This is a genomic window from Bacteroides sp. 3_1_13, assembly GCF_001185845.1.
GTDB lineage: Bacteria > Bacteroidota > Bacteroidia > Bacteroidales > Bacteroidaceae > Bacteroides > Bacteroides xylanisolvens.
Map to the genome: position 1 here is coordinate 1,988,706 of NZ_KQ236956.1, position 54,639 is coordinate 2,043,344.

Below are 54,639 nucleotides of genomic sequence, written 5' to 3' on the forward strand. Positions count from 1 at the left end.
TTTCTCTTCGGGAACTTGCAACGTATTATAAACTTGCAGGGGAACCATTGCCACAAATCTCAAAGGCTCTTTTATATCCGCTAAAGGATGACCGGAAGCAGGACGTACAATCAAATTCAAGCCTGCAACCAACGAACGCACGACCACCATCATTGCACCAATATAACGAAGATTCATACAAAGTAATGCCGTCTCTCCTTTCTTCAAATCCAGAAACTCACAAGTCAGACGCGCACTTTGCATCATCTGGTCTTTACGTACAATCAACTCTTTAGGTGTACCCGTAGAGCCTGATGTATGAACAATGATGACAGGAGAATCGTTAAACCATTCGTTCAGGAAAAGATATAAATCCCAACTAGCAGGAGAATGAGCCTCCGCTCCTCCTGCTATTAATCGGCTTATATCCTCAAAAGTATATTCTTTTCCTTCCAGTAACAAGCGTTGTTGTTTTCGATCGAATATCATCGGAATATCCTTTAAATACTATCATTTACAAAACCATAAACAATCTTTTCTTATTTCAAGAGGCACTTCCACGTTGTCTGTAAAGAGCGCCCCTGTTCCCAGTCCCTGTGGCAACGGATTGCTGAATGTTGCACACCACTGGGCAATGGCGTTTAGCCCAATGTTTGATTCCAGAGCGGAAGTTATCCACCAGCCGATCTGTTGTTTTTCAGCTTCGGTAATCCATTCGTCTCCTCCGCATATTCCTCCATGAAGAGAAGGTTTAATAACGATATATTGCGGACGAATTGTTGAAAGCAGCTCCTGTTTCCTTTCCAGCGTATTGCATCCTATCAGTTCTTCATCCAAAGCAATCGCTAATGGAGATTCGGCAGCAAGCCGAGCCATTTCCTCCCATTGTCCGGCACAGATTGGCTGTTCGATAGAATGTAAATCAAACTCGGACAGACGTTTCAGTTTTTCCATTGCGTCCACGGGTGAGAAAGCACCATTTGCATCTACACGCAACTCTATTTCTTTAGAAGAGAAATGCGTACGAATATGGCGCAACAATGTCAGTTCTTCTTCGAAATTGATGGCACCTATCTTTAACTTGATACAACGAAATCCGGCTTCCATCTTTTTCTCAATCTGGGATAACATGTTCTGAAAATCTCCCATCCAAATAAGGCCGTTAATCGGAATACCAACTTCTCCACGTGAGAAAGCCGTATCACATAAAGCCCAGTTTCCTGCAAAGAAATGCCGGATGGCCGTTTCCAGACCAAATAAAATTGAAGGATAGTCACACAAGCCATCCATATCCAATCTGCCTTGTTCCCTCTCTACTTTCCGGCAGACTTTCACTAATATATCTTCGTAATCAGGAAGATCGTCACAACTTAAAGCGGGCAAAGGTGCACACTCCCCTATTCCCACTCTGCCAGGGAAGTCAGGAGAGGTAAAATGAAGATACCAAACTTTACGCGTAGTATATGTTCCTCTGGAAGTCCCGGCAGGTTGCTTGAAATGGAGCAATCGGGGAATAATTTCTATTTTACAATTCATCGTGAATAATTTTTCAATTCACCACAGAATAACACAGAGCCTCACGAAGTTTTAATAAGTTATATCTCTTGCAGTTCTCCTACCATTCTCTCCTCCACAGTCTTGCTTTGCAGAAAATCGGGCTTAAACGCAGGAAAAGCAAACTCTGTGGTACTCTGTGGCAAAGCCGATTTTAAGGGAATTTCGGATATTGTTTGAAGTTCGGTTTACGTTTCTCCAGAAACGCATTCTTTCCTTCCTGTGCTTCATCAGTCAGGTAATAGAGCAACGTTGCGTCACCTGCCAATTCCTGAATACCTGCCTGACCATCCAGTTCGGCATTCAATCCTGCTTTAATCATGCGCAAAGCCAACGGACTAAGCAACATCATTTCTTCTGCCCACTGCACATATTCGTCCTCCAACTGCTCCAAAGGAACTACTTTATTCACTAATCCCATGTCCAATGCTTCTTGTGCATTATACTTCCGACAGAGGAACCAGATTTCGCGTGCTTTCTTCTGACCTACCACACGTGCCAGATAAGACGCACCGAATCCGGCATCAAAGCTACCTACACGAGGACCCGTCTGACCGAAAATAGCATTTTCCGACGCAATGGACAAATCACATACCACATGAAGCACATGTCCGCCACCAATAGCAAAACCGTTCACGGCAGCAATCACCGGTTTCGGGATGCTGCGAATCTGCTTTTGCACATCCAATACGCTAAGACGAGGCACACCGTCTTTTCCGATATATCCGCCACGTCCTTTCACATTCTGGTCGCCACCCGAACAAAACGCCTTATCACCGGCTCCGGTAATCACAATCACATCAATATCCGCTTCTTCACGGCAGATGCGCAATGCGTCACTCATTTCAGCAGTAGTTGTCGGAGTAAACGCATTCCGATAGCGTTCACGGTTGATCGTGATACGGGCAATTCCATTATAATAATCAAAAAGAATATCGTCGTATTCTCTGATGGTTGTCCACTCTCTTTGTGTTGACATAATCTATTTTTGTTTTAATTGATGATAATAATTCTTCAACATGCGCGCGTCCTTGTTTTTGTTGGTAAACACCTCCAAGAGCACAGGCTGCTCCATAGCTTCCGGTTGAGTGAAAGTTTTCATCGCTTCAGCCAGTTCTTCGTCATTTTGCGCTTGCAGATAGAGAAACCCACGCTCTTCTGCCCAACCTTTGGCGGACGTTTTATGGACTGCCGCAATAAATTTATGTGAGGTACCCGACATATCCAATCCCGGCAAGGTATGGAAAATCTCTCCTCCTCCATTATTTAACAGAAGAACACGCAGATTGGAGCGAACATTGACGTTCCACAACGCATTCATATCATAAAAGAAGCTCAAATCTCCGATAGCTATAAAGTTCAGTTTGTCGGAAGCTGCCGCATAACCGACAGCCGTAGACAGTGAGCCTTCAATGCCGTTTGTCCCCCGGTTGCAACAAACTTCAATCGTAGAAGGAATAGAGTATAATTGTGCATAGCGCACCACCGAACTGTTAGCCAGATGCAACGCACATGACTCCGGCAAGGCTTTCAATAACGTACCGACGGCAGACATTTCCGAATAAGCAAACTCCGGTTCGGGAATGATCTTGCAATAGTTTTCCCACACACGGGGATATTCAGGAGTCCGATTGTCCAACAAACTGGCTATCTTCTCCAGAAACTCGAACGGGTCCATTTCGATCACCGTAGTTAATGAGCCGTACAAATCGACCACCTCACCATCCGGCGATACGTGCCAATGTTCTTTAGGCGGATGCTGACGGAGAAACTTCTTCAGCCGTTTGGAAACGACATGTCCTCCATAAGTAATCAGCAACTCCGGAACCATCTGCCCGACCTTCTCTTCGGGCATGGCATAAAGCGCCGCATCAAAGTTCTTTACCGGAATACCGGGAACTGTCTGGTTGCCGATATGTTCCGTCAACCAGGCAAAATGTTTATATAATAACTTGATATATCTTTTTTCAAACAGGTAGATAAGATTCATCTGACCGATAATAATCATTCGCTTCTGGTATTTATTCATCCGATCGACCAAATCGTTATAATCACGATCGTAGACGTTCAACCCCTGATAACGGGTAATGACACGCACTTCAGGAAGCGAATCAACCGTAAACTGGAACAACGGTTCAGAAATAGGGACATTGATATGTACCGGTCCTTTTCCATGATGGTTCGTTTCCAGCAAAGCTTCATTCACCAGACGATTGCAATACCATTCATCTTCTTCCGTATGAATCTCCGGAAGGTTTACCGACTTCTTGACCAGCGTCTGAAATACGCCTGGTTGTGGTACAGTCTGTCCGTCCATTTGTCCGATCCAGGCAGCGGGACGGTCTGCAGAAATAATGACCAGAGGAACATTTTGATAAAATGCTTCTGCCACAGCCGGATGAAGGTTTAATAATGCAGTACCGGAAGTGCAGCAGACAGCAGCAGGCTTACCACCATTCAACGCAAGACCGATGGCAAAATAGCCGGCACTCCGTTCATCCGTCACCGGATAGCAGGTAAAATTCGGATGGTTAGACAAAGTATGCACTATGGGGGTGTTACGACTACCCGGACACAACACAACCTTAGTAATCCCATGCGCCTCAAGCAACGCAACCAACTGGAGTATGTTCTTCTTGTCTGTATACATGATGATAATTATTAGTAGTTTATGATTTTAAAGGAGGCACTGCAATCAGCCGTTTGATGGTTTGCAACTTCTTCTCCGTTTCCAGCCATTCGTCATTCAATTCCGAAGAGGCCAATAATCCACCGCCGGCATAAAGAGTAAGTTGTTTATCTTCGATATGCATACAGCGTAAGTTTACATAGATGTCTGTTCGCCCTCCCGGATCGAGCCATCCGATAAAGCCGGAGTAATAGCGGCGGTCGTAACCTTCATTCTGCAAAATAAACTGATAGGCTTCTTCTTTCGGCAGGCCGCATACGGCAGGTGTCGGATGCAAAACTTTCAGAAGGTCTCCCAAACCTTTATTATCTTTCAAAGAAAAACGGAAATCAGTTTTTAAATGTGACAAAGCACCAGCATAAGCAGGATATGGCCCGTTTTCCGTAGAATGAATATCCAGTGAAAGAAGCTGCCGACGGATATAAGAAGCAACATAATCTTGTTCTTTCCGGTTCTTTTCATCCCATACTTGTGGCAGTCTGCCATCTTGCAAAGGCTGTGTTCCGGCTAGTGCAACCGTATGCCATTCGTCTTTCTCACCTGATAAAATAATTTCAGGAGTGCTTCCCAGCCAGATGCCCGTCTGCGGAGTATAACATAAGTAAATATACGAATGAATATAACGTTTACAAGCCGCCCGAAAGATGGACAAAGGAGAAAAATCAGCTACTTTATCAACTGTAAGATGACGGGAAAGCACTAGTTTATCAAACGTCCTGTCACGTAACGCATTTATAAAGATATGAAAGCATGCCGCATATTCTTCCGTAGAAGAAGTCAGAAATGATTCTTGTCCTTGCAGGCGCAAGGCTATCTCCCGATCTTCTTCCGTATCATCATCCACGGGTAAAGGCTGCCCCCACTGATCGGGTTGAATCAACACAACCGGACATGACTCACTCACCTGAAACGGAGCAATTACAAATCCTCTCTGTCCATTCAGTTCTTTCAAATCGTATATCAAACGGACCGCTCCTTCCGCCTGCGTCAACAGACGGGGAACTTTCTCTCCGGGAATACGGTAAACAGCAAACGGCTGCTTCCGCTGAATAAATGCATCAATAGTTGTCAAGTTACTTATTTCTTCGTCGGTCATCTCTTTTTCATCACACTGTTGACTACCCGTATGGAAGACACCAGTTTGTTTGTTGAAGTAAACACGTCTACATTCCATACGTGGGAGGAACGTCCCTTATGTACAACTGTTCCTACCGCACGCACTGTATCTCCTTCATGTGCAGAAGATATATGGTTTCCGCTGACCTGCATTCCTACTACAATCTCGTCCGGCTGGCAAAGAATCATCGAACCGAGTCCGGCAACTGTTTCCGCCAACGCAAGAGTAGCTCCCCCATGCAAAATGCCGAAAGGCTGACGGGTACGATGGTCTACCGGCATCGTTGCTTCCACACGGTCTTCGTCGGCGTATGTATATTGAATTCCCAAGTTTCCCATTAATGCGTGGCGTGCCTGCGCATTCAGTTGGTCAAGGGGAATTTCAGCAGCACGCACTTCAGCTATAATAGCCTTCTCCACTGCAACGGCCACTCCGTCTTCCTCATTCGAAGCGGTCACATAGTCGGCACAGGCTTTCACCGAGTCTTGTGAATGTCCCATAGCTACGCCCAGCCCGGCCAATTGAATCATTGTTACGTCACACACACCATCGCCTACAGCAATCACTTCCTCACGCTTCATATCCAGCACCTCCAGCAAAGCGCCCAAAGAGTTGGCTTTGTCGATGGCGCAGGGAACTACTTCCAGAAAATATGGCTCCGAACGGAATACGTCCAACGCTCCGTTCAGTCGTCTCTTCCAGTGATCTTCCAAACCAACCAGTGCTTCTTCGTCATCGCTCACCAGCATACACTTACAAGGAGCAAAATCAACGGCAGCAGAAAATTCTTCTTCTTTAATTATTTGCAGGTTATTCAACCGGGCTTCATTTTGGATATGTTCATTTTCAGGAGAATCCGTTATAATCGTATCATCATGATAAGTGAATAAGGCAAAACCGTTTTTACGGGCTTTCTTTTCCAGATACGGCAACATTTCGGGATTAATCCGACGTTCAAACAGAATTTCCCCGTTTTGTGCATTGATAATCTGACAGCCATTATAGGAAAGGATAAAACCTCCATAGTTTCCAAGTTCAAGCATCTTGGCCAACGGCATCAGGCCATAAGTCGGTCTGCCGGATGCCAGCACAATACGTACTCCCATTTGCTGAACCTTCAACAGGGCAGCCAATGTACGCTTACTAATTTCTTTCGCATCATTGAGGAGTGTTCCGTCTACATCAAGAACCAATAATTTATACTTCATGATTACACGATTTTGATTTAGATTACAAAGGTAGGAAATTGAGTGAACGACAGAAAGCGTAAACAGATAAAAATTACTTTAATTTCACTCTTTCAAACGCATTTCCAGATAATCGCGGAGGATACGGGCATGATTATACACCGGTTCTTTGGAAGCGTAAAGCAATGTTATCACCGGATGCGGCTTGATAAGAGTCAGAAAATCAGCCATTGAGGAAGAAGCGTCAAGTTCTTTCTGATACTGTATGACAAAGTCTTCCCAGTGTCCGGGAATATCTTCGTGAAACCATCTACGCAATGTGGAAGACGGTGTGATGTCTTTTGCCCAATAATCGTACTTAAGCCATTCTTTCTTCATTCCACGTGGCCATAATTTATCTACCAGTACCCGGTAGCCATCTGTTTCTGAAAAATCTTCGTAAACCCGCTTTATCCTTACCTGTATCATTTCTATTTATAGTTAATTATAAATAGATAAACCGGAAAATGCGAAAATTGTTTAGCAGAATCCACTCAATTCTGTAACGAATCCTGTGCTTTTTTAAATTCGTAAGGAGTCATTCCCGTCTTTTTCTTAAAAAGATTGTATAAAATCGGGGTGCTATTAAATCCGGCCTCATCTGCAATGGCACGTATCGTATAGTTAGGATGCTTTTTCATCAGTTCAATGGCATAATTAATGCGCAATTCATTGATATATCCATTGAAATTGGTCCCGGTACATTCTCTTATCATCCTCGCAAAACGTGCGTTATTCAGATGTACGATTTGTGCCAGATCTTCTCTCGACAATTCTGAAGAAAGATATAACTGTTTCTGAATAACGATATCATTCAGTTCCTGAAATATCTTTTTATTCTCTTCTTCTTCCCCACTTTCTTTATCTGTATCGTTAGCAAGTTCTTCCAGTTCTTCGGGTGAAATACGTTCCGGTTCAATCTCCGACACAACAGCCAGTTGTTCGTATACTTCCGATAACTGGTTCCCATCTTTTCTATTAGCAAATTTCTCGTTTATAAGCCTGGCAAGCATCCTGTTCTTATATTCGACTATATGATTGAAATGCCACAAACGCCAAACAATAAACAGAGTCAGTACAACAATACACGCAAGAAAACAGAGGGTAATATTTCTTATTTTTAATTGAAAAGCCTGTTCGGCAATATATTCTTCTTTTTCAGAAGCGCCGTACATTGCATTCAATTCCAATGCAGCATTGTTTCTATCCCGGGTATTGATACTATCTGTTATAGTTAAAATCGTTTCACGTATCTCGGCAGCTTCTTTGTATTTATGCATACCCAAATATGCCTTCACTTCCTGTCGAAGGACAGTCAGATACTGTTCATTCAAAGTATCCTGCTGGGTTCTCATCAATTCCTTGAACCCCCTGCAATTATCAATAACCTTTTCATATTGTCCGGAAAGCGCCAAATAAGGAACCGAGTACATTTTTCCGTCGGGAGTATGAGACTCTTTCTTTGATAAGTATTTCTGATAATATTGCTCCGCCTTCTCATATTTCTTCTCCATGCAATAGATGTAGGCTAATTTGGCATATAAATAACTATATTGACCGTCTATATAATCTTCAGAGATTTGAGGTACTGCCTTAAGCCGTTCAATTTGCTTTTCACGCTCAAACCCCACTTTCAATGCCTCATCAATTCGAGAATCATTCATTAAAAAGCTCATTTCTGCTCCATAGTAATAAGAGAGCAGCATCATTTCCCGCTTCTCCTTTGAGCCCCGCAAAAGCTCAATAGTCCGGTTAAAATAATCGTATGCTTTATCTTTAAAAGATAATCTCCAATTATTCTCTCCCATACAGAAAAATAACCTGGCTTTGGCTTCCCTGTTCCCTAACTCTTGCGCCTGCCTGATTCCATCTAATGCATAACGCATACTTTCATTATATTTGCTCATCATTGCCGAAAATTCAGCCAAATGTACTGTCATTTTCAGCATGTGTTTCGGATCTTTTTGATATAGGGAATCAAGCAAATAAGCTTTCCTTGCATACATAAATGCTAGTTTATTCATATACATATTACTATATGATAAACTACGCAATTCATTTACAACCCGCAAAGGAATCGTTTTCCTGTTCTCCGCTTCGTCCAGTAATTGCAGAGCACGCCTAGGTTCGGGAATATAAATATTCCTGATATATTTCTCCGTATACAGAGAATCATCAGTTAAAGTTTTATCAGCCCTCGAAAATTGATTGTGTACAAATAAAAGCACCAAAATACATACAAAAAAACGCATAAGATCTTACCGTGTTTTAATCATTCAGCATCCAAAGATATGTATTTTCCACAAAAAGTGCAAGGTGCATCTTAATTTTGCAAAATTAAAATAAGAAACATTAGCTATCTTCTTATCCCAATCCTAGTTTCTGATAAATCTTCATCTCACAGAATCACAAGCCTAAAGCCTTCCCCAACCGGGCTTCAATACACGCGCTCAAATCGGTTGTAACAAACTTCCCATTATAAAAAAGAGTAAAGATAGTGGCTGGTGTAGGCGCATTTTGTGCTTGTTCCATGGTTTCTAATTCTATTATTTTTAATGGAAGATCCTTACTCTTGGCTGCATTGACCAAAGAACCGCGAACATGGAATTCTGTAAACGGACAGCGATGAGTATAATACACTACTATTCCATCCCGGTCGGGACACTCACCTGTCAATACACTGTCGTTGAATGAAGGATCGGGAGCAGCCGGATTTATTTTCAAAGCCAACAAACTGAATCCGTAAGGAAGTTTTTCTATAGTTTGGAAACCTTGTCGCAGCAGCCATTTTGTATCACTCATAAAATGAAATTTAGAAGTGCCCACTACGGTAACTAAACCATCTTTTCCCTGCAATTTCGCATCATCAATAGCAGACTGCAGCAAAGCCCTGCCATGCCCGCATCCTTTATATTTACCCGATACCCAGAAACAATTTATCATCAGATAATTAGGAGCACTGACAGGAACCCACGCCTTTTCAGCAGGACCATATTCGATGAACACTTTTGCCCGTTCGTCAATACGTCTGAAAACATAACCATTATCAAACTCTTTTTTCAGCCATGCTTTTTTTAATTCATAACTATCTTTGCATTTCTTGTCCGAAAAAGCACAGCATATATGTTCGTCCGCAATATTCTCCTTCGTCAAAGTGATGTAATTTGTTTCCATAATATTTTATTTAATAGGTTTAAAAATAACAGATCAATAAGCACTCATTATTATGAGTTATTAGAAAATCGCCAGGCTAATATTCTGCTGCTTTTAGTTCCCTGCTGCATTCTGATAATCTTATATTCCGATACATTCACAGACTTCAATTTAGCACATAGCTTTTCGAGATTCTTTTCTTTTGAAACCAAGCTGGTGAACCATCCACAGTTCTTCTGATATTTCTGACTCTCGGAGATCATATTCAGTATAAAACGGATTTCTCCACCCTCACACCAAAGTTCATTCGCACTCCCGCCAAAATTTAATTGTACTTTTTTCACCTTCGTCCCTTTCAGGCTACTCAATTTGCGCAAAGTTCCGTCTTCCGCTTCTTCCTTCGAGCTATGAAACGGAGGGTTACAGATCGTAACATCAAAGTATTCGTCAGGCATGATAATTCCATCAAAAATCTTTCGACTATCTTTCTGAAGTCGCAAGTCAATCTTATGTGCCAATACCGGGTTGCAAGTCACTATCTTCCGTGCATTTTCTATCGAGACCGGATCAATATCACTGCCCACAAATGTCCATCCATACTCTGTGTGCCCTATAATCGGATAAATACAATTTGCACCTACCCCAACATCCAGACATCTGCGTTTCGTTTTCTGTTCGTTCGCATCCTCATCCTCTACCCGCAAATCTTTCGCTACCCTATCCGGCTGAATAAGATCGGCAATATAATGAATATAATCCGCTCTTCCGGGAATGGGTGGACACAAGTATTGTTTCGGTATATCCCAATAACGAATGCCATAATAACTGATTAATAATGCTTTATTTAAAGCTTTTACAGCTTGCGGATTAAAAAAGTTTATAGTTTGTACACCCAGAGGATTAAGTGATACGAATCTCTTAAGTGGAGGATAATTTTCTATCAACAACGGAAAATCATATTGACCATTGTGCTTATTTCTTATATGTAACTCACCTTTTTGCGCCATGTCGGCAAAGATACAGAGAAATTTCCTGTCTGCAAATTTTCCCTGTTAATACACTAAATTGGGATCAAATCACAAAAAAATATCATAAAATAAAAAAGCATCCCATAAGGTCATTTTCTGATACCTTAATTAGGATGCTTATTCTATAATGCATTGATATTCAATGCTTAAAAGCGGAGAGACAGGCTCTCGAACTTATACTTTCACAGAATATCATAAAACTGCAAACGACTGATAATCAAGTGCAAATTACAATATAGAGTAAAAGTAAATGTTTCTAAATGTCTTTTGCTATCTCAATAATTGGGTGTATATTTGGGTGTAGAATTTCAAACGCACCCAATTATGAATATCAAGCGCAACATCATTTTTGCATTGGAGAGCCGGAAAAAGAACGGTGTGCCAATCGTAGAGAACGTACCCATCCGTATGCGTGTCATCTTTGCCAGCCAACGCATCGAGTTTACAACGGGCTACCGGATTGACGTAGCCAAATGGGATGCAGATAAGCAGCGGGTAAAGAACGGATGTACCAACAAGCTAAAGCAAAGTGCAGCCGAAATCAATACGGACTTGCTGAAATACTATGCCGAAATCCAGAATATTTTCAAGGAATTTGAGGTGCAGGAGGTCATGCCAACGACCCAACAGTTGAAGGAAGCTTTCAACATGAGAATGAAAGACACCAGCGAAGAACAGCCGGAAGAAGCCCCTGTCAGCTTTTGGGAGGTGTTCGATGAGTTTGTAAAAGAGTGCGGTAACCAGAATAACTGGACGGCATCCACCTATGAAAAATTTGCAGCAGTGAGGAACCACCTCAAAGAGTTCAAGGAGGATGCAACGTTCAACTATTTCAACGAGTTTGGATTGAACGAATACGTCAACTTCCTGCGTGACACCAAGGATATGAGAAACAGCACCATCGGCAAGCAAATGGGATTCCTCAAATGGTTCCTGCGCTGGAGCTTCAAGAAAGGACATCATCAGAACATTGCATACGATACGTTCAAACCGAAACTGAAAACCACCTCGAAAAAAGTAATCTTCCTGACTTGGGATGAACTGAACAAGCTGAAAGACTACCAGATACCCAAGGATAAGCAATACCTGGAACGTGTGCGTGATGTTTTCCTGTTCTGCTGCTTTACGAGTTTGCGGTATTCGGATGTTCGCAATCTGAAAAGAAGCGATGTGAAGTCCGACCACATCGAAATAACCACAGTCAAGACTGCCGACAGCCTGACGATTGAACTGAACAAATACAGCAAAGCCATACTGGACAAATACAAGGACATCCATTTCGAGAATTACATGGCTCTGCCCGTCATCAGCAACCAGAAGATGAACGATTACCTGAAAGAGCTGGGCGAACTGGCAGAAATCAACGAGCCTGTACGGGAAACCTACTACAAGGGAAATGAACGTATTGATGAAGTCACACCCAAATACGCTTTGCTCAGTACCCATGCAGGAAGAAGGACATTCATCTGCAATGCGCTGGCTCTCGGAATCCCGGCACAGGTGGTCATGAAATGGACGGGACACAGCGACTACAAAGCTATGAAACCCTACATTGACATAGCGGATGATATTAAGGCAAATGCCATGAACAAGTTTAATCAACTATAAAAGTATCAAACAGTTTCATAGATAGTTACCAATGACTATATTTGTAGAAATTATCATCACAATATGAGCAACAAGGAATCCAACATAGAGAAAACGAATTTTGATGCATTCATACAAGCGGTCGGTTCGGAAATAGAACAGGCACAAGTAAGGCTGATTGTTGCAGCCAATGCACAAATGCTGTTCCATTACTGGAAGATAGGCAATTACATCCTTTATCACCAGCAGCTGCACGGATGGGGAAGCAAAATCATCAAGCAGTTGGCAAAGGCTATCCGACTGCATTACCCTGAAAAGAAAGGCTATTCGGAACGTAACCTTACCTATATGTGCCAGTTTGCAAAAGCATATCCTTTAAGAGCGTTGCAAAGTTTCATAGAAACAGATGCAAGCCTGTCTGTCCCAACCATACAGAGTGTGACCAATGAAGTATTAAAACTGAATGACAAGCAATTTACGCAGGAACTTACTGCGCAAATACAATCGATTGATTGTCAATCATTAGCAATTACGCAGGAAGTTCCTGCGCAATTTGAAGATGTGGGAAAAACCGTGTCTGCCATTTACAGGATGGGAATCAGGGAAATAGAAGAAGTTTTCTTGACCTCTCCTATAGCCAAAATAAACTGGACAAGCCAAATGACTATACTTGACAGTTCGCTACCTTTAGGTCTAAGCTACTGGTACATGAAGCAGTCTGTGGAAATGGGATGGAGCAGCAATGTATTGAAAATGCAAATTGACAGTGATTTGTATAGCCGACAAATCAGCAACAACAAGGTAAACAATTTCACGACCACACTTCCGGCTCCACAAAGCGACCTTGCCAATTACCTACTCAAAGACCCGTACATCTTTGATTTGGCAGGAGCCAAAGAAAAAGCAGACGAAAGGGATATTGAAGAACAGCTGGTGAAACACGTTACCCGCTACCTGTTGGAAATGGGCAACGGTTTTGCCTTCGTTGCCCGGCAGAAGCACTTCCAAGTCGGAAACAGCGATTTCTTTGCCGACCTGATTCTATATTCCATTCCGTTGCACGCATATATCGTGGTAGAATTAAAGGCTACCCCATTCAAACCGGAGTATGCAGGACAACTGAACTTCTACATCAATGTGGTGGATGATAAACTGAGGGGAGAGAATGACAACAAGACTATCGGGTTGTTGCTATGCAAGGGAAAAGACGAAGTTGTGGCACAATACGCATTGACAGGCTATGACCAGCCCATCGGCATCAGCGATTACCAATTGAGCAAAGCGATTCCCGAGAAACTGAAATCAGCGTTGCCCAGCGTGGAAGAAGTGGAAGAAGAACTGGCCTCTTTCCTTGACAAAGACAATAACACTCAAAAATAGTTGCGTCCATGAAAGATGTAATTACAACGCTGATTCCCCGATACGGAGAATTGAACAGAATATATAAAGACTGGTTTGATAATAAAGGTTTCTCTTTTGAAAAGCAGAAATTCATTACCAAGTTCTATCTGGACTACAATGATGTAACGGTTCTTGAAACAGCCATTCTTGAACTGGTGTTTCATCTTCCACAGGAGCAATACACACTGATTCTGAATAGCCTGAAAAAGGAAGTATGCGAAAACATAAGTTATTACAAGAAAGGATGTATGCCGGATGAACAGACCGTTTACAATATCTGCTTCCGAGTTTCAGAAATCTATAAAGAAGCCATAGAAGAACAGCAATACAAGACGACCAAGCTCCATGCTCCGCTAAACGAAGCATACCACCGATACGATTCCATAGGTTATCGGGAACACACTGCAGAGGATGAAAAGCGTGCGGAAATGGAATATGAACGGTGCAAAGATGAATACGAGGAGAAAAAAAACAAGCTGACCGAACTCTACGATCTGCAAAAACAGACCAGAGAGAAAGCCCTGCAATATGCAAAAAGCCGTTTCAATGAAATCTATCGGCTGGGCTGCCACCTCAAAGAGACATTGGCGAAATATGTATTTGATGAAACAAACGAGCCGGAAGAGCCAGCCGAACAAGAACCAAATGCCCCCAACATACAGGAAGAAGTGCTGGGAACGAAACAGACTGAGTATTTCAATATGGAACTGCTTTCGCTCATTCATGTAACCTGCGTGGGAGAACAGTTCGAGAATATTTCCGAACATGATTTCTATACCTGCATGAACCTGCTACCAAGCGACACCAAACCCCAAATCAGACCGAGAGAAAAAATACGTACCTGCTATCTGATATTCCTGATGAGCGAAAAACTGCCCAAACAGGACAGGGAGAATTGGAAGAGGAATATCCTGAAAATATTGGATATTGAGGAAAGCTACTACAAGTCAAAGTACAAAGAGCCTGTTTCCGATTTCCCCAGTGACAGCAACCGGAAATTTGCCAAAGAAATGGATGGTATATTCCGATAATCTGTGATATGCCCTGACATTTTACGAAACAACCACTTTTACCACTCAAATTAAATTTTTGAGTGGTATTTTTATTATCTGATATTCAGATAAATAACAAGATATTCCATTTATATCAACCACATCCTTACCACTTACAACCCTACCTAATTTTGCATCGTTCGAGAACAGAGATAACAGCCAGTGCGCAGGGCTGATTGTTAAACGACTAAATAGATTGAATGATGAAAAATCTTCAAGAATTATTATCAAAACCCGTCTGGCAGATGACAGGTGAAGAGTTCATATTCCTAAGTAAGCACGCTTCCCGTCAAACGGAAACGCAGCCACAGCCCATTACAGACACAGAAAGAAAATATGTGTACGGAATACTGGGCATAGCCAAACTGTTCGGGTGCAGCCTACCCACCGCCAACCGTATCAAGAAAAGCGGAAAGATTGACAAGGCAATCACTCAGATAGGACGTAAGATTATCGTGGATGTTGAGCTTGCCCTTGAACTGGCTGGAAAGAAAACAGGAGGACGGAAATAACGGGAGGCATGGCTATGGACTATATGAAAGAGACTAAGGAAATATCGGCTGAAGAAGCCATAATCCTTTGGCAAGCCTCACGTTTGAGCCTGTCGAAAAGTTATGAGAAAGCACCTGAAATCCTTAAAGTACATGATTCTGTCATTGGGACATTGGGTAATTTCAGCGCATCCATCGGCAAAGCCAAAAGTAAAAAAACGTTCAATGTATCGGCTATCGTAGCCGCTGCATTGAAGAACGGCACAGTGCTGCGGTATGTGGCTGAACTGCCTGAAGATAAGCGGAAAGTGCTTTATGTTGATACAGAGCAAAGCCCTTACCATTGTCTGAAAGTCATGACGCGCATTTTGCGAATGGCTGGTTTGCCAGATGATAGGGACAATGAGAATCTTGAATTTCTTGCCTTAAGAAAATACACGCCTGAGCAGCGTATCAGGATTGTGGAACAGGCTATTTACAATACACCCGAAATCGGTCTTGTAATTATAGACGGCATACGGGATATGGTGTATGACATCAACAGCCCCAGTGAATCAACACGCATCATATCCAAGCTGATGCAGTGGACGGACGACAGGCAGATACATATCCATACGATACTGCATCAGAACAAAGGGGATGAGAACGCAAGAGGGCACATTGGTACGGAGTTGAACAACAAGGCGGAAACCGTATTGCAGGTAGAAAAGGACAAGGGCAACGGTGACATCAGCCATGTTTCAGCCATTCACATCCGGGCAATGGACTTTGAGCCTTTCGCATTCCGTATCAACGACAAAGCCCTTCCCGAACTCATTGAGGGATACAAACCTGAAACAAAGAAGCCGGGAAGACCCGAAGAAGAGAAGTTCGACCCTTACAGGCATATCACCGAGCAGCAGCACCGTATCGCATTGGAAGCCGTTTTCGGGCTGAAAGAGGAATACGGCTACAAGGAACTGGAAGATGCCTTAATCAAGACCTATATGTCAGTGGGTGTAAAGCTGAACCATAAAAAGGCGGTATCGCTCATCACCATGCTCCGCAACAAACGGATGATAGTGCAGGAGACAGGCAGAAAATACACATTCATGCCTGACTTCCACTATTAGCCCATTTCCCTGCAATCACTTCACTTTATTCTCGGGGTGTATATATTAGGAATATAGTGAAGTGCTTGGGGAATGGGACTAAATCACTTCACTTTATTACCGTATCCTATATATACGAGAATTTAGTGAAGTGATTATAGACCGTACTTCCTAAAAAGGTACGGGCAAAAAGAAAAATAAACCAATTCACCAACTACTAAAACAATCATTTTATGGATATACAGACAGCCAAGCAAATCAGAATAGCGGATTATCTGCATAGTTTAGGATATTCTCCCGTCAAGCAACAAGGTGTCAATCTGTGGTATAAATCACCGTTAAGGGAAGAAGCCGAAGCCTCGTTCAAGGTAAATACCGAACGTGAACAATGGTATGACTTCGGTTTGGGTAAAGGTGGTGGTATCATAGAACTGGCTGCACACCTGTACGCTACCGACCATGTACCTTACATCTTGAAACGGATAGCAGAGCAGACACCGCACGTGCGCCCGGTATCTTTCTCTTTTGGAAAGCAAAACTCTTCCGAGCCGAGCTTCCAACAGTTGGAGATTGTTCCGCTGTCATCTACTGCCCTGCTTGCCTACTTACAAGGTAGAGGAATTAACATAAAACTGGCGAAAAGAGAATGTAGTGAAGCACGTTTCACTCACAACGGCAAGCGGTACTTTGCCATCGCCTTTCCCAATGGTTCGTGTGGATATGAAATCCGCAACCGCTATTTCAAGGGCTGCATCGCCCCAAAGGAAATCTCCCACATCAGGCAGTCGGGAAAAGCGAGGAATACCTGTTATGTGTTCGAGGGATTTATGGACTACCTCTCCTTTTTGACATTGAGACAAGAGAGCTGCCCAAATTATCCGGAATTGGACGGGCAGGACTACATTGTATTGAACTCCGTATCGAATGTAAACAAGGCTCTCTATCCGTTGGGCAATTACGAACGCATCCACTGCTTTTTCGACAACGACCATGCAGGACTGGAAGCACTCCGGCAAATCCGCATGGAATACGGCAGAGAGCGGTACCTCCGGGACGCTTCGCAGATTTACAGAGGATGCAAGGACTTGAACGAATACTTACAGAAACAGATTGAAAGAAAAAGGCAGCTCCAGTCCGCCAAAGGGGTGCGCAGCCAATCACCGGAAAAGAAGAACGGCTTCCAGTTATAGCCCACTATAACTACACGCTTCGCTTTCGTAGTTGTGGGCTCTCCCGAGGGGATTAGGGCTTTGCCCTAATGACCCACTCAGGGCGTTTCACCCCTGAGAACCCCGAGCAAAGAGTGACCCTCTCTTTGCAATCTCCGCTTATGGGTTACCCCTAAGAACCCCTCTGCGAAAGCGAGCAAAGTAAATCAATTGTAAACAAAGGAAAGAAGCTATGGCAACAAAATCAAGCATACATATCAAGCCTTGCAACATCGCATCGAGCGAGGCACACAACCGAAGGACTGCCGAGTATATGCGTAATATCGGGGAGTCCAGAATCTATGTCGTTCCCGAACTTTCCACCGATAACGAACAGTGGATAAATCCCGACTTCGGCACTCCCGAACTGCGAACTCATTATGACAATATCAAGCAAATGGTCAAGGAAAAGACCGGACGTGCCATGCAGGAAAAGGAAAGGGAACGCAAGGGAAAGAATGGAAAGATTATCAAGGTGGCGGGATGCTCACCCATCCGTGAAGGAGTATTGCTTATCAGACCGGACACCACACTGGCTGATGTACGCAAATTCGGTGAAGAGTGCCAAAGACGCTGGGGCATCACTCCGCTACAGATTTTCCTGCATAAAGACGAAGGGCATTGGCTGAACGGTCAGCCGGAAGCAGAAGACAAGGAGAGCTTCCAAGTCGGTAACAGATGGTTCAAACCAAATTATCATGCTCATGTCGTATTCGACTGGATGAACCATGAAACTGGAAAGAGCCGAAAGCTCAATGACGAGGATATGGCAACCATGCAGACCCTTGCTTCCGATATTCTCCTGATGGAACGTGGACAGGCAAAAGCTGTCACAGGTAAAGAGCATCTGGAACGAAATGATTTCATCATTGAGAAGCAGAAAGCCGAACTGCAACGTATAGAGGAAACCAAGCGACACAAGGAACAACAAGTAAGCCTTGCCGAACAGGAACTCAAACAGGTAAAAGCAGAGATACGCACGGACAAACTAAAGAAAACAGCCACCAATGCTGCTACCGCCATAGCAAGCGGTGTAGGTTCTCTTTTCGGAAGCGGTAAGCTGAAAGAACTGGAACATCACATCGAGCAGCTACATCAGGAAATTACCAAACGGGACAAAGCTACTGATGAATTAAAAATTCAGATACAACAAATACAGGAACAGCATAGCAGACAAATTCGTAATCTTCAAAGAATACATAATCAAGAACTTGAAGCCAAAGACAAGGAAATATCACGATTGAGCACCTTGCTTGAAAAAGCCCACAAATGGTTTCCCATGTTCAAAGAGATGTTGAGAATGGAAAAATTATGCGCTGTTATCGGGTTTACCAAAGACATGATAGAAAACCTCTTGACAAAGAAAGAATCCATACAATGTAGTGGCAAAATTTATTCCGAAGAACACAGGTGGAAATTTGACATCAAGAATGATATTTTTAGGGTTGAGAAACATCCGATGGATAGTGGTAAGCTTATGCTGACCATAAACCGACAACCCATAGTACAATGGTTTAAGGAACAATGGGAAAAGTTACAGCAGAATCTACGTAACTCGGTGCAGAGAGAGCAAAAATCCAGAGGATTTAGAATATAGAATAGCCTATTATTAATAAAATCAAGTATCTATGCATCCAAACAGATTGTTTTTATTACAGAATCAAAATCCTAAGAATTTATAAAAAATGAAGCCTAAAGAAGTTTTGGAAAAATGGATAGATTGCTTTAACAAAGCAGATGCTTATCATATAGCAGAGCTGTATGCTACTAATGCAGTAAATCATCAAGTCGCAAACGAACCAATAATTGGTAAAGAATCAATCTACAAAATGTTTGTGAATGAATTTGCCACTGCTAAAATGGTTTGTATGGTGGAAAATATTTTTGAAGATGGCGAATGGGCTATCATGGAATGGAAAGACTCTCTTGGACTTCGTGGATGCGGATTTTTTCATGTAAAAGATAACAAAATCGTCTTTCAAAGAGGGTATTGGGATAAACTTTCATTCTTGAAGCAACACAATCTTCCAATTGAATAAGTACTATCAGAATACGGACTGGGAAATTGAAATACCCAGTCCGAGTTATATAATGAATTTTACTTGTTAAACTATTTAAAGTCAGTTGGATAACAAACCATACCTTTCACATTCTCAGTAGCTCCAGGTATTAATTCAGCCACCATGCAATATTCATGAGAGACTTCGAAAGGAAATTCAATTCCTAAATCGATAGCCTTGCGATAGCCAAATCGAGGATAATACTCTTTATGCCCCAATACGACTGCTGTGCCGTAACCCAAAAGTGCTGCCCTCTGATGGGCTTACTGAATCAACATCCCCCCCAATTCCCTTACGCTGGAATTCCGGCAAGACTGCCAATGGAGCTACACTCAGGGATGTGACAGACTGGGTGTCACTGTCTATCTTTACTTCTGTAAGTAAGATATACCAGACAATTTGTTTTTCTGTCATTTTCTTGTTCTTATCTAATTGTTAGGCTCATTGTTGTTATACATTGTTTAATTATAGATAAATCGTGAATATCCTTCTCTCTTAAATCGTAGCCCGAATGGAATACTTGTTGCCCTTTTGCAGAAATGCAAGGGATGCTTCTGCCTTCAAAGACTGCTGTTCCAAAATAGTCCGGTTGAAATTCATACCAGCCTCCATCCAAGTCGGCTTGTTTGGAAGTGCCGTCCGCATTCAAGACAAAAGGATGGATATCAATATAGCCTAATTCTTTGCTATACAGTTCCATACGGGTGGGCAACCAATTTGTTTCAATTTGATATCCTCTCTCCTGCAAAAGATCAAGGAGTTGGTCTGTATAATTGGCATCAAAATCAATGTCAATATCTCTATGCAAGCGGGTTTGCTGTCCGTACAAGACATCCACTCCCCAGCCTCCATCCAACCAAAACTGCATGTCCAGGCTTTCCAACAAGTCCAAAACTTGAAATAACTCTGTAATCGTAGTGTGTTCTTTCTTTGTCATATAATAATTCTTTAATAAATAATACTATGCGTAATTATCCAACTGCTTGATTGAAGAAATAAAATTTGCACCCACTCCAATCAGAAAGATAACCCATCCGCTGATCATAAAGACGGATGTGATACCCCATGCTTCCACCCAATATCCTGAAGCTACGATACCCAGCATTGATGGAAAGGTACTCAAACTAAAGATGAGAGAAAAAGTCCGTCCAAGCATGTCCGAAGCCAAGTTCTGCTGAATAATAGCGATGAAAAGCGCATGGTAAATGGAATAGGCTATGCCTCCTGTAAATGTTAGGCAAACAAAACCTATAAATGCGCTTGATGGTAAATAACTGGCGCTAATCAGATACAATCCCAATATCACATAAGCCGTATGCATCACTAATGTTTGCTTGCTTTTCAAAGCCTTACAGGCAAGTACTAAACCGCCCAACAATGCCCCTGAGCCCCAACCCATTTCCACAACTCCCATTTGCAAAATGTTTCCGTTGAAATGCAGAAGCGTCATAAAAGGAAATAACGTAAAAACAGGCATAAGGACAAAAGTCACCAGCGTAAAGCATACGAATAAAGGCAAAATGCCCATTGTACGCCGCAAGGTATGCCAACATTCCGTCAGTTCTTTTTTGAAATCTGGAAGAACTTTCGTTTTTTGAAGAGAAGGAATCTGGACACAAAGTAAGGTCAGACAAGCAGCAACAGCTCCGATCACATCTATGAGCAGAATATACTGTATGGGAAGCCAAACAACGAGGCTTGCCCCTACAACGGGAGCTATCACCTCACTGAAGGATTGAATGGAATGGTACAAACCTGATACCCTGACAAGATGGTGCTTGGGAACCAGTAGAGGGATGCTTGCCTGTAAAGCAGGTGCATGAAACGTACTGCCTATTGAACGACAAGCAGTCAATAGATAAAAAAAAGAAAGGTCTTTATAACCCTTGGTTATCACAATAAAAAGACATAGGGTACAGAACGCGATGAACAAGTCCGAATAAAACATCGTTTTCTTTCGATTCCATCTGTCAACATAGACCCCGGCAAACAAGCCTAATACAAATTGTGGTAAAAATCCAGCTAAAATAGCCAGAGATAAAGCTGTCGGGGATTTAAATTCGTTGCTAATCCAAAAAATAATGGAGAAGCCAACAATCGTACTTGTTAAAATAGATATGAGTTGGCCTATTCCTATCACGGCCAAAGTTGATTTCCAATGATTCATTGTGCTAATATTTCATGCGTTTATAGATAAGTACTTTCGTACATTAAGCAAAACGAAATTCTATCCACACAAAAAACTTGTATTATAATCCACTCCTGACGTTGGAATACAATAACAAATACTTTCAGGACGATGTAAAGTCCTGAAAAATCAAAGTGAATGGATAGATAAATATTAGTCTTTTCTCATCGGATTCTTTTAATATCGCTACTCTTTTATTATGTAGTGGTTGTATTATCTTAAATAAAACAAAAACACCCGACTTTACATTCTTGGGTGTAAAACTGGGTGTTTGTTTTACAATTTGCTGATTTTCAGCGTTTGTTGCGGAGAGACAGGGATTCGAACCCCGGGTACCTCGCAGTACAACGGTTTTCAAGACCGCCGCAATCGACCACTCTGCCACCTCTCCAAAACTCCTTTATCAGAAGTGCTTTCCGTTGAAAGCGGTGCAAAGGTACGAATCATTTTTAAATCTGCAAACATTCTGATAATTTTTTCGCGAATTAATCGTATTTTTGCAGTCCATTAGTAAGAACAAAGATATGATATACCCTCAAAATTTTGAGCAAAAGATAGGATTCGACCAGATCAGACAGTTACTAAAAGATAAGTGTCTTAGCACTTTAGGCGAAGAAAGAGTTACAGACATGACCTTTTCCGAGCAACATGAAGAAGTAGAGGAGAAATTAAACCAGGTAACAGAGTTTGTCCGTATCATCCAGGAAAAAGACGGATTTCCCGATCAATTTTTCTTTGATGTCCGCCCTTCACTAAAGCGAGTGCGGATAGAAGGAATGTATCTGGACGAGCAAGAACTATTCGACCTGCGCCGTTCGTTAGAAACCATCCGCGACATTGTACGTTTTCTCCATCGGAATGAAGATGAAGAAGAGAACGACACCCCCTACCCCAGTCTGAAACGACTGGCAGGAGATATAGCCGTTTTCCCTCAACTGATAGGAAAAATAGACGGCATCCTTAACAAATATGGAAAAATCAAGGATAATGCTTCCACCGAATTAGCCCGTATACGTCGCGAACTTGCCAGTACGATGGGAAATATTTCCCGCTCGTTAAACAGCATTCTGCGCAGCGCACAATCCGAAGGATACGTAGATAAAGACGTAGCTCCCACCATGCGTGACGGACGTTTGGTGATCCCCGTCGCACCCGGACTCAAACGAAAAATCAAAGGTATTGTACACGATGAATCCGCTAGCGGGAAAACAGTGTTTATAGAACCGGCGGAAGTCGTAGAAGCCAACAACCGTATTCGCGAACTCGAAGGCGACGAACGACGCGAAATTATTCGCATCCTTACCGAGTTTTCAAACATTCTCCGTCCGTCTATCCCGGAAATCCTTCAATCATACGAATTTCTGGCAGAAATAGATTTTATCCGCGCGAAAAGCTATTTCGCCATACAGACCAATAGTCTGAAAACCGCTGTAGAGAATGAGCAACTACTGGACTGGACAATGGCTGTGCATCCTTTATTACAACTTTCACTTGCCAAACACGGAAAGAAAGTCGTACCACTGGATATAGAACTGAATCAAAAACAACGCATTCTTATTATATCCGGTCCGAATGCCGGAGGTAAGTCCGTCTGCCTCAAAACAGTCGGTTTACTGCAATATATGTTGCAATGCGGTATGCTCATTCCCTTGCACGAACGCAGTCACGCCGGTATATTCAGCAGCATCTTTATCGATATTGGTGATGAACAATCTATTGAAGACGATTTGAGTACCTACTCTTCTCACCTGACCAATATGAAAATCATGATGAAGAGTTGCAACGAGCGGAGCCTCATCCTGATTGACGAATTCGGTGGAGGTACGGAACCGCAAATTGGAGGTGCTATTGCCGAAGCCGTTCTGAAACGTTTCAACCAGAAAGGAACATTCGGAGTCATCACCACCCACTACCAGAATCTGAAACATTTTGCCGAAGATCATGAAGGAGTAGTGAACGGAGCCATGCTTTACGACCGCCATCTCATGCAAGCACTTTTCCAGCTACAAATCGGAAATCCCGGAAGTTCGTTTGCCGTAGAAATCGCACGAAAAATCGGATTGCCGGAAGATGTCATTGCAGATGCTTCGGAAATCGTAGGAAGTGAATATATCAATGCCGACAAATACCTTCAGGACATCGTGCGCGACAAGCGTTACTGGGAAGGAAAACGTCAAACTATCCGTCAACGGGAAAAACACATGGAAGAAACCATTGCCCGCTACCAAACGGAAATGGAAGAGTTGCAGAAATCACGGAAAGAGATCATCCGGCAAGCAAAAGAAGAAGCGGAACGGATGCTTCAGGAATCCAATGCACGCATTGAAAACACAATACGCACAATCAAGGAAGCACAAGCTGAAAAGGAAAAGACACGCCAGGCACGTCAGGAACTGACAGACTTCCGTACTTCTTTAGATGCGCTGGCTTCTAAAGAGCATGAAGAGAAGATTGCACAGAAAATGAAGAAATTAAAGGAGAAACAAGAACGGAAGAAAAATAAGAAAAACGAACCGAAAGCCGCAGTCTCTTCCCCGTCAAGTGCTCCTAAAGTAGTGCCGATTGCAGTAGGTGAAAATGTAAAAATCAAAGGACAGACAAGTGTCGGCCAAGTGATGGAAATCAATGGTAAAAATGCGACCGTTGCTTTTGGAAGCATAAAAACGACCGTAAAAATAGACCGTCTGGAACGTAGTAATAATGCACCCAAGATGGAAGGAATCGCCAAAAGCACCTTTGTCAGTAGCCAGACGCATGACCAAATGTACGAAAAGAAGCTTAGCTTCAAACAAGACATTGACGTACGTGGAATGCGTGGAGACGAAGCTCTGCAAGCAGTCACCTATTTTATCGATGACGCCATATTAGTCGGCATGGACCGTGTACGCATCCTTCACGGCACAGGAACGGGAATACTTCGTACATTAATCCGCCAGTATCTGGCCACCGTACCGGGAGTGAGCCACTATGCCGACGAACATGTGCAGTTTGGCGGTGCCGGAATCACAGTAGTCGATTTTGACTAACCTGTAAACAAAACATCCAAAGAACTTGTTCTCATTTAGAAAACCACTACCTTTGTTACAGTGGTTTTCTAAAACGAGAATAAAGCATGAAGAATAATCTGTTAAGCGAAAAGCTTATTTACACAGGAGACAGTCTTACTCCTACCCACTTACATCTTTGTACTTACAATGCTACCGAGATGCAGGAAAGCGCCAACGACACCTTTCAAGCCATCAAGGGAACACTGAACAGCGATCGGATCAATTGGCTACAAATACACGGAATGAAAGATACGGAGACTATCCGTGAAATTTGCAGTCATTTTGAAATAGACTTCCTAGTCCTGCAAGATATACTGAATGCGGATCATCCTACCAAGATAGAAGAGCATGACAAATACATCGTCCTGATCTTAAAAATATTCTACCCCAACGAACATAAAGAAGAAGACGAACTGGACGAGTTGCTCCAACAGCAAGTTTGTCTTATTCTAGGTAATAACTACGTACTTACTTTCCTCGAAAAAGAAACCGACTTCTTCGATGATGTCAGTTCCGCTCTGCGCAATGATGTCCTGAAGATACGCAGCCGCCAGACTGATTATCTACTTAGCGTGCTGCTCAACAGCATCATGGGAAACTATATTTCAACAATCTCTTCCATTGATGACGCACTCGAAGATTTGGAAGAAGAACTGCTCACCATCACCAGCGGTGATGACATCGGAATTCAGATTCAGGCATTACGACGCCAATATATGCTGATGAAAAAATCCATCCTTCCACTAAAAGAACAATATATCAAGTTACTACGGGCAGAAAACCTGCTCATTCACAAAGTGAACCGTGCCTTTTTCAATGATGTAAACGACCACTTGCAATTTGTATTACAGACCATTGAGATCTGCCGGGAAACTCTTTCCTCATTAGTCGATCTGTACATCTCCAACAATGATTTACGTATGAACGACATCATGAAGAGGTTAACCATCGTATCCACCATCTTTATCCCTTTGACATTTCTGGTCGGAGTATGGGGAATGAATTACAAATGGATGCCCGAGCTCGAATGGCAATACGGGTATTTATTTGCCTGGATTGTAATGGCAATTATCGGTATTATTGTATATTTGTACTTCAGAAAAAAGAAATGGTATTAACAAAAACACATCATCAGTCATGAAATCGATAAAAGAGCTATATAGAATAGGCACAGGACCTTCCAGTAGCCACACTATGGGACCGCGTAAAGCTGCCGAAATGTTTCTGGAACGTCATCCGGATGCTGCATCTTTTAAAGTAACCCTTTACGGCAGTTTAGCTGCTACAGGCAAAGGACACATGACGGATGTAGCCATTATAGACACTTTGCAACCCACTGCCCCGGTAGAAATTGTGTGGCAGCCCAAAGTCTTTCTACCGTTCCATCCGAACGGAATGACATTTGCAGCTCTGGATAACAACGATAAAGTGCAGGAGAATTGGACTGTTTATAGCATCGGTGGTGGTGCACTGGCAGAAAACAATGACAATCCAACCATCGAAAGCCCCGATGTATATGGTATGGAAAACATGACTGAAATACTCCAATGGTGTGAAGATACCGGAAAAAGTTATTGGGAATACGTAAAGGAATGTGAGGAAGAAGATATATGGGACTACCTGACTGAAGTATGGGCTACCATGAAAGATGCCATTCACCGTGGACTCGAAGCAGAGGGCGTACTACCCGGACCACTAAATCTCCGGCGGAAAGCCTCCACTTATTACATACGTGCTACCGGATACAAACAATCCCTGCAATCCAGAGGGCTCGTCTTCTCTTATGCTTTGGCAGTAAGTGAAGAAAATGCTTCCGGCGGTAAAATAGTAACCGCTCCGACTTGTGGTTCTTGCGGAGTTATGCCTGCCGTACTTTATCATCTTCAAAAAAGCCGTGACTTTAGCGATATGCGCATTTTACGTGCGTTAGCCACTGCCGGCCTATTTGGCAACATCGTCAAATTCAACGCATCCATTTCCGGAGCAGAAGTAGGTTGTCAGGGAGAAGTAGGTGTTGCCTGCGCAATGGCTTCGGCTGCCGCCAATCAATTGTTCGGGGGCAGCCCTGCACAAATTGAGTATGCAGCAGAAATGGGCTTGGAACACCATTTGGGAATGACTTGCGACCCGGTATGCGGATTGGTACAAATTCCCTGCATCGAACGAAATGCATACGCCGCCGCACGTGCGCTGGATGCTAATCTTTATTCAGCTTTTACCGATGGCATGCACCGTGTCTCTTTCGACAAAGTAGTGCAAGTGATGAAACAGACCGGACATGACCTACCGTCACTCTATAAAGAAACAAGTGAAGGAGGATTGGCCAAGGATTACAAACAAATGTAATTATAAAAAGCAACGGACCACTCCTTTTATAGAAATGGTCCGTTGTCATTTTTATGATTAAAAGTTATTCAGTTGGCGGCCAATTCGTATCGTCTCCGTTACTGATATCTTTTTCATGTATCAATCCACCATCCTGCGTGAAATAAAGCGAGTAGCGCTGGCTACCTTGTTTCACCTGAATCACAGATTCCATCGGATTCTGTGGAAATGTCAACACATATACATCTGTCACTACCCACGCGTTATATTTAGAATCTATAAAAGCCGTATAAACAGCCGGCACCAACTGATCAATACTGTTCAGTTCATTTTCTGTCATCACCCAGTTGGCATTAGCATCAAACCAGACTTCCAATTCATCATTGCTCACCCAACAGTCAGCTACATAATAAGCACCTTTCATCTCCCATTCTATATTCTGGGCAGCCGGATATACCTGTTTCAAGGCCTCCGTAATATTACTGGGCGGAACAAAAGTATCATCATCGTCATTATCACATGCGCCGAAAGAAAGGGCAGTCATAAGCAACACTACTGCCCATGCGCTAAACTTAAATCTCCACATAGTTATCTTCTTGTTTAGGTCTATTTACTGCAACTTGTTAATCATCAGCCTTGATAAATTTTCCTTTCTTATCAAATTTGAAAGAAAGCCCGGTAGACAATTCAATCTCATACCCTTTGCGGTCACGTTCCACTTTCGTCACTCCTTCATTCACAAAATTATGTGCTTTCAGGTAGTTGACAGCGAATCCCGGAACAATACTAACAGGAACAGTCTGCCCTTTCTTAGCACTTACCTCTTCCCAGTTTCCCTTACTGTCAAAATCAATTTCCGTACCATCCATCAATAACACTTCATACTTGGTAGACTCCATCATATCCTTATCAATTTTGATATGGGCAACCTGTGGTTTTGTAAAATTACTATTGATAAAATTACGTGCCGGAAGCGGCAACTGATTCATGTCTTTAGTTATCACATCTTTTGCGAATGAAAACTGCACGGCTACCAGAGCCAGTACAAGTAGAGATAGAAATTTCTTCATAATCGTTATTCTTTTAGCGTTAATACTATACTTTATTCTATGCTACAAATAACGATACAGATTCCGGAAAGATTTAGGAATATTATGAGTTTGCTCTTTTTTTGTATTCTTTAACCATCCTAAAAAACAGAATCATCCTTCCATCTTCCATTCCCCAATTGTGCATCGTTCACTATCAAAACTGACAGCTATCTTTATAATCGGGAGTCCACACAAAGCAAAACGCTCAGGATAATTTTTCAAATTAATCTGTTCCATCGCCCGATCCGCTCCTTTATCCAACTTCTAATGTCCCTCATATTTCGTATTATCGCACTGAGGTATGGTGGACAAGAACATTTGCAAACGACGCAATGCAGCATCTATATCCCCATTACGGATATCTCGAGAAAGATACGCCACCATAGTATTGGTTTCCGGTGCTTTACTAGCAACATAATATGGAAGAAGACTTTTCATTAAGCCTATTCTTACTTCCTTATTGGGGATATCCAATGTATATAAGTCCAATTCCTCATCATAGTCCTTTATCGTAATATAACCACTTTGATATAACAACGGGATAATGCTTGTCATCCTTTCTGTTGGTGCATCAAAATCCTCTACAGCGGCCTTTTTCTTCCCGATTTCGGAAGGTTCTACTCCAAACTTATCCAGCATCTTTATCAGATCTCAATTTCCGACAGGTCTGTGCTTTCCATTATAATGGCAGTAGGTATACCTGCCATTTTCAAACAGCGAGCAACTTCTTTTATGCCTTCTTCCAGACCTTTCTGCATACCTTCTATCACCTTTTCGGTATGTTCGTATGAACCAAACGGTAATAATGATAGAACCCATCACCAAATCGGGATGCTCGCCGAAGACGCGCTTGAACGTCAAACCTGCTTTGGGGTCTAAGTATCTCATTATATTTATATAACCGTTGTTAGTCATTAATATTTGCCAAAGGTAAAAAGAATTCAGGGAATTAACACCATTATATACGAACTTAATCTAAGAAAGATGAGTTTATGCAGCCATCTATAGTTGTATCTCCATCATTCTTTATTTCTTTCCATTTGTGTGGCAACATTTGTAGCAGTTCCTCATAATTTGCCTTCTGCATATATGGCATTCTTGCTATAACGTCATTCGGATAAGTGCGCGAATTTACTTTATGCGCTTTGCACATCGCCAGCAACGGGTACATATCCTACTTGCCAATGATAAAACAGATTGGGGTCTTTCTGAGAGATGCCGGCTAACCAATAATGAGCAGATATGACACCACGATGACGAAGTCTTTTATATTTTGTCTTTGCCCAATAGGCAATAATAATTTATCCATCCTCTTACGACATCATTGATATATGATGCCACAAATCGTAGGCTTCGATTATGGAGACGTTTGAGATTCCAGGATTTTATTGTTTCATGTATGCTACTTACCGATTTCTTGCTTATAGCAGGCAAATAACTTGTGAATAAGACATTGTTGCGTTTATCTTTTGCCGCTCTTGGTCTGAAAGTAAAGCCTAAATAATCAAAAGAAGTACAATGATAGTGCTCTGATGAACGACTGCTCATTTTGCAGAAGACTATTTTCATCTTTTCCTCATTAAGTCTCAATTTACATTCAGCAAAACGTTCTCCAAGACTTTCCTTTATGTATTCGGCTTGAGCCAATGTACTACTATGACAAACACAATCATCAGCATATCTCTCAAAAGATATGTGAGGATATTTTTATAAGACATCCATTTATCAAAGGTATAGTGCAAGAACAGGTTTGCTAAAATTGGACATATGACTGAACCCTGTGGTACTCCCATGTGTCTCTTTACAATCTGTTCATCACTTCTCTGATAAGAGACGGTCAACCAGCGTTTTATATAGAGAAGTATCCATTTTATCTTGATATGCTTCTCCACCGCTCTCATTAGTAAGCCATGGTCGATTGTATCAAAGAACTTGGATATATCCATATCTAAAACCCATGTATACTTCCAACACCGTCTTTCTGCCTTGGCTATGGCATCATGCCTTGAAAGGTCGAAATATAAAATATTATCAAATGAAGCTAAAGCCTAATAGCTATTTATTAGAAGCCGAGTTAATTAAATAGAGTACTAAATTTAAGATGGAGGAATAAACAAAGTTCTTCTTGTAGATGTTGATACCAATAAAGATGTAGATATAGCTAGAAATCATCTTAATAATAGTGATAAGAATGCTCTTAAAGGTTAAATTAGAGCTATTGATAATGATTTTACTGTTGTTTGATGTTGTTGATTATAAAGTTATCACTATATTTGCATCATCAATCACTAATAGAATAGTATTAATTATATAGAGTACCCCCTCTATTATTAAAAGGAGGAAACAATTTATGGGAAAATTAGTAGATGAACTCTTAGCTTATTTATCTAAAGCTTCTAAAGAACAATTGGTTAAAGATTGGGAAGAATTGAAAGAGTTTAATGAAGTTGGTCCTGAGGTTACAAGTTTTATTGAGCAATCTCTAGAAACAATCCAGATATGCGATTCCGTACCAGAGATAGCAATTTCAAATAAATTTGGAAATCCAGAGTTTACTCTGGATTTTTTTTATCTAGCAGCTTAACTTTAATTACATTAACTATTATATAAAAATGGACAAAGCAGTTTTTTCTTTAATTGGATATAAATTCAATCATGTATCATTAAATTTAGACAACATACCATCCAATGCATCATTTGATTTAGAGTTTACTCCTAAAGGCGAATATGTTCAATCAGAAGGTCTTTATAACTTGGATTTTATATTTAAGGCATGGGAGAAAGGCGAGGAGCAATCTAATCCCAAAATTCTTGTTAATTGTGTTGCATCTTTTAAATTCAAAGAAAATATTTCATTAGCAGAAATACCAAATTTCTTTTATCCCAACAGCATTGCAATATTATTCCCTTATGTTAGGGCTTTTGTGAGTACTTTAACATTGCAGGCTAACATAAAACCTATTTTACTACCTACGCTGAACCTCTCTTCATTGCAAGACATACTTAGAGAGAATACAACAACTAAGTAAGACTTTATTCTAATGGGAGTAAAAAAGATATTTCAAACGTTAGAAGATAGAAATAATCCTGACGAAGTTGAAAGTCAGGGACCTTTTATTTGTACAAATAACCCTTGGCTGGGAAAAGGATATTATTTCTGGGATACTTTCTTGGACTTAGCACATTGGTGGGGCAAACAGGTACATAGTGGAAATTATATAATCTGTCAAACATTTATAGAAGATAATTCTGAATATATTTTAGATTTAGTAGGAAATACTCAACACCTTATTGAATTTAAAGAATATGCTGATGTTTTAAAACAAACATACAACACCAAAGGGCCTATTACAGTTCCCTTTATTATTGAGCATATGAAAAAAATGACAGATTTTCATTACAAAGCTATTCGGGCAAATCCTATAAATTCAACTAGCGGCGATGAATATTTTAACTCTCAGAAGTTGCGCTTTATAAAGAAAAATCCTGCTTATTTGGAGTTAATTCCACCTATTCAGATATGCGTAATAAATAAAGAGATATTGGGCAAGAATAGATTTAGAATTATTTATCCAGAGACCTATTGTGAAGGTTATACAATATAAAAAGCCGGACTAACCATCCGGCTTTTTATTACCCAGCAACAAGTCCATTTGAGCTTTGTCTTACTTTCGCTGAAACTTTACGGTCATAGTATTTCATACTACCACCATCCATTACCCCTTTGGAGCGCGTGAATGTAGTCATTCGATTGTAAGCATCAGATAAAGTACACTATAAAAAATGACTGTATCTCTTTTCAAGTATGCAGCCATCTATAGTTTATACCAACGATCTTCACAGACAGTTGGTATATTTCACATATAGATACATATCAGTTTTTACACCGATACGAGGGTCAAGTTAAAAATATACCGCTGTACGATTTCTAACCTGCAAAATGTAGGGATTTCATGAGTTTATCATGAATCTAGGGACCTACATATTTCTTCATTTCAACATTTATTTTATACCATCCCAATGCATTACTACCACCCACTCTTTCGGTTGGTAAGTTCCGTGAAAACGGTGCGGAATCGTAGCAACCACCAAATCACAATTGGAAGCTAATACGGTTCTTAATTCCTTTAGCAACATATCCATTCGAACAATTAAATGAAGATACTTCATCATACACCGTATCACCCGTACATACTGATAAATGCACATATCCTCTCCCCGTCTTATCTCACTCAGTGTATTGGGAGAAATAGCAAATTCGCTGGAAAAGAAACTGTTACTGAAAATACGATCCGTTCCCATTAAAGCCAATACCAAATTGCTTAAAAACTCGTATGGTTTCTGTTTTTCTTTTGCCATGTCATTCTATGATTAATAATTTATAATATTTCAGTTTTTATTACTTTATCAAATATTGTCCACATAGGGAAACAATTAGCGATCCACTGCTAAAATCAACTGTCACTGACACTATTCACAAAAAAGCATATTACGTGAGCTTCCTGCATTTTTTCGAGCATACAAATTTTCGTTTCTAAAAAAGCAACGAGAGTTTATCTACTGGATACAAGCAAGTTACAAATCTCACACACCTCTTCTTTCCCCCACCAACGCGCCCTCCTTTCAAAAGGACAAAAGGACATAAGGACAAAAATCCCCTATGGTACTATAAAAATTCCAATGCCAACGACGAAGCCTATTAGTTGGGAGAGGAATTCCAGAAAGGAGCTCCTTTATTCCCCCGAATTCGTACAATAATCTTACCGTATTGTCGAATGATTGTATTATTGAAGGCGAAAGCAAACGCGAACAAGATATCGCTCTTCTTTCCAAGCACGGTCCTTTCACTAAATAATCCTGACAATATACGTAATTTCGTTCAAGAGTTGACCAAGCATTTCATGACAGACAAAACGATTCAGGTTGGCGCAAAACACGATTTCAACATTCGTAAGGTAACACGTCTACAAAATCATTTAACATAATAAAGATCAGCAATATACCTCATGATTCTTATACTAAGATGAATAAAAACAGTCATATATGTCCTTTTTGTCCTTTTGTCCTTTTGGAGAGTCGGAAAAACATCGGAAGATTTGAAAAAAACATCTCAATGATTGAAATCAAACATTGGGATATTTCGATACAAATCTCCCAATGTTTTTTCTTTATATTTGTGTGTCTAAATACATCACTATACGTAAAATTAGGAAATATCAACGATCTTCACAGACAGTTGATATAGTGGGAAATTCACATCGGCTTTAACCTCCGATGTCAGGGCGTAGATTAGAAATGCGCCGTCGCGCTATTTCTAATCCACAATGTAGGAGAATCATGCTGTAAACAGCATGAAGCTAGGGACCTACATTTTTCTTCATCTCACATACGAAACACTCACGTGTTTATTACATCTCAACATTTTCAACATTTATTATATATACCCAAATTGTTTAAGAAAAATCATCTCAAACACTGACCATCATTATCTCTATACCAATCCTTAATAGCTTCTTCAAATGTATAATGAAACTTATACCCCGAATCAGCCAGTTTCTTTCCGCATATATTAGTAGAGATCATTAACTTCTTCACACGAGCAGGACAAATACCTAAAGCTTTTCCCCCTAACGGACCGACAATACTTGCAACTGTCATTAGAAGACTTCCCGGCACCTTGACAATGGTACGTTGTAGTCCCGTAGCCTTTTTCATCGTTTCTACTATTTGCTCGATAGTAAAAGCCGATTCAAATGTACAGTTATATAACTCTACTCCTTCACTATGATTCTCCAACCGGTAAAGCATAAAGCGAACCAATTCTTTCACATAAATGCAAGCTTTAATCGTATCTTTACGGCCCGGATAGAAGAACTTACCACCACGGATCCCCCAATACAAACGGGTAAAGTTTCCATTTTCTCCTTTACCGAATACCACACCCGGACGAACAATAGTAAGTTGTCGTTCGTTCAGCTTTTTTGCCTGCCAAATCGTATGTATTTTTTCAGCCACTAACTTAGAAATTCCATAAGGTGTGTTCGGTGTGGGAAGCGTCTCTTCTGTTTTCAAATCTTCAGCTGCGCCATAAGGGGCTATGGAACTAGTAAAAACAATTTTCTTTATCCCGAACTTCTCGGCAAAAGCACATACATTCTCCGCACCACGAATATTCGTCTCAAAATAAGCCTGGTCCGGATGTCCCGGGGTACGATGAACGGCTGCAAAGTTAAAGATGACGTCTTCGGAAGTAACGGGAATATCAATATTTATTTCAGAACGAACATCACAATTGATATATGTAGATTTACCTTCATGGTTATTCTCCACAATATCCAGATTGTATATTTTTGTACCCGGATATAAATTATCAATTAGAGCAATAAGGTGCGTACCGATAAAACCGGAACCGCCAAATATAAAATAACTCATTTCACTAGATGATTAAATTCATTATATTTTAACTCTACAAACTCCTTTATTTCCTTCTTAAAACGTTCTTCCGAAAAAGTCTCCGCATGGTCACGTATTATTTTAGGATCAAACGATCTTTCTAGTTTTTCAAATCTTTCTACTGCACCAATAATCGATTCTACAGTTTGTTCATAAAAGAAAAGACCTGTTACTCCTTCTTTTACTGTTTCCAAAGAACCTCCCCTGCCATAAGCAATAACAGGAGTCCCACATGATTGCGCTTCAATCGGAATCATACCAAAATCCTCATCTGCTGCAAAAACAAAGGCTTTAGCTTTCTGCATCTTTTCTTTTAGTACGGCAAATGACTGATATCCCATAACAGTTACATTATGCCCGGCAATCTTACGTATCTTTTCCAAATTAGGACCTCCACCAATCACAACCAGCTTTTTATTAGGCATACGACTGAAAGCTTCGACAATAAGATCTATTTTCTTATATCCCACCAAACGACTACTAGTTAAATAGAAATCTTCTTTCTCTACGCACAAATCAAAGTTAGAAATATCAATATTAGGGTGAATTGTTACAGCATCCCGCCTATATGTCTCCTGAATTCGACGTCCCACATAATCTGAATTACTTATAAAATAGTCAACCCGGAAGCTGGATATCAAATCCCATTTACGAATACGGTGAAGCATATATTTAGCCAGATATCCTTTCAAGCCTTTTGTCAACCCTGATTCTTCCAAGTATTCATGATACATATCCCATACATAGCGAATAGGAGAATGACAATAACAAATATGCAATTGATCCGCTTTGGTTAGAACTCCTTTGGCTACAGCATGAGAAGATGATATAATCACATCATATCCCCGTAAATCAAACTGTTCTATTGCAAACGGAAATATAGGCAAATACATCCTATGCTTCTTTACCCCTAAAGGTAACTTCTGAATGAATGATGTATGGACTTTATTCCAGTCAATCCCTAATTCGTCACAAACTTGTTTTTTAGCAACTAAGGTGTAAATATCTGCGTCTGGAAATACATCCGCAATAGCTTTGACTACTTTATCTGAACCGCCAACGGTTACTAACCATTCTTGAATGATGGCAATCTTCATCTTATTTCAATTTTAAACAATAACTTACTGATTTAAAACCTGTACATACGTATCTACAATAGAAGATATCATCTTTTCCATCGTAAAAGTTTTAAGATAAAGTTCACGAGAATTTATCGAATATCGATTCAACAAATCAGCATTTATCGATAATTTTTTTATTGCATCTACAGCTTCTTGTTCTGTTTTAAACACAAGCCCATTATAATCGTGAAGTACAACTTCATTATTACCAACCACATCTGTAGCGACTATTGGAAGCCCTACTGATGCAGCTTCAATTAGGGCATATGGTAAACCTTCAAAACGAGAAGTGGATAGATACAAATCAGCGTTCTTAAGATAAGACATGGGGTATTCTGTGAATCCAATAAAATTTATATTAACATGCTCTTCTACACTTTTTTGTTTTAATCGCACAAAGTCTTCTCCATCTCCCACCCACACAAATTCTATTTCATGATTATTTCTTAATGCTTTTGCTATTCTATATGCCATATCCATATTTTTTGCAAAATCAAAGCGAGATAATGAAATTATTACAAGTTTATTATCATATCTATTAAATTTAAGTCCCTCATCAGCAATAGCATTATATATTATAACTGATTTATCTGTAAACAAAAAACGCATCGATTTCCCAAGTTTAAACTCGCCATTTGACACTAAAATAAATTTATTTGTAAGATATCTTAAACTACGTCCTATTATTTTATGTATACAGGATATAAAATATGAAGAATAATTATTCGTAATCCCATGAAAAGTATGAACAACTTTAATCTGCGGCACAATTATTTTCAAAATTCGGGAATATAAACCTGCACCATTTCCATGAGAATGAAGTATACTAATATTGTTTTCAATAATAAAGCGTCTTAATAAGAATAAGTATTTAATACTGAACTTCCTATATGGAATATTTATACATTTCTTTATTTTAGGATGCTCCTGCCACAAATTGCCATATGGCTTACCCTGAGGGAAAGCTACATAAATATTGAAATCAGAAGGTAACTCTTCAATCAATTGATGAACATGACGCGGACCTCCTCCAAAATCTGCTCTAACTGTTATCAATAATATATTCATTACTCTAAATTCATTTGATTGTTTTTATTATTCTGTTTTTCACTAGCCATAATTCCCAAAACAATTAATACTTGACAATACAATAAATCCGAAGTTATTGCAGACCCAGAAATTAAACTACCTATCAAAAGTCCTAAAAAGTAAGTTGTAGAAATTAAACTCCATGGTCTAAAAACATTTGTACAAAGTTTAAATATCTCTTTCCAAAAAAGAATTGAATAAATGCTAGCAAACACTCCTCCATACCATAAAAATTGTACAAAATAATTCTCTGGCAATAATATAAAAGGATATTTTACTTTTAATGCTATCGACCGTACAATATCTTCATAAAAAGAATAATTGTATCCATATCCAGTCAAAATAAAGAAAGGATTATCTATCAAAGAAGAAAAAAATAATTTCCAAGCGCCAATTCTAAGTTCAATATTTCCTTCATTTCCTGTTGTACTTATAGCCTCTTGAGTATATAATATTTTATTTACTAAAGGAATATATTCACCATAAATACTCACCACACTAATTAAAATAATTAGAATTACAATATACCCTACAAAATATTTCTTTTTTCTTATTGTCTTAATTACTAGACCACATATTACACACATGAAACAAACTAAAGCTTCTCTACTAACAGAAGACATCAAATTTATAACAGTAAACATCAGTGTAGTAAGAAGCATTGATAATTTAATTTTTTTGGAGAAGAACAATACTAAAGCAAATGTAAATATAAGACATGAATAATCTCCAAAGACACCGTGGGCTGATAAACCTGACGAAACAAGAGACATTGATTTCAAATCAAAACATTTATTACTCAAACCTGAATTGAAACCATTGCCACTCCAAATAGAAACCGATTCTGACAGCTGAAACAAAAATAAACATAGACTTAAAAAAGAGCATAAAAAATATGAGTAAAGAATCTTACACAAAATTCTAGGGTTACATTTATATTCAACATAAGCCAAATATCCAAGAGGAATATAAATTATTCCTTTAATAACTTTCAGTAATGACGATATTTCAATAACATAAATAAAAGAATAAATAGTTGAGACTAACACTATTCCCCACATAGCCAAAACTATTCTCTGAAATTTAAGTCTAATAAAAGGAAACAATAAAGGAAAAAATACCAATAAAAATATTTCAACTAAATATAAATTAATTTCCCCCAGTTTTAACTTAGGCATGAAAGGAGTAAATATGGCCAAATAAAGAATTAATTTGCCTATGTCCAAATTAAAGTTGTTCTTCATACTGCTTTTCTATTGCAGAAGCAATAATTGCACTTCCATGTTCCCAACCTTTTTCCGTTTCCGCATAATCTTCCCGCAAATATCTCTCCATTTGTTTTATTATATACGGTTTTTTATACAGAAGCAAAATTGAATCAACAAGCTGTTTTACGCTTCGCGGCTCTATTAGAATTCCAGAATACTCATCAACAACTTCAGAAAGTCCTCCTACATTAGTCGCAATTACAGGTTTGCAATATGCAAAAGCAGTCATAATCACTCCACTTTGTGTAGCATCGACATACGGACAAACGACTATATCTGTATTAAATACATAATCAGCAATTTCCTCATTAGTAAGAAATTTGTGTATAAACTTAAAATTGCTATACTTAAGATAAGGATCTATATCGAAATATAACTCGCCTGATCCAGCTATCGTTAACTCTATATCTTGATAGCCTTGTTTTACTATTTCTTCAAATGCGGAACAAAGATATTCTATACCTTTATATTGAGAAATTATCCCCCAAAATAAAATCTTGAACTTTCCATCTTTTTTCTTATTACACGGTCTATAAACTTTCATAAATTCAAATGTACTCAAATTGGAACAAAATACATCTTGAGGAGATAGTTTATAATTTCTAATAAAAGCTTCATATTGCTTCGTATTAAAAATAACTTTATTACGAATCAGTTTAAAAGCAAGATAACGAAACAATATAAGCCACTTTTTTTTATATCCAGAATGAGGAAAAGGATCATGAACTAATAATACTATTTTATGATAGTAAAACAAAAACAACAATACAGTATAGGGAGCCGTTGTATCAGTTAATATAACACTAGGTGATATTTTTCTCACAACTCTTACCACATCATAAGCTTTCTTTATTGCGTTAAAAAAATTTTTATTAGTCAAAGAATAAATCAAGTAGGTTTTTTGAAGATTAAAAAATGAAGAGAACTTTGTCATTTCTTCATAATCTATAGCCCTATTGATTCCTCGTCTAATATTCTTTATACCAAATTTATTAGGAATATCCTGTCGACAATCAGTGACATAATACAAATCATAAGTTGTATTTAAACGCTTCACAATACTTAGATTTGGTTCCAATAATGCCATTTCAGAAACAAAAGCCACTTTTTTCATTTCCCTAATGTACTATTCAATGCCTCATGTAAGGCGTTAATATATCCCTTCCCAAATGTAAGATCAGGTTCCATATAATTACCTTCTCCCCATTCATTCCAGGATTTCAAAAAGATTAATTTATTTCTTTTATATTGAACTGTCTTAAGGGCATCTTCAACATGCAATCTAAAAAATTCAGGGGATTCATTTAAAAACATACTGCCTTTCATTCCACTTCGTGGAGTATGATCCCAATTAGGTACAATGCATGGAATCACATCTTCACTCCCATCTATATTTTTATTTATCAAATACGGAATGCACTTTTTATAATCAACAGCAAATTGAGGATAATGATAAAACAAAGATCTTATTTTCTGACGTATATAATATAATATTTTTCCTCTTTTATTTTGAGCATCAAATATGACACTAGCTAAACGCTGAAAAGTCACAGCATTATATCCTTTTTCAATAAACATCTCTTTTTTATTAATGCCACCTACTATATTAGCTACTATATAAATGCCATCCAACCACCCAGCCTCACGAGCCAATTGTTGAAACATATCAATATACTTCAGTGGTAAAGACACTGGATCATAAACAACTAAAAGAGGCATTCCATCTATCTTTATATATCTTTTATCCCTAAAAGCACGATTTAAATAAGAAAAATGCATTTCAATATCCTCCTCTCCCGGATATGTTTGTTCCATTAATAATTTATCTCCTGTGGAATCTTTATCAAATGTTTTAGAATACCAAGAATGATTAGCCCATGCTAAACAAAAAGGAAAATCAGGTTTACCAGATTCAAGAACTTCATCAAATACATCTTGCATAAGTCTCTTTCCATTTCCAAACCAATAATGCCAATAACAAAACCCAAATATTCCAGCTTCTTTTGCAAGTTTTACCTGCTGTTCTCGTACAACTGATAATCTCAAATCATAATAGCCCAAATCAGCAGGAACTCGCGGTTGCCGATGTCCTTTAAATAAAGGCTTAGCTTTACCAACATTTGTCCATTCTGTAAAACCATTTCCCCACCATTCGTCATTTTCTGAAAATGGATGAAATTGAGGTAAATAAAATGCAATAACTTGCGCTTTTCTATTCATATATTAATTTTATCATCATTTTTTCAACTTCGCTGTTGACAGTTAGCAATATTTTTACCTATATTGCAAATTCTTTTCAATCTAGCAATGTCATCATTTTAATGACTTTAGCTGGTACTCCCCCTACTACTGCTCCACTTGGAACATCATGAGTTACCACAGCATTAGCTCCGATTATTGCCCCATCTCCAATAGTCACCCCTGAAAGTATACGTGCACTCTCACCAATCCAAACATTATTACCGATCACAACAGGACCTTTTGCATAAAGTGGTCGCAACGATGGAGGAGTATTTAATTCTGACTCTATATTTTTACCATGAGAATTATCAGAAATATAGACATATCTACCTGTTAACACATTATTACCTATTGTAATACTATGACAAGCAGTAATATGACAATACTCCCCAATTCTACAATGACTGCCAATCTGAATAGAAGGAGTGTAATCGTATCCAGCATATTTATCCCATGCCGTAAGCACTATTCCACGAGAAAGAATTGTACCATAATCTATTTTAACATATTGTAGCCCTTTAAGCTGTCGCGCGTGATATATACGACCTTTAATGTCCTTGAAATGCCAATGGATAGCATAATTAAATAATCTACCACATACTTTGCCTGGCAATAAAAAAAAATATTGAAAAATATTACATAATGAAAATACGATCTTCGACAACATACTCATATTTCTTATTTTTCCAATGATTTCCTTAACAGTTTTCACTTAAAATATTTTTACATAAAAAACGATAAAATAACAGAAAGTTCAAACCATGGCATCAAATTTATTTAATACATTCTAGCACCTATTTACAATGAAATCCAATCTTCACACATTATATCACAAGTTGAAAAAAACGAATTGATTGGATTGAAAAATCTTTTGGGCCCAACAACAATCTTATCCTGATTTGCATTAAGCCATGCTGCCCACCAACTATAAGTACTATTTCCTATAATATTATGCTTAGCACATGACATCAACTGCATATCTCGAAAATTACGTTTCCCTGATACCTCATTCCAATCTACTAACATGTATTCAAATTCAGGAAGATTATCTTTTACCCAGCAAGGATTATCCGTGAATACATAAAAATGAGGGTTATTTATATGCTTTCTCATATAATCAATTGCTTTCATATAATAATCGACTGTACATAATCCTTTTCCCATCAATTCTGATTGCATATAATCATCACCTTTACGTAAGTGAATAGCTACAGAATTTTCCTGCGACATTTTTGCTGCAACCTCAATATTTTTTAATTCATCAAAAGGCAAAAAAGTAAACTGTTTACGTATATCATCCTCACAATGTCTAAAATACTTTTCGCTTTGCCAAAAACCCTTATAAATACAATTTCTAGTAGCACATTTCTCCATGTCAGGTACATATCCATACATAGGTTCGTCAATGTATACTTCATCACCGATAAAATTATGCCATTTCTTCATAAACTCTTGAAATCTTCGCTCCAAGCCATTTCGCGGTAAAGAAGGAAATACCCACTTAAAATGCCCCTCCGGCATTACTTTTATATCTATCGAGGGAAAAGCATCTTGAAGTCTAACCAATTCAAATGCCCATTGAGAACGTGGTTTAAAGTTACTTTGATCAAAACAGACATCTAACCCCTTAGCCATCAGCCCCCGACCAAAAGCATAATGAAACATTTGATTTGCCAATCCAGCATTTACATTTACGGCTATCATACTACTTCAATTTATTATTACACAAATCTAGAGCTGCCCCCATTGCTACATCCATATTATAATACTCCCATTCAGCAAAACGTCCAAGAAGAAATAGACCTTCTGGCTCAGTAACACATTTCACACTATTGACAAATTCACGTGTATCTTTTGCTTGGATTGGATATGTATAAGGAGCATAGTTATGTGCTATATATTTGGGATGATATGGTATACGAGAGAGATTATCAATAATATCATTCTTACTAATCTCATCTGTAAACTCAATGGTAGCCGACATTACTCCATTCGCACGATTTGACTCTGCAAAATTACCTGTACAAATGATACGGTGTGCCTCATGAATATGACTTGGCATATAAATCCAGCTATATGGATTATCTTCAATCTCACAAAGTACAGTTGTGGTACCATGGGCTTCAAGAGCTTCAATACCTTCAATATAAGCCGATAAGTCAACTCCTTTAACTATTAAAGGTATTGACTTCATATTGCCAGTAAAAATAACTCTATCACAAATCTCTCCGTTCACAGACCATCCTTTTTCTATTTTTTCAATAGATTTTACATCTACATTATAATGTATTTCAAGTCCTTCTGAAAGGCGGTTAGCGACAAACTGCGAACCCTCTTTTTTCGGATAAAAAAACGAACTATGTACAAAAGACCTTTCCTCAATATGCTTAAAATTATTATAAATAATATCTTCAAGTGTAGGCATTGGTAATTTACCAACCAACCACGACAGTGGAACGTTTGTCAGTGGACGACGCCAGATCTTTTCATTGTATGGTCGAAAATATTCACGATAAAGTGTCTCACCAAAACGAGCTCGCAAAAATTCTTCAAAATTAGTAGGTTCTACAGGCTTATTAGTAGCCATTAACACAATATCATTAATAAAATTTTTCATCATCTCATCTGAAAGTTGATAAGCATGATTCTCTATTGGATAAGCAATTATGGTATTATCAGCCATTGAAACAACTGAATTTCGATCTGCCATAGTAAACTCGTCTTTTTTGTCAAAATGACTCCAAAACCAATCCAATACATCCTGACGTTTTGTGTTAAAGACATGTCCTCCAGTGCGATGAAACAAATGTCCATGCACTCTATCACATTTTACCATCCCTCCTGGACACGAATCTGCCTCAAATAGTTGCACATCATGTCCATACTCCTTAAGAACCTGCCCAATACTCAAACCTGATATACCAGCTCCGACAATAATATATTTCATATTCATATTATTTATTATTAATTTCAAAACTCTTCTTGTACACAAAAATTAAAGGAATTACAGTCCCTACAGCTACATATAACGGACACCACCATCCTGTGAATTCACTACATCCTAAATGCCATAAATGACCTTTTACTGAAGGATATTTTGCTAATATATTATAACCCAATTACATACAGCAAAGCAACTAAATTAAAGGCCAACATATACCCAATAAGAATCTGTAGCGATTGGTCTTCACAGCATAAAAAACTTAACACTATAAATCGGTCACTTATTACTAAGTAAAGTGAAAGGTCCATCGTCGTATAATGGCTAGAACACGAACTACAGAAACTATTAAATTTTTCATTATTCTATAGTGTAATTAGCCTTCTCGTTTTCCATCCACTCTTCATATATATACTTATGGTTCATGATATTAATAAAATCAGATGAACTTATATGCCGAAATGGATCTCTATAATTGTGCTTACCATCGTATTCACAGTAAAACTGTCCCAGGTCATTGAGTCCATACTTATTCCACAATGTCAATAAGTCCTCCGAATCTACAATATAGCAATACTCACCTAGAAAATTCCACCAATCTTTGAGACTTAAATCAGAATTATGATATTTCTGAATAAAGCGTTTGGTTATATTTATTTCAGACGCTGGCCACTTAGCAAGAGTTTCACCCGTCAGTACTCGCTTTGTATCGAAATTATCTTTTCTATAACAATGAATATTCCTATCATCATATGGAATATCAAATAAGTTTATAAGATCATCAGTATATCCAAAATAGAGAAAATCTTGCAGCCACATAGGATTAAACATTTGCCCCCAATTACCAGCTTGTGTTATTATACGTCCTTTCAATCCATAAACATTACTAGAAGAAATCGTATTTAATTCAACAAGGCTCTTAAGATATTCAAAAGCAAATTCACGATAGACACGTAAATCTGATCTATTCTTTAATGCAAACTCTGCTCCCAATTCTTTAGCTCTTTTCAATCCAGCCAAGCTTGTGCAAATTTGATAGTTTACATTCCCCAAGCCACACACAGGTATATCTTTATTCAAAACAACTTCGCACCCTAATAATTCCAAAGTCCGTACTATAGATGGGTCTGTATAATCCCAAGTACTAACTATGATAATTGCTCCCGGAAACAATCTTCTATATAATTTAATAGTCTCAAAAGTAAATTCATCACGCATCTCTATCAACCCTTGAAGAACAATAGCAAATTCACCAGAAGTAGTTGTAGTCTTTATATTACTAGGAATAAAATAATCTGCTTTTTTGGGGCGAAGTTTATAACAAAAATAGTTATCTGAATATTTTTCAAAACTACGAGAAAAAATATCTAGCATAACCTTTTCATTTCTACATAAACGAATCATCAATGAAATAGTACATGAAAAAAACTTTCGCAATATACTCTTAATCAACTGCATTTTTATTTCTTTAAACATTTATTTTGAACAATCGCAAGGCCTTCTAATATCAGCGAATCCTTTAGCAATAAAAGTGAAAGTACATATATAAAAGCTCCTACGCACATCATTATAATGCACATCAATAAATTATTCCAATTTAATGACTGAAGCACAAACAAGCCTCCCCCCATTAAAATAACAGCGAATAAATAATGTATTATTGATTTATCGAATAACCTAATAGAAATATACTTTCTTCCCATGATGTACAACCCTGTAGTTGCAACTAGTTCTGCAGCTAAATACCCCATAGCAGCACCATAATGCTTGAATGTAGGAATAGTCAAAAAACACACTAAGAGGTCTGTAATACATGCCATTAAAGTTACTTTCACCATAATATACACTTTCCCTTTAGGATAAAGAGTCTGCATCCCAAATACATTTGAAAGTCCCACTAAAACCAGCAAAACAGATAAAATCTGAGAAACACCTATAGATGGTATAAAACTATTACCACCCAAAATAGGTATAGCATATTGACTAACAAAGAACAGTCCAACAGATATTGGTAAAGAAACTCCAACAGTAAACGAATATACTTTTTGAGAGATTGTAGCAAATTCTTCATCTCTTCCTTCAGCCATCAAATTCGAAAACCGAGGTAGCAAAATTGCAGTTAACGAATCTACTATTCCAAACACTAGTGAAAACAATTTTATACCACCATAATAATAACCAACATATACATCATCAGTCATAAATCCTAAAATTACTGGATTAAGAGTAAGATATATAGTAGATAATAAAACTAATAAAAATGTTATACCTACAGACTTTAAATGCTTGTAAGGATTAATACTACGTCGATCAATATTACATATACACAAATATTTACGTAATCTAATAAAATTGAATACACTATTTCCTACCGATGTAAGAGTAATTGTAATACCATACCATAGAATATCATTTTTTGTCTTTACTAAAGTAAACAATAATATAATCCCAATCATACGGACAATCAAACCACGAACCGTAATATATTTAAAATCTTCAATGCCTTTATAAAACCATTCACATCCAATGGTAGTAAGAAAAATAGAAGAACTTAACAACAAGAAAAGAGGTAAATCTGTTTGTATCTTGGGAACTGTAAAACATAAAATAGCAACGACCAAATAACCAATCAAGGTAGTAATTCCATGTAGAGATAATATCTCAATCGTGGTAACATTAAGTTGCTTTCTATCGTTTCTCACTCTAGCAATTTCTCTTACTGCATATAATGGTATACCTAATCCTACAACTAAACTGATATATGATATTATTGATTGATAAAAGTTCACTTCTCCTATTCCTTCTGCTAACAAAATCCTAGATGAATATGGAAACGTTATTAAAGGAAATAGAATTCCAGAAATAGTATTCAATAGATTGAAAATATAATTAGCTGTTATTGATCTTGACATAAATATTAAAATATTTGCTTTATAAACAAGTTACATAGACCACTATTTCCTTAACCCTTCTTATACATTAATCATAGAAAGCCATACTAACCTTCTTTATCATATAAGTTATCGCCCAAAAAACATTTATTGGCTTTGTGTGTTAAAAATCACTTTTATCAAATATACTTCACAATAGAATACTAAAAACGGATTGTATTCATATATTCGATCTTGAAATCATTTTCTATTATTATATCAATAAAAGAAATTATCAATACAAATTGATTGTATATTTTATAAACGATACATCGACCAGCTATAAAACCATTTAATACTTCCATAATCTATCCAGTAAATAATAATTATAATCTCTTTCACTTCCCCAATCTTGGAAGTCTTTCACCTCAAAAGGCCTAAAAGGAATATTATCCAATAGCATAGCATAGACTATATGCGACATAAAAAGTTGTTCATACAAATATAATCTCTCATAATATTTGCAGAACACAGCAGCATCATCAAAAATATAACCTCCTGCATTAAAGAAACGGCTGATGATTTTTTTTTCTATTATATTTGTTATATAGAACTGATCATCAAGTTCCACATAACTCTTATTTCTTGGATTCACCATTTCCAACTTATCAAGTGGATAAATAGCTATACTATTTGCAATGGTAAAATCTCCACAAAAATAGCCATCAGGATCTTTCACAAAAATTGCTCCTTCTATGTTCTCGCAATTCACAGTCCGATAGACAGTCTCAGCCTGGCTAGTGGTTGGCTCATCAAGAACTACGACCTTAGCATTACTCAGTCCCAACTTTTTAAATTGCAATTTCAGCAATAATGACAAATAGTATTTTTTATCATATTTTTCAAGAATTGTAAAATAGATATTATCAAAACGATTTAAATCTAACCCTTGAATAGATTTTATGCAAAGCGAGATTCCATCAGGAGCAAAGTTAAATATATAAGGCATATAGTTCTCATACTCAATATTGTCAGCTCCTATAGGAATAATCAAACTAATACTCATAAAATTGAATTGAGGACATTTTTTAAGAATGCTACAGTTCTCTCCTCCTTAGCATATTGTATAACACGTAGGAAATTCATCAACTGAAAAGTACTATAATACTTATTATACCAATCATAATTACTATAATATATATCTATCTCTTTATCTATCTTGTCTGAAATTATTCTCATCCGCACAGAATCAAAATCATGCCCATACATAAGCTGCGACCAACCATAATTTGAATCTTGCCTAATCTTTACTAAATCAAGTAATGGAGATTCCAAAAATGAGTCCAGAAAGTCTATCAAATAGTAATTATTTCCATTAAATAGTATATTTGAAAAAGTCAAGTCTCCATGACACTGTCCAACTGGTATGTTTATCTCTTCATCTAGTTCATTGAATACAATTGAAGACTTCTCTAGAATTATCTTAATATCTGTATCCTTACTAATAAAATCATTTTTAGCAACTTTATCACAAACATCATTATATTTATTTATTACAACATTTTTATTAATCGGAGTCATTTTTGAATTTTCAATTTCAGAATCAATAAAAATTTTCAATGCCTTGATAAAATAACTAATCTGGTCAAATCCTGCATCTTCAAAATAATCTACATAATTCTTACTATATATATACTCCATCTTAATATTTAGATATTCATCCATACGTTCAATACCATATATTTTCGGTACACGAATATGCTGATAAGCTATCTTTGAAGCATTACACTGTTTCAAAGCTTGCTTATACAATCGTGGAATATAATTCTTATCACGAGTACTCTTGTTAATAAACAAGCTATCCCCGCCATTAACAATGTCTATCTGACAACCAGAATGCCCTCTTATTTCAATCTCCATAATAGTTTGAATTAACAACTATATAGTTTATACCTGCTGACTGGGCTGCCTGTACACCCACTTCCGAATCTTCAAAAACAAGTGCCTCATTAGGTTGCATAGAAAAATGCCTTAATACTGTCCTATATATCTCAGGGGAGGGTTTTCCTTGTCTCACCTCCTCACCCGCCAAAATAAGATCAAATATATCAGTTACCTCAATGTATTGCAATGCTTTTTCTAAATTTTTACGACATGCAGTAGAAGCTATCGCTGTTTTACCTCCAGCATTGTGAAAAGTTTTCAGTATAGCTAATAAAGAATTATTCACTTTAAAATATCTAAAAAAATCGGGGTAACAATTACCTTTAAACTCACTTATTTTTTGAGTTACAACCGGATCTGTTATGCCAACAGTTGCCATAAACTTTTCAAACCTAAAACCAAAACAATGACGATAGTCTACCTCTTTAAGAGCTAATCCCACCTGATTAAAAGCCTCTTGATAAGCCATAAAATTAGCTCGAAAAGTATCAACTAATGTACCGTCAAAATCTACAATTAACAGTTTTATTTCACTTCCGAGCATTACATATATCGTTTAAGTTCTTCAGGTGTCCCATAAGAATAATAATTTTCCATTAAGCAAAGTTTGACAGTTTCTCCATTCTTCAACAAATAATTATAAAGTAATGACACATAAAATTCCGATTTATTAGGTATTGAATTATCTAATAATTGATGCGCAACTTTTAAAAAACCTTTTCCTGAAGAAAAGAAATACGCTCCACAAAGAGCATGATTAGATATTACCTCTTTCTCTGCTGTACGCCTTACTATATTATTAGCATCAATCTCAGCATAACTATACTTTGGAAGGTCTGATTCAAATGATACCAACAAGCCGCCATTGACCTCATCTACAGGTTTTGCTAATATTTGACGAATATTTTCAAGAAAAGCCTTACTAGAGAATTCCAAATCACAGTCCATAACTATAACAGAATCATTAGGGTCTATTGCAGACTCAGCCATCAAACAAGTTTCAACTGCACCACGAGTGGTATTAAGTACAGAAAAAACTTTAGCATTTGGCAACTTGTTTTTTATATATTCGTTTATATGATATCTATCAATATGTTCCTGACGAACAATAAATGAATACTTCAAATTTATATCGTCCATAATTACGCTCCTAATAGCTCTAACGAACAAAGGTATCCCCTTCAATTCAATCAATGGCTTTGGTGTAGTCCAACCTTCTTTAAGAAAACGTGTTCCCTCACCTGCCATTGGCATGATAATATGTAAACTTCGCATAGTCCTCTATAATATTAAGTGCACATTATTTAACTATCCAACCTTTTCAGCTTAAGATAACTAAAAGTGTACTGATTGATTAGTCATTCCCTAATAATTAATTACAATATTTCCTTCGTTAATACACTTTCTTAAAGCTAAAGATTTCATTAGCTATATTATATCAACATTGAGAAATTGATATCTGTATCTGCTCAATTTTAATCCATTCCTTATCTTAATATGCATTCTTTTCTCCAACAACTACATTTGCTATAGTCTTATAAATGATATATATATCAAGTAGCATTGTCCAATGCTCCATATACCAAATATCAGCTTTAACACGTTCCTCCATCTGTGAGAGTTCTCTCGTTTCACCACGAAAACCATGTGTTTGAGCCCAGCCGGTTACTCCAGGTTTTATAAAGTGCCGCACCATATACTTATCAATCAAACGGGCATAAGTCTCCGTATGAGCCAACATGTGTGGACGTGGTCCCACTATTGACATATCACCCCTAAAAACATTGATAAACTGGGGAAGTTCGTCAATATTAGAACGACGAAGGAAGTTCCCAAACCGAGTTTTACGAGGATCATCAGCCGTAGCCTGTTTACTGTCAGCTTCATCATTCACTTTCATAGAACGGAATTTATAACACACAAAATCCACACCATTCAACCCCGTACGCATTTGCTTAAAGAATACAGGACCGGGAGAAGTCAACTTTATAATACTTCCCACTATGAGATAAACAAAGGGAAAAACTGTAACCAGAAAAAAACCGGAGAAAACAACATCAAACATCCGTTTCAACATACGGTTCTCCATCTTACCCAAAGGTTCATAACGCAGATTCAAGATAGGCATATTGCCAACCATACTGTGCCAGATACGACGCGGAAAACCTTTACATACATTAGGAACACCGTGAAAATAAAGCAAATGGTTTTCACAATAATTCATGATAGAAAAATTGTAACGTCCCTCCTCCATCGATAGAGAACAAAAAACATGCTTGATGCTTGGATGTGCAGACATAAAATCTGAAAAACCGTCAGGATTACCCAAATAGGAACATTGAGAAGAAAGAGCATCATTCGGTTTTATATCAAAATAACCCACGACTTCATATAGGGAAGACGCCAGAGAACTTTCCATCTCCTCATACAACACCTGCATATTATTGCCTCCACCTATAAAAACAGCATAACGTCTATGCTTGCCCTTAGCACAATAAACTATCAGAAAATGACGGATGATAATGCGATAAATACTTAAGATAACAAAGAGAAAAGAGAAATATGCAACAAAGAAAAAAGGAGAATAGATAGAGATTCCACTAAAAGTCATGATACATGCCCAAAAGATGGAAAAAGCTATAGTATTCTTCAACACGCGCAACACAAGTTGGTCAGGGCGAATTCCCCGACTATCCCAAACCCTCCCACGAGAACCGGAACAGGCCAGATAACAGAGACTTAACGAAGTCATCATCCAGGAAACCCTACAAGAAAAAGGTAAAGAGACAAATACTTCTTCCCAAAAGAAAAGGAGAAAGAACAATACCAAATTCAGAATGATCAGATCTCCCAGAACTGCTATAAATTCTATAAATTTATTGATTTGACTGGTGGTTGATACCATATCACATTAAAAATTGATTTTAGGCACATACTTCTTTGAACTTGCTCAGAAGGTCTTTCCCGAACAAATTCCAAGAGATTACAATACAAACTGATAGGAAAACAAAAACTAAAACATATACTTTCCTACTGGTTCCCGAAGGATATAATGGTACAACTGCAGGCTCTACAACAGCAAAAACAGGCTTCTCCTCCTGAACTTTAGCTCTGGCAACCTGAAGCTGACCGGCAACCTGACTATATACCTGGTAAGCCAAACTCATGTCATTCTGCAAACGTTCCTGCTCGGTACGAACACTCTGCAAAATGATATTGTCATGAGAGTCCATATAATCGGCATATTTTCTCTGCGCTTCGTAATATTCCTGCTGACGTTCTTTAAACAATTTCTCCAAATAGAGACAATCCTCTTTAGATTTGGAGGTACGATAGTCTATGATATATTCCTGCAACTTCTTAACTACAGAGTCAGCAACAACTGCAGCAACTTTAGAATCCTGAAAAGTTGCAGTAACGGAAGTCATTGAAGTTTTCTTATCCACAGAAGCGACAATCTTTTTCTTTAGTGATTCAATCTTCTGAGATTCCTTTTTGGATAATTCAATGGTACCTTGACTCGCTTTATCCGAAAAAATAGATTCATCCTCATCTTCGATAAACAAAGACTTTACTCCGCCAATTACCATACCAGGAAACCCGATTACATAACTCCACCAGGGAGAAGATTCTTCATCTAAATAAGAACTTAAAGAGATTTCCTCACTCCCTGATACAGGGACTTTCATATTAGAAAGTTCCAACAAAAAGGGAGTAGAAGAGACGATATCTGCAGATAAGGAAGCATTCAAGGCATCGGTTCCATCTCCCATAGAAACTCCACTTCCTAAAAAGGAAGCAGCCAAACCGGATAAACCACCACCTTTGTTATTACCCATTTCCGGAGAAAGAGTAACTTCAACCGTATACTGCTTAGGGATACTTATCGCAACAATAACACCAATTATCAGTCCGATACCGGCCGCTTTATAGATCTTCTTACGAATACCTATAACCTTACGAAGAAGATCCATCAAATCGATTTCAAGCTCCTCGTCATTGTGATTATTATACACCTGTTTTGTTTCCTTTTCAGATGTTTGTTCCATCAAAGTAGACATAAATAAAGGTATTCGTTATTTCTTGATTAAATTAGCGATAGAAGCAACCATCATTCCCAAAGTACTGAATGTAGTAGCATAACCTAAAATGTTGCCAATATTAGTCCTTTTCTTTGCCTTACTAGGTACAATTATCTCGCAACCCGGTTCAATCTGTTTCTTACCGCTACCTTTTACCTTAGTTACCTGACCATTCATATAAACAATGAACTTCTTGCTCTTCTTCGCATTTTCAGAATAGCCACCAGCTTGATCCAGATAATAATCAACTTTCTGTCCTTCTATATAAGAAACCGTATTAGGAACCATCACAGCACCATTGATCGTAACTGTATTATTGTTCTTCGGAATAGAAATCACATCACCCTCACGCAAGACAATATCCGCTGTACTGCCAGGATTAGCTAATGCTTTCTCCAAGTCAATGCCAACACTAAAAGTATCTTCCACACGAACACCCAAAGAGTCCATCATAGCCTCACCCAACTGTCGGCTCATCAAACGGATCACATCTCCCATACGTTTCTTCTCACCTTCAGTAGCGACACGAGTCAACTTGGCACCGCGTAAGTAAGCATAATTCGTAGCACCTCCAGCTTTATTGATCAAATCTGAAAGGCGTTCTTCACGATTGGTCATGGCGTATGAGCCTCCGAACAGGATTTCACCTTCAACAACCACATTCTGTTGAGCCTGATAACCCGGACTACGACGTACATAGACCTCATCATAAGGTTGAAGTACGAAACCCGGTGTGCCGTCGACGACAAAGCCTTCTTTCAGGGAGAATGTATATATCTGACCAATAGTATCGTTATCTACTGTACTACGGGGATTCTTAATTCTACGGGATACATCCACACGAACAACAGAAGCGGCTTCACGCAAGCCTCCGGCCTGAATGATCAAGTCTTCAAGAGTCATATTATCCGCATAAGGATAGGAATCTGGTTTGGCTACTTCGCCGTGGATTACAACATCTCCCCTATCTTCCAAATCATGGATACTAGGAATATAAAGAATGTCGTTTTTCGCCAGGATGATATTTTGGGAAGTACCATCCATGATGGCTTTAATGTCAACAGGGATAACTTCAGTAGTAAGGTCCTCACGTTGACGATAAAGGACAGCACGGTTCAAGAAAGCATCACCGGTCAAGCCTTGGGCTTCGTTCACCAGTTCGCGGACGGTATTCAGTTTACCGTTTAGCTGGTAGATACCGGGACGGTAAACAGCACCACGGATTTCAAGCTTATTAGTGAAACGGTTAAGGATAGCCTCGGCAGTCACAACATCACCATTCCGCATTTTATAGACACTATAATCAAGGTCTTTGACTGTGTTTACTTCATACTCCTGTCCGTTTTGGCGTACGACACGCAAAGAACGGGTGTAGGCGTCAGCGTCAAATCCACCGGCATAACTGATAAGTGTAGATAAGTTTTCGTCCTTCTTCATTTCGAAACGCATGGGGCGTTTCACTTTTCCGTCGATCTTAACCAATACGTCATAGGCGGGAACAATCACAACATCACCTTCCTGCAGACGAATGTCATCCTGAATGTTGCCTTTCATGATAAATTGGTAGACGTCGATTGTGGCGATGTTCTTACCGTTACGTACCAGCTGGACATTACGAAGGCTACCTATGTCACTCACACCTCCTGCACGATAAAGTGCATGGAATACAGTAGAAAAGGAAGAAAGAGAGTAAGTGCCCGGCTGGACAACTTCACCCATTACATTGATTTGAATAGTACGGATGCTGCCCAGAGTCAGACGGATGTCAGAAGTGGGGTCATTCGTATTATTAAGACCATTATATATCTTGTTTAATGTTTTTTTGAGATAGTCATTGGCTTCAGAAATGGTTAGTCCGTTCAGGTTGACAGGACCTATTTTCTGAATATTGATAGTGCCATCAGGAGAAATCTGTTGGCGGATAGTGTTCTGACTGGCTCCCCAGATGTCGATAATCACTTCGTCACCGGGACCGAGACGGTAATTTAAAGGGGTGGCGATGTTGACACTGGGTTCAAAAGTCAGGTTACGAGTATTGAAGATGTTTCTTCCGAAAACCTGATTACCACGTGCAAGGTCTTGAGTGCTCGGATGGTCTTCCAACATATCGGAAGTATTCTCCTTCATTTCTTCACGAAGACGGGATTCATTGACATCCGTACCGGTAGCGTTGGAAGCATTGACGTTGTTCTGCTGCTCATAAAGCTGCTTCACACGCATAGCCTGTTCTTTGGTCACACCCTTACGTGCAAGTTCAGAGGCTAATTGTTTTTGTTCTTTCCCTTGTCTAATCCCCTCTTTGACATACTCCAATACTTGAGAATCGCTCATATTTTGAGCCAT

52 protein-coding genes and 1 tRNA gene (1 of these 53 cut by a window edge) are annotated in these 54,639 nt (G+C 38.7%); 14 read left to right on the forward strand and 39 right to left on the reverse strand.

All coding sequences use genetic code 11. The features are described 5' to 3' along the window. The 10 genes from HMPREF9009_RS20500 to rlmF all read right to left on the reverse strand — a co-directional run. Nucleotides 1-468, reverse strand: the 5' end (the start) of a protein-coding gene (locus HMPREF9009_RS20500; RefSeq protein ID WP_008643122.1) for an AMP-binding protein. 669 nt of this gene lie to the left of the window's left edge; only the first 468 of its 1,137 coding nucleotides appear in the window; the start codon lies at nt 466-468; the stop codon falls past the left edge of the window. A 21-nt stretch (nt 469-489) separates the two neighbouring features. Continuing rightward, entirely contained in the window at nt 490-1,515 is a 1,026-nt protein-coding gene (locus HMPREF9009_RS20505) for an o-succinylbenzoate synthase (protein WP_008021533.1), read from the reverse strand. Nucleotides 1,516-1,687: 172 nt separating this feature from the next. Beyond that, nucleotides 1,688-2,512: a 1,4-dihydroxy-2-naphthoyl-CoA synthase gene (menB, locus tag HMPREF9009_RS20510; protein WP_004310001.1), complete on the reverse strand. Its 825-nt coding sequence runs from the start codon at nt 2,510-2,512 to the stop codon at nt 1,688-1,690. Nucleotides 2,513-2,515: 3 nt separating this feature from the next. After that, complete coding sequence (gene menD, locus HMPREF9009_RS20515) at nt 2,516-4,183, reverse strand: 2-succinyl-5-enolpyruvyl-6-hydroxy-3-cyclohexene-1-carboxylic-acid synthase (protein WP_049703137.1); 1,668 nt, start codon at nt 4,181-4,183, stop codon at nt 2,516-2,518. Nucleotides 4,184-4,202: 19 nt separating this feature from the next. Next, nucleotides 4,203-5,318 carry an isochorismate synthase gene (locus HMPREF9009_RS20520; RefSeq protein WP_049703138.1) on the reverse strand — a complete coding sequence of 372 codons (1,116 nt, stop codon included), beginning with the start codon at nt 5,316-5,318 and terminating at the stop codon, nt 4,203-4,205. Continuing rightward, nucleotides 5,315-6,547, reverse strand: a complete 1,233-nt coding sequence (locus tag HMPREF9009_RS20525) for a Cof-type HAD-IIB family hydrolase (protein WP_008021524.1) — start codon at nt 6,545-6,547, stop codon at nt 5,315-5,317. Before HMPREF9009_RS20525 ends, HMPREF9009_RS20520 begins: the two co-directional genes overlap by 4 nt. Nucleotides 6,548-6,631: 84 nt before the next feature. Further along, entirely contained in the window at nt 6,632-6,994 is a 363-nt protein-coding gene (locus tag HMPREF9009_RS20530; RefSeq protein WP_008021523.1) for a DUF488 domain-containing protein, read from the reverse strand. Between the two features lie 65 nt (nt 6,995-7,059). Then, nucleotides 7,060-8,817: a helix-turn-helix domain-containing protein gene (locus tag HMPREF9009_RS20535; RefSeq protein ID WP_049703139.1), complete on the reverse strand. Its 1,758-nt coding sequence runs from the start codon at nt 8,815-8,817 to the stop codon at nt 7,060-7,062. A gap of 154 nt (nt 8,818-8,971) precedes the next feature. Next, nucleotides 8,972-9,739, reverse strand: coding sequence for an N-acetyltransferase (locus HMPREF9009_RS20540; protein ID WP_049703140.1), 768 nt, complete (start codon nt 9,737-9,739; stop codon nt 8,972-8,974). A 50-nt stretch (nt 9,740-9,789) separates the two neighbouring features. Continuing rightward, nucleotides 9,790-10,725: a 23S rRNA (adenine(1618)-N(6))-methyltransferase RlmF gene (gene rlmF, locus HMPREF9009_RS20545; RefSeq protein ID WP_049703141.1), complete on the reverse strand. Its 936-nt coding sequence runs from the start codon at nt 10,723-10,725 to the stop codon at nt 9,790-9,792. 345 nt (nt 10,726-11,070) lie between these two features. Here rlmF and HMPREF9009_RS20550 point away from each other — a divergent pair, with 345 nt between their 5' ends. From HMPREF9009_RS20550 to HMPREF9009_RS20585, 8 genes are all read left to right on the forward strand, one after another. Then, entirely contained in the window at nt 11,071-12,354 is a 1,284-nt protein-coding gene (locus HMPREF9009_RS20550; protein WP_004308773.1) for a site-specific integrase, read from the forward strand. 63 nt (nt 12,355-12,417) lie between these two features. Beyond that, the gene (locus tag HMPREF9009_RS20555) at nt 12,418-13,713 is read left to right on the forward strand and encodes a PDDEXK nuclease domain-containing protein (RefSeq protein WP_004308774.1); all 1,296 of its coding nucleotides are present in this window, start codon (nt 12,418-12,420) and stop codon (nt 13,711-13,713) included. Between the two features lie 8 nt (nt 13,714-13,721). Next, entirely contained in the window at nt 13,722-14,765 is a 1,044-nt protein-coding gene (locus HMPREF9009_RS20560; protein WP_004308775.1) for a hypothetical protein, read from the forward strand. Nucleotides 14,766-14,989: 224 nt separating this feature from the next. After that, the gene (locus HMPREF9009_RS20565; RefSeq protein WP_004308776.1) at nt 14,990-15,298 is read left to right on the forward strand and encodes a DUF3853 family protein; all 309 of its coding nucleotides are present in this window, start codon (nt 14,990-14,992) and stop codon (nt 15,296-15,298) included. Nucleotides 15,299-15,312: 14 nt separating this feature from the next. Further along, entirely contained in the window at nt 15,313-16,389 is a 1,077-nt protein-coding gene (locus tag HMPREF9009_RS20570; RefSeq protein ID WP_008766855.1) for an AAA family ATPase, read from the forward strand. 212 nt (nt 16,390-16,601) lie between these two features. Continuing rightward, on the forward strand, nt 16,602-17,558 hold the full coding sequence (locus HMPREF9009_RS20575; protein ID WP_025077123.1) for a toprim domain-containing protein: 957 nt from the start codon (nt 16,602-16,604) through the stop codon (nt 17,556-17,558). A 211-nt stretch (nt 17,559-17,769) separates the two neighbouring features. Beyond that, entirely contained in the window at nt 17,770-19,173 is a 1,404-nt protein-coding gene (locus tag HMPREF9009_RS20580) for a hypothetical protein (protein WP_004308779.1), read from the forward strand. Nucleotides 19,174-19,261: 88 nt separating this feature from the next. Then, complete coding sequence (locus tag HMPREF9009_RS20585; protein WP_004308780.1) at nt 19,262-19,615, forward strand: nuclear transport factor 2 family protein; 354 nt, start codon at nt 19,262-19,264, stop codon at nt 19,613-19,615. Between the two features lie 445 nt (nt 19,616-20,060). Here the strand turns inward: HMPREF9009_RS20585 and lnu(AN2) are convergent, their stop codons facing one another. The 3 genes from lnu(AN2) to HMPREF9009_RS20605 form a co-directional block, all read right to left on the reverse strand. Next, nucleotides 20,061-20,573, reverse strand: coding sequence for a lincosamide nucleotidyltransferase Lnu(AN2) (gene lnu(AN2) / locus HMPREF9009_RS20595; RefSeq protein WP_009038171.1), 513 nt, complete (start codon nt 20,571-20,573; stop codon nt 20,061-20,063). 24 nt (nt 20,574-20,597) lie between these two features. Continuing rightward, nucleotides 20,598-21,803 carry a macrolide efflux MFS transporter Mef(En2) gene (gene mef(En2), locus HMPREF9009_RS20600; protein WP_005786079.1) on the reverse strand — a complete coding sequence of 402 codons (1,206 nt, stop codon included), beginning with the start codon at nt 21,801-21,803 and terminating at the stop codon, nt 20,598-20,600. A gap of 327 nt (nt 21,804-22,130) precedes the next feature. Next, a tRNA-Ser gene (locus HMPREF9009_RS20605) sits at nt 22,131-22,215 on the reverse strand. A gap of 133 nt (nt 22,216-22,348) precedes the next feature. Here HMPREF9009_RS20605 and HMPREF9009_RS20610 point away from each other — a divergent pair. The 3 genes from HMPREF9009_RS20610 to HMPREF9009_RS20620 all read left to right on the forward strand — a co-directional run bounded on the left by HMPREF9009_RS20610 (nt 22,349) and on the right by HMPREF9009_RS20620 (nt 27,217). Continuing rightward, complete coding sequence (locus tag HMPREF9009_RS20610) at nt 22,349-24,850, forward strand: endonuclease MutS2 (RefSeq protein WP_008643107.1); 2,502 nt, start codon at nt 22,349-22,351, stop codon at nt 24,848-24,850. An 86-nt stretch (nt 24,851-24,936) separates the two neighbouring features. Continuing rightward, complete coding sequence (gene corA / locus HMPREF9009_RS20615) at nt 24,937-25,989, forward strand: magnesium/cobalt transporter CorA (protein ID WP_004315191.1); 1,053 nt, start codon at nt 24,937-24,939, stop codon at nt 25,987-25,989. Between the two features lie 19 nt (nt 25,990-26,008). Beyond that, complete coding sequence (locus HMPREF9009_RS20620; RefSeq protein ID WP_008643104.1) at nt 26,009-27,217, forward strand: L-serine ammonia-lyase; 1,209 nt, start codon at nt 26,009-26,011, stop codon at nt 27,215-27,217. A 64-nt stretch (nt 27,218-27,281) separates the two neighbouring features. On the opposite strand, the gene HMPREF9009_RS20625 is transcribed toward HMPREF9009_RS20620, so the two are convergent. The 7 genes from HMPREF9009_RS20625 to HMPREF9009_RS20645 form a co-directional block, all read right to left on the reverse strand. After that, nucleotides 27,282-27,782 carry a PepSY-like domain-containing protein gene (locus tag HMPREF9009_RS20625; protein WP_004315193.1) on the reverse strand — a complete coding sequence of 167 codons (501 nt, stop codon included), beginning with the start codon at nt 27,780-27,782 and terminating at the stop codon, nt 27,282-27,284. 37 nt (nt 27,783-27,819) lie between these two features. Continuing rightward, complete coding sequence (locus tag HMPREF9009_RS20630) at nt 27,820-28,266, reverse strand: PepSY-like domain-containing protein (RefSeq protein WP_004315194.1); 447 nt, start codon at nt 28,264-28,266, stop codon at nt 27,820-27,822. A 132-nt stretch (nt 28,267-28,398) separates the two neighbouring features. Continuing rightward, nucleotides 28,399-28,548, reverse strand: a complete 150-nt coding sequence (locus HMPREF9009_RS26270) for a PD-(D/E)XK nuclease domain-containing protein (protein ID WP_227250251.1) — start codon at nt 28,546-28,548, stop codon at nt 28,399-28,401. A 3-nt stretch (nt 28,549-28,551) separates the two neighbouring features. Then, nucleotides 28,552-28,926, reverse strand: coding sequence for a hypothetical protein (locus HMPREF9009_RS20635; RefSeq protein ID WP_008643102.1), 375 nt, complete (start codon nt 28,924-28,926; stop codon nt 28,552-28,554). 5 nt (nt 28,927-28,931) lie between these two features. Beyond that, nucleotides 28,932-29,057, reverse strand: a complete 126-nt coding sequence (locus HMPREF9009_RS26335; protein WP_255353106.1) for a hypothetical protein — start codon at nt 29,055-29,057, stop codon at nt 28,932-28,934. A gap of 496 nt (nt 29,058-29,553) precedes the next feature. Continuing rightward, the gene (locus HMPREF9009_RS26440) at nt 29,554-29,934 is read right to left on the reverse strand and encodes a group II intron maturase-specific domain-containing protein (RefSeq protein ID WP_083444225.1); all 381 of its coding nucleotides are present in this window, start codon (nt 29,932-29,934) and stop codon (nt 29,554-29,556) included. Then, complete coding sequence (locus tag HMPREF9009_RS20645) at nt 29,913-30,314, reverse strand: reverse transcriptase domain-containing protein (protein ID WP_083444226.1); 402 nt, start codon at nt 30,312-30,314, stop codon at nt 29,913-29,915. The genes HMPREF9009_RS26440 and HMPREF9009_RS20645 overlap by 22 nt, the downstream gene beginning before the upstream one ends. Nucleotides 30,315-30,637: 323 nt before the next feature. Here HMPREF9009_RS20645 and HMPREF9009_RS20650 point away from each other — a divergent pair, with 323 nt between their 5' ends. Genes HMPREF9009_RS20650 through HMPREF9009_RS20660 form a run of 3 tightly spaced genes read left to right on the forward strand, consistent with a single transcriptional unit; the run spans nt 30,638 to nt 31,892 of the window. After that, nucleotides 30,638-30,871 (forward strand): hypothetical protein, encoded by a 234-nt coding sequence (locus tag HMPREF9009_RS20650; protein ID WP_008643094.1) that lies wholly within the window; start codon nt 30,638-30,640, stop codon nt 30,869-30,871. 28 nt (nt 30,872-30,899) lie between these two features. Then, nucleotides 30,900-31,316 carry a protein-export chaperone SecB gene (locus HMPREF9009_RS20655; protein ID WP_008643092.1) on the forward strand — a complete coding sequence of 139 codons (417 nt, stop codon included), beginning with the start codon at nt 30,900-30,902 and terminating at the stop codon, nt 31,314-31,316. A 12-nt stretch (nt 31,317-31,328) separates the two neighbouring features. After that, a complete protein-coding gene (locus HMPREF9009_RS20660) occupies nt 31,329-31,892 on the forward strand; it encodes a hypothetical protein (RefSeq protein ID WP_008643090.1) in 564 nt (187 codons plus the stop codon). A gap of 397 nt (nt 31,893-32,289) precedes the next feature. Here the strand turns inward: HMPREF9009_RS20660 and HMPREF9009_RS20665 are convergent, their stop codons facing one another. The 19 genes from HMPREF9009_RS20665 to HMPREF9009_RS20760 all read right to left on the reverse strand — a co-directional run. Next, on the reverse strand, nt 32,290-32,646 hold the full coding sequence (locus tag HMPREF9009_RS20665; protein WP_008643089.1) for a hypothetical protein: 357 nt from the start codon (nt 32,644-32,646) through the stop codon (nt 32,290-32,292). Nucleotides 32,647-33,750: 1,104 nt separating this feature from the next. Next, on the reverse strand, nt 33,751-34,719 hold the full coding sequence (locus HMPREF9009_RS20675) for an NAD-dependent epimerase/dehydratase family protein (protein ID WP_008643087.1): 969 nt from the start codon (nt 34,717-34,719) through the stop codon (nt 33,751-33,753). After that, entirely contained in the window at nt 34,716-35,837 is a 1,122-nt protein-coding gene (locus HMPREF9009_RS20680) for a glycosyltransferase family 4 protein (protein WP_008021507.1), read from the reverse strand. Before HMPREF9009_RS20680 ends, HMPREF9009_RS20675 begins: the two co-directional genes overlap by 4 nt. A gap of 24 nt (nt 35,838-35,861) precedes the next feature. Continuing rightward, nucleotides 35,862-36,929, reverse strand: coding sequence for a glycosyltransferase family 4 protein (locus HMPREF9009_RS20685; protein WP_008643085.1), 1,068 nt, complete (start codon nt 36,927-36,929; stop codon nt 35,862-35,864). Then, complete coding sequence (locus HMPREF9009_RS20690) at nt 36,929-38,194, reverse strand: O-antigen ligase family protein (RefSeq protein ID WP_008021503.1); 1,266 nt, start codon at nt 38,192-38,194, stop codon at nt 36,929-36,931. The genes HMPREF9009_RS20685 and HMPREF9009_RS20690 overlap by 1 nt, the downstream gene beginning before the upstream one ends. Further along, nucleotides 38,178-39,332 carry a glycosyltransferase family 4 protein gene (locus tag HMPREF9009_RS20695; RefSeq protein WP_008021500.1) on the reverse strand — a complete coding sequence of 385 codons (1,155 nt, stop codon included), beginning with the start codon at nt 39,330-39,332 and terminating at the stop codon, nt 38,178-38,180. The genes HMPREF9009_RS20690 and HMPREF9009_RS20695 overlap by 17 nt, the downstream gene beginning before the upstream one ends. Continuing rightward, complete coding sequence (locus tag HMPREF9009_RS20700; protein WP_008021498.1) at nt 39,329-40,438, reverse strand: glycosyltransferase WbsX family protein; 1,110 nt, start codon at nt 40,436-40,438, stop codon at nt 39,329-39,331. Before HMPREF9009_RS20700 ends, HMPREF9009_RS20695 begins: the two co-directional genes overlap by 4 nt. A gap of 76 nt (nt 40,439-40,514) precedes the next feature. Further along, nucleotides 40,515-41,171 carry an acyltransferase gene (locus tag HMPREF9009_RS20705; protein ID WP_270828079.1) on the reverse strand — a complete coding sequence of 219 codons (657 nt, stop codon included), beginning with the start codon at nt 41,169-41,171 and terminating at the stop codon, nt 40,515-40,517. Nucleotides 41,172-41,257: 86 nt separating this feature from the next. Continuing rightward, the gene (locus tag HMPREF9009_RS20710; protein ID WP_008643083.1) at nt 41,258-42,163 is read right to left on the reverse strand and encodes an alpha-1,2-fucosyltransferase; all 906 of its coding nucleotides are present in this window, start codon (nt 42,161-42,163) and stop codon (nt 41,258-41,260) included. 1 nt (nt 42,164) lies between these two features. Next, nucleotides 42,165-43,406: a protoporphyrinogen/coproporphyrinogen oxidase gene (locus HMPREF9009_RS20715; protein ID WP_008643081.1), complete on the reverse strand. Its 1,242-nt coding sequence runs from the start codon at nt 43,404-43,406 to the stop codon at nt 42,165-42,167. Nucleotides 43,407-43,760: 354 nt separating this feature from the next. Next, nucleotides 43,761-44,876: a WavE lipopolysaccharide synthesis family protein gene (locus tag HMPREF9009_RS20720; RefSeq protein WP_015532609.1), complete on the reverse strand. Its 1,116-nt coding sequence runs from the start codon at nt 44,874-44,876 to the stop codon at nt 43,761-43,763. After that, complete coding sequence (locus HMPREF9009_RS20725) at nt 44,861-46,312, reverse strand: oligosaccharide flippase family protein (protein WP_008643076.1); 1,452 nt, start codon at nt 46,310-46,312, stop codon at nt 44,861-44,863. Before HMPREF9009_RS20725 ends, HMPREF9009_RS20720 begins: the two co-directional genes overlap by 16 nt. 310 nt (nt 46,313-46,622) lie before the next feature. After that, on the reverse strand, nt 46,623-47,336 hold the full coding sequence (locus tag HMPREF9009_RS20730; protein ID WP_008643074.1) for a glycosyltransferase family protein: 714 nt from the start codon (nt 47,334-47,336) through the stop codon (nt 46,623-46,625). Then, nucleotides 47,333-48,190 carry a phosphotransferase gene (locus tag HMPREF9009_RS20735; protein ID WP_008021484.1) on the reverse strand — a complete coding sequence of 286 codons (858 nt, stop codon included), beginning with the start codon at nt 48,188-48,190 and terminating at the stop codon, nt 47,333-47,335. The genes HMPREF9009_RS20730 and HMPREF9009_RS20735 overlap by 4 nt, the downstream gene beginning before the upstream one ends. After that, entirely contained in the window at nt 48,180-48,758 is a 579-nt protein-coding gene (locus tag HMPREF9009_RS20740; RefSeq protein ID WP_008021481.1) for an HAD family hydrolase, read from the reverse strand. Before HMPREF9009_RS20740 ends, HMPREF9009_RS20735 begins: the two co-directional genes overlap by 11 nt. Continuing rightward, entirely contained in the window at nt 48,758-49,489 is a 732-nt protein-coding gene (locus HMPREF9009_RS20745) for a glycosyltransferase family 2 protein (RefSeq protein ID WP_008021480.1), read from the reverse strand. Before HMPREF9009_RS20745 ends, HMPREF9009_RS20740 begins: the two co-directional genes overlap by 1 nt. Before the next feature lie 217 nt (nt 49,490-49,706). Further along, nucleotides 49,707-51,119: an undecaprenyl-phosphate glucose phosphotransferase gene (locus HMPREF9009_RS20750; protein ID WP_008021478.1), complete on the reverse strand. Its 1,413-nt coding sequence runs from the start codon at nt 51,117-51,119 to the stop codon at nt 49,707-49,709. Nucleotides 51,120-51,138: 19 nt separating this feature from the next. Beyond that, nucleotides 51,139-52,275, reverse strand: coding sequence for a Wzz/FepE/Etk N-terminal domain-containing protein (locus HMPREF9009_RS20755; RefSeq protein WP_008021475.1), 1,137 nt, complete (start codon nt 52,273-52,275; stop codon nt 51,139-51,141). A gap of 15 nt (nt 52,276-52,290) precedes the next feature. Beyond that, nucleotides 52,291-54,639: SLBB domain-containing protein (locus HMPREF9009_RS20760; RefSeq protein ID WP_134993650.1), on the reverse strand; the 2,349-nt coding region annotated here is incomplete at its 5' end.

Excerpts from the sequence above, each read along its gene's own strand:
- HMPREF9009_RS20555 (WP_004308774.1), top strand. The coding sequence starts at position 12,418 with ATGAGCAACAAGGAATCCAACATAGAGAAAACGAATTTTGATGCATTC.
- HMPREF9009_RS20620 (WP_008643104.1), top strand. The coding sequence starts at position 26,009 with ATGAAATCGATAAAAGAGCTATATAGAATAGGCACAGGACCTTCCAGT.
- HMPREF9009_RS20560 (WP_004308775.1), top strand. The coding sequence starts at position 13,722 with ATGAAAGATGTAATTACAACGCTGATTCCCCGATACGGAGAATTGAAC.
- HMPREF9009_RS20635 (WP_008643102.1), bottom strand. The coding sequence starts at position 28,926 with ATGCTGGATAAGTTTGGAGTAGAACCTTCCGAAATCGGGAAGAAAAAG.
- menB (WP_004310001.1), bottom strand. The coding sequence starts at position 2,512 with ATGTCAACACAAAGAGAGTGGACAACCATCAGAGAATACGACGATATT.
- HMPREF9009_RS20675 (WP_008643087.1), bottom strand. The coding sequence starts at position 34,719 with ATGAGTTATTTTATATTTGGCGGTTCCGGTTTTATCGGTACGCACCTT.
- HMPREF9009_RS20505 (WP_008021533.1), bottom strand. The coding sequence starts at position 1,515 with ATGAATTGTAAAATAGAAATTATTCCCCGATTGCTCCATTTCAAGCAA.
- HMPREF9009_RS20725 (WP_008643076.1), bottom strand. The coding sequence starts at position 46,312 with ATGTCAAGATCAATAACAGCTAATTATATTTTCAATCTATTGAATACT.
- HMPREF9009_RS20540 (WP_049703140.1), bottom strand. The coding sequence starts at position 9,739 with ATGGAAACAAATTACATCACTTTGACGAAGGAGAATATTGCGGACGAA.
- HMPREF9009_RS20715 (WP_008643081.1), bottom strand. The coding sequence starts at position 43,406 with ATGAAATATATTATTGTCGGAGCTGGTATATCAGGTTTGAGTATTGGG.
- HMPREF9009_RS20585 (WP_004308780.1), top strand. The coding sequence starts at position 19,262 with ATGAAGCCTAAAGAAGTTTTGGAAAAATGGATAGATTGCTTTAACAAA.
- HMPREF9009_RS20525 (WP_008021524.1), bottom strand. The coding sequence starts at position 6,547 with ATGAAGTATAAATTATTGGTTCTTGATGTAGACGGAACACTCCTCAAT.
- HMPREF9009_RS20665 (WP_008643089.1), bottom strand. The coding sequence starts at position 32,646 with ATGGCAAAAGAAAAACAGAAACCATACGAGTTTTTAAGCAATTTGGTA.
- HMPREF9009_RS20550 (WP_004308773.1), top strand. The coding sequence starts at position 11,071 with ATGAATATCAAGCGCAACATCATTTTTGCATTGGAGAGCCGGAAAAAG.
- HMPREF9009_RS20720 (WP_015532609.1), bottom strand. The coding sequence starts at position 44,876 with ATGTTTAAAGAAATAAAAATGCAGTTGATTAAGAGTATATTGCGAAAG.
- HMPREF9009_RS20655 (WP_008643092.1), top strand. The coding sequence starts at position 30,900 with ATGGACAAAGCAGTTTTTTCTTTAATTGGATATAAATTCAATCATGTA.
- HMPREF9009_RS20755 (WP_008021475.1), bottom strand. The coding sequence starts at position 52,275 with ATGTCTACTTTGATGGAACAAACATCTGAAAAGGAAACAAAACAGGTG.
- HMPREF9009_RS20580 (WP_004308779.1), top strand. The coding sequence starts at position 17,770 with ATGGCAACAAAATCAAGCATACATATCAAGCCTTGCAACATCGCATCG.
- corA (WP_004315191.1), top strand. The coding sequence starts at position 24,937 with ATGAAGAATAATCTGTTAAGCGAAAAGCTTATTTACACAGGAGACAGT.
- HMPREF9009_RS20710 (WP_008643083.1), bottom strand. The coding sequence starts at position 42,163 with ATGATAGCCGTAAATGTAAATGCTGGATTGGCAAATCAAATGTTTCAT.
- HMPREF9009_RS20570 (WP_008766855.1), top strand. The coding sequence starts at position 15,313 with ATGGACTATATGAAAGAGACTAAGGAAATATCGGCTGAAGAAGCCATA.
- HMPREF9009_RS20750 (WP_008021478.1), bottom strand. The coding sequence starts at position 51,119 with ATGGTATCAACCACCAGTCAAATCAATAAATTTATAGAATTTATAGCA.
- HMPREF9009_RS20625 (WP_004315193.1), bottom strand. The coding sequence starts at position 27,782 with ATGTGGAGATTTAAGTTTAGCGCATGGGCAGTAGTGTTGCTTATGACT.
- rlmF (WP_049703141.1), bottom strand. The coding sequence starts at position 10,725 with ATGGCGCAAAAAGGTGAGTTACATATAAGAAATAAGCACAATGGTCAA.
- HMPREF9009_RS20610 (WP_008643107.1), top strand. The coding sequence starts at position 22,349 with ATGATATACCCTCAAAATTTTGAGCAAAAGATAGGATTCGACCAGATC.
- HMPREF9009_RS20745 (WP_008021480.1), bottom strand. The coding sequence starts at position 49,489 with ATGCGAAGTTTACATATTATCATGCCAATGGCAGGTGAGGGAACACGT.
- HMPREF9009_RS20530 (WP_008021523.1), bottom strand. The coding sequence starts at position 6,994 with ATGATACAGGTAAGGATAAAGCGGGTTTACGAAGATTTTTCAGAAACA.
- HMPREF9009_RS20575 (WP_025077123.1), top strand. The coding sequence starts at position 16,602 with ATGGATATACAGACAGCCAAGCAAATCAGAATAGCGGATTATCTGCAT.
- HMPREF9009_RS20565 (WP_004308776.1), top strand. The coding sequence starts at position 14,990 with ATGAAAAATCTTCAAGAATTATTATCAAAACCCGTCTGGCAGATGACA.
- HMPREF9009_RS20690 (WP_008021503.1), bottom strand. The coding sequence starts at position 38,194 with ATGAAGAACAACTTTAATTTGGACATAGGCAAATTAATTCTTTATTTG.
- HMPREF9009_RS20520 (WP_049703138.1), bottom strand. The coding sequence starts at position 5,318 with ATGACCGACGAAGAAATAAGTAACTTGACAACTATTGATGCATTTATT.
- HMPREF9009_RS20630 (WP_004315194.1), bottom strand. The coding sequence starts at position 28,266 with ATGAAGAAATTTCTATCTCTACTTGTACTGGCTCTGGTAGCCGTGCAG.
- HMPREF9009_RS20735 (WP_008021484.1), bottom strand. The coding sequence starts at position 48,190 with ATGGAGATTGAAATAAGAGGGCATTCTGGTTGTCAGATAGACATTGTT.
- HMPREF9009_RS20650 (WP_008643094.1), top strand. The coding sequence starts at position 30,638 with ATGGGAAAATTAGTAGATGAACTCTTAGCTTATTTATCTAAAGCTTCT.
- menD (WP_049703137.1), bottom strand. The coding sequence starts at position 4,183 with ATGTATACAGACAAGAAGAACATACTCCAGTTGGTTGCGTTGCTTGAG.
- HMPREF9009_RS20660 (WP_008643090.1), top strand. The coding sequence starts at position 31,329 with ATGGGAGTAAAAAAGATATTTCAAACGTTAGAAGATAGAAATAATCCT.
- HMPREF9009_RS20535 (WP_049703139.1), bottom strand. The coding sequence starts at position 8,817 with ATGCGTTTTTTTGTATGTATTTTGGTGCTTTTATTTGTACACAATCAA.
- HMPREF9009_RS20680 (WP_008021507.1), bottom strand. The coding sequence starts at position 35,837 with ATGAAGATTGCCATCATTCAAGAATGGTTAGTAACCGTTGGCGGTTCA.
- HMPREF9009_RS20730 (WP_008643074.1), bottom strand. The coding sequence starts at position 47,336 with ATGAGTATTAGTTTGATTATTCCTATAGGAGCTGACAATATTGAGTAT.
- HMPREF9009_RS20700 (WP_008021498.1), bottom strand. The coding sequence starts at position 40,438 with ATGAATAGAAAAGCGCAAGTTATTGCATTTTATTTACCTCAATTTCAT.
- HMPREF9009_RS20685 (WP_008643085.1), bottom strand. The coding sequence starts at position 36,929 with ATGAATATATTATTGATAACAGTTAGAGCAGATTTTGGAGGAGGTCCG.
- HMPREF9009_RS20695 (WP_008021500.1), bottom strand. The coding sequence starts at position 39,332 with ATGAAAAAAGTGGCTTTTGTTTCTGAAATGGCATTATTGGAACCAAAT.
- HMPREF9009_RS20740 (WP_008021481.1), bottom strand. The coding sequence starts at position 48,758 with ATGCTCGGAAGTGAAATAAAACTGTTAATTGTAGATTTTGACGGTACA.